Consider the following 46375-nt stretch of genomic DNA (forward strand, 5'->3'; position numbering starts at 1 on the left):
TAGCGATCGTTGGTATCAAAGACACAGTAACAACCACATGTACTGGTGTTGAGATGTTCCGTAAGCTTCTAGACGAAGGTCGTGCGGGTGAGAACGTTGGTGCACTTCTACGTGGTACTAAGCGTGATGAAGTTGAACGTGGTCAAGTACTAGCTAAGCCTGGTTCAATCACTCCACACACTAAGTTCGAATCAGAAGTATACGTACTGTCTAAAGATGAAGGCGGCCGTCATACTCCGTTCTTCAAAGGCTACCGTCCACAGTTCTACTTCCGTACAACTGACGTAACTGGTGATATTTCTCTACCAGAAGGCGTAGAAATGGTAATGCCAGGTGACAACATCCAAATGGTTGTAGAGCTAATCGCTCCAATCGCGATGGATGAAGGTCTACGTTTCGCGATTCGCGAAGGTGGCCGTACAGTTGGTGCTGGTGTTGTTGCTAAAGTTATCGCTTAATTTCGATAATTTCTGCACATACTGCATTGAAAAGGGAAGCTTCGGCTTCCCTTTTCTTTTACCGGAATATAGCAAAAAGACTACTTCTACTTACTTCACATATTTCCCTTGCTATATCTGCTTCCTTTCTATACTATTTGCCGTCCTTAATTCTCGGTCTTTTTCTTTCGTTCCTTGCTTCCTCTGGATGACCGAGCCAACTCAGGAAGCTGAATAATCCGTAAGGAGCAACCGATGCGTCATTATGAAATCGTATTCATGGTGCACCCAGATCAAAGCGAGCAAGTTGCTGGCATGATCGAGCGTTACACTGGTTCTATCACTGAAGCTGGCGGTACTATCCACCGTCTAGAAGATTGGGGTCGTCGTCAAATGGCTTACCCAATCAACAAGCTTCACAAAGCTCATTACGTTCTTATGAACGTTGAAGCTGGCCAAGCTGTGATTGACGAGTTAGAAACTGCTTTCCGTTTTAACGATGCAGTTCTACGTAACATGATCATGCGTACTAAAGCTGCTATCACAGAGCCATCTATCATGCTGAAAGCTAAAGAAGAGCGTTCTAAGCGTGAAGATACTCGTTTCGAAGCAGACGCAGAGTAATTGATTGTATGACCAATCGAATGGAGTTGAGTGGCATTGTCGCGAAACCTCCCATTCGAAGCCAAAGTCCTGCTGGTGTTGAACATTGCCGTTTCTGGCTTGAACATCGCTCAACAGTGATAGAAGCTGATTTACCGAGACAAGTTTATTGTCGTATGCCGGTAGTTGTCAGTGGGCTAAGGTCACAAGCACTCACTCAAAATTTAGTACAAGGCAGCACCATAAACGTTAGTGGCTTTGTCACTTACCAAACCAGCCATAATGGCGTAGGTAAATTGGTGTTACATGCCGACCACATTACTCAAATTTAAGATCAGGAGATAGCCCATGGCTCGTTTCTTCCGTCGTCGTAAATTCTGCCGTTTTACTGCAGAAGGCGTACAAGAGATTGATTACAAAGACGTAGCAACTCTTAAAAACTACATCACTGAAGCTGGTAAAATCGTACCTAGCCGTATCACTGGTACTAGCGCTAAATACCAACGTCAGCTAGCTCGTGCAATCAAGCGTTCTCGCTACCTAGCTCTACTGCCATACACTGACAAACATCAGTAATTGGCACCGTTTATTAAGAAAGAGGATTAAACAATGCAAGTTATTCTACTTGATAAAATCGGTAACCTAGGCAGTCTTGGCGACACAGTAATCGTTAAATCTGGTTATGCTCGTAACTTCCTTATCCCACAAGGTAAGGCTGTAATGGCAACTAAATCTAACGTTGAAATGTTCGAAACTCGTCGTGCTGAACTTGAAGCTAAAGTTGCTGAGCAACTAGTAGCAGCTCAAGCTCGCGCTGATCAAGTTGACGCTCTTGAAGCGGTTGTTATCGCTTCTAAAGCTGGTGACGAAGGTAAACTATTTGGTTCTATCGGTACTCGTGACATCGCTGACGCTATTACAGCGGCAGGTGTTGCAGTAGCTAAGAGCGAAGTTCGCCTACCTGAAGGTGCTCTACGTAACGTTGGTGAGTTCGAAGTAAGCATTCAACTTCATTCAGAAGTTTTTGCAACTGCGAAAGTACAAATCGTTGCTGAGTAATTTCAGTCTTCAGACGAATTGAAAACACCAGCGTCGGCTGGTGTTTTTTTTTGCTTGAAACTAAAAATTGAAAAGTAGATTTATGGAAAAAAGGCTGTCAGCCTTGCTCAATCCTTCGGGCACTTTATCGTGATACTGTCGAGAGCTGCTGACTTTTAATGCGATAGTTTCTGTGATGTTATTGGTCAGGCTAAGCTCTGTATCGGTTCTGGTGTTGCTTTCACCTGATACTATAGTGACATCCGCTGAAAGTGCTAAATTATCCAAAGCTTGCCAATCTGTTCTTACATTGCCACGAAATATGATCTCTTCAACAATGTCAGGGAAAATGATGTCGTCGTCGTCAATCTCGTCTAAATTGGGCTCTTGATAGCGAAAACCAGGCCCAACCTCAAGTTCCAATACAAACTCATCAGTATTGACGAACTGATAACCTAAACCGCTAGAAAGCGTATAATCTTTAAAGTAAGCGGTGTATTTAGAGTCAACCCCTTTGAAGCTGCCGTATAAGTAGGTTTTTGCTCCTAACTTATAATCGCTTTGAGCTGAATAGGTTGATTGGCGTTTATCTTCTTCCCCATCTTTGTACAGCATGTAGAATTTCCACTCGCCACTGGTTCGGTGCCGCCCCTCGGTATACTCCGCTCGAAGGCGTGTGTTAAGGGATTCCGAATCAGAATTACCGGAGTGTGCTTGATAGCCTAACTCTGCTTGAGCATTCCAGGGGGAAGGAACTTCGATTTCCGTATCGCTTTTAGTCTCCTCATCGGCATAGGCTGTACTCAGGGTGAGTAGGCTAAGACTCAGAAGCCAAATTTTGGACACGAAGTACCTCTGTGATGAATATAGCAATGGGCAAAATAGTATGTGCAGTATCATGGTATTTGGTCAGCATAAGGTTAATTCTAGATTAGATAAACACAAAGTTTCGTTTACATAATTACAAATGATCTATTCTCGCTATAATGGACGGTCATTAGATAGTTATTGAGCGAAATCATGCCCGCACCACGAACTAATAACCGAAACCGTAAACCGTTTGACGCGCAAGTAGATGCAATTAAAGTCCCCCCGCACTCCATTGAAGCTGAACAATCAGTCATTGGTGGGTTACTGCTTGATAACGAACGTTGGGATACCGTTGCTGAACGTGTGGTAAGCAAAGACTTTTATAGTCGTCCTCATCGTCTGATTTTTGATGGCGTAAAGTCAATTCTAGAGTCTGGTAAGCCTTTGGATTTAATTACGCTTTCTGAACACCTCGAGCGCCATGAGCAGTTAGATGATGTCGGCGGCTTTGCTTACTTGGCTGATTTAGCGAAAAACACGCCAAGTGCTGCCAATATTAACGCCTATGCCGAGATTGTTGCAGAGCGTGCTTTAGTGCGCAACTTGATTGGGGTGGCAAATGAAATTGCCGATGCAGGGTATGATCCTCAAGGGCGTAGCTCTGAAGATCTACTCGACCTAGCGGAAAGTAAAGTTTTTGCTATCGCTGAAGAACGAACTAGTGAAAACGAAGGGCCACAAAATGTAGACTCTATCCTCGAAAAAACGCTAGAGCGTATCGAGCTTCTATACAAAACTCCTCAAGATGGCGTCACTGGCGTTAACACTGGCTTCACTGATCTCAATAAAAAAACGGCAGGCTTACAAGGGTCTGATCTCATTATCGTCGCCGCTCGTCCTTCAATGGGTAAAACGACCTTTGCGATGAACTTGTGTGAAAACGCAGCGATGGAACAAGAAAAGCCAGTGTTGATTTTTTCGCTAGAGATGCCTGCAGAACAAATCATGATGCGTATGTTGGCTTCCTTATCTCGCGTTGATCAAACCAAGATACGTACTGGCCAATTAGACGATGAAGATTGGGCCCGTATCTCTTCGACCATGGGGATCCTCATGGAGAAGAAAAATATGTATATCGATGACAGCTCTGGTTTAACCCCGACCGAAGTGCGTTCTCGTGCTCGACGTATTGCGCGTGAGCATGGCGGGTTGTCATTAATCATGGTCGATTACCTACAGTTAATGCGTGTGCCTGCATTGTCAGATAACCGAACGTTGGAAATTGCCGAGATTTCTCGCTCGTTAAAGGCGCTCGCAAAAGAGTTAAACGTTCCTGTTGTGGCTTTGTCTCAGTTAAACCGTTCTTTGGAGCAACGTGCTGATAAACGCCCTGTGAACTCAGATCTACGTGAATCAGGCTCTATCGAGCAAGATGCCGACTTAATCATGTTTATCTATCGAGATGAAGTTTATCACCCCGATAGCGCACTAAAAGGTATCGCTGAAATCATTTTAGGTAAGCAACGTAATGGTCCTATCGGTTCAGTTCGCCTGACTTTCCAAGGACAGTATTCTCGCTTTGATAACTATGCAGGACCAGCATTTGATGATGAATAATTCGATGAGCTATATGAAAGCCGCAACGGCTTGGATTGATCTTAATGCGCTCACGCACAATTTGAAGTTAATCAAGCAGCAAGCTCCAAGCAGTAAAGTTATGGCTGTTGTTAAGGCCAATGGTTATGGTCACGGTTTGCGGCATGTTGCTAAGCATGCGTTTGATGCGGATGCTTTTGGCGTTGCGAGAATTGAAGAAGCTTTGCAGCTGCGAGCTTGTGGGGTTGTAAAACCGATTCTACTGCTCGAGGGTTTTTACTCTCCTGTTGATTTAGCGGTGCTCGTTACTAATAACATTCAAACTGTGGTGCATTGTGAAGAACAATTACAAGCGTTAGAGCAGGCCCAGCTAGATACTCCAGTGGTTGTTTGGTTAAAAATTGATAGTGGAATGCATCGTTTAGGGGTTCGCCCTGAACAATACTCGGAGTTTGTTGAGCGTTTGCATGCGTGCAAAAATGTGGCTAAACCACTGCGTTATATGAGTCATTTTGGCTGTGCCGATGAACTTGACAAAGTAACGACTCAACAACAAATTGAGCTATTTTTATCGCTCACTGATGGTCATGACGGAGAGCGTTCGCTCGCGGCATCTGCAGGCTTATTGGCTTGGGAAAAGAGTCGACTCGAATGGGTTCGACCTGGGATCATCATGTATGGAGTGTCGCCTTTTTCTGATAAGTCAGCGAAAGAGTTGGGCTATCAGCCCGTTATGACTTTAAAGTCACACTTGATTGCGGTTCGTGATGTTAAAGCCGGTGAGAGTGTCGGTTATGGTGCGACGTGGACAAGCTTGCGGGATACCAAAGTTGGGGTGATTGCCATTGGTTATGGTGATGGTTATCCCCGAACGGCACCTAATGGTACGCCAGTAATCGTTAATGGTCGTAAAGTGCCTATCGCAGGTAAAGTATCGATGGACATGCTAACGGTTGATCTCGGGCCAGACTGTAATGATAAAGTTGGCGATGAAGTCGTTCTGTGGGGTAATGAGTTATCGGTTGAAGAAGTTGCGTTACATATCGGCACTATTGCTTACGAATTGGTGACTAAACTTACCTCGCGTGTGGAAATGAAGTATCAAGATAAGCTGAGTTAAATGGCGCGGTTAAAGCGTTTTAACGTTACTTTATTTTCCTCAATGATTGTGCTTATGTCTTCTGATTCAGCCAATGCAAATAATGATTGGACGCATTGGTTAGAAGATTCTGCTTTCGTACCTTATCTGTTTTCAACCGACAGCTTAGGGGTAACCGCTGGGGTTGCAGGTATCATCAAAGGAGTCGGTCAGCCACAAGCTAGCTTGTTTGGTACGGCAATAATATCGAGTAAAGGGAGTTATTTAGGGTATGTTTCCTTTAATAACTATCAAGTGGCTACCCAATGGCTATTGGGGGGTGAGATCTATCAAAGTCAGTTTAACGATTACACCTATTACCTTAGTCAACAGGCTGGTAATGGTTCTTCTCTTGAGGATACGACGCTAGCTAATGGGGAAGATAGTCGTTATAGACTCTCCTTTCGTTACATTCTCCCATGGGGAGAGGCGGAACAGAAAGGCGTTAAAGCCGCTGTTAGCCCAACTCGGACATTGACGGGCGGAACACCTTTCTCAAGTGGTGTATCAAGTATCGATATTCAACCCTATTTTGAGTCAAGAGCTTTAGACTTTACTCATGCGGGTTCTACATCAGAAAAAACGACGGCATTAGAGGTGAAATTTGAATGGGATAATCGCGATGATTCACGTAATCCTAGCGCCGGCTCTCGTACTCGCTTTGATTTAACTTACGCTCCCGAGGCATGGAATGAGTCGTCATGGGGAACGTGGGAGATTGAAAATAGCCATTATTGGGATCTTGGCAGTGTCGGGGAACTCTTCGATAAACAAGTAGTTGCGTTTAGCGTTTACACGGCTGATACGCCAACGTGGGAGAATTGTTCTGAAGAGCAATGCCAGCGTCCTCCGGATGTTAGCCAAGTGAAACTAGGGGGGTTATATCGCCTTCGTAGCTACGATAGTGGTCGTTATCATGGTCGTTCAGCTATGCACTACACAGCTGAGTATCGTGTGATGCCACAATGGCAGCCGCTCAGTGAGTGGCCGATTTTCAAGCACTATAATGTGCCGTGGTGGCAGTGGGTCGCTTTTGTTGATGTTGGCCGTGTCGCTGATGACTACAACTTAAAAACCTTACATACCAACATGAAATGGAGTGCCGGAGGCGCGTTACGCTTTCAAGTAGAAGGCATTGTTGTCCGAGCGGAAATGGCTTGGGGAGCCGACCAAAGCTCTTTTATTGTGATGGTTAATCAGCCTTTTTAGCTCGCATCCAACTTCGCCTACCAAATACTATTGATCATGACGCTGGCCATAGAGTGTAGCGATGATTCGTCGACTCCCTCCGTAGTTACGGTGTTCTCCTAAGTAAATACCTTGCCAAGTTCCAAGTGCTAACCTGCGATTCGAAATAGGAATAGAAATACTGGTGTTGAGTATTGATGCCTTGATATGCGCTGGCATGTCATCGTTACCTTCATAAGTATGTTGATAGTATGGTGCTTGTTCTGGTACGTAGTGATTAAAGTGTTGCTCCATATCAATACGTACCGTTGGGTCTGCATTTTCGTTAATGGTTAAGCTTGCGGATGTGTGCTGGATAAAAAGATGTAACAAACCAACAGATAACGCATTTATCTCTGGGATTTGTTGTTCAATTTCATCAGTGATGAGGTGAAACCCACGCTTACGAGCACTAAGCTGAATGGTCTTTTGGTACCACATAAGTAACCTTCTATAATCTATTGGTAAAATTGATAGTTTGACGCTATGGTGAGCACCATGCAGCAATAGCGTAAAGTGCATAGCTCAATCGTTAACGTGATTTAACTCAATATGAGTGCAGACGAGCTGCGTCATAATTACGCACTGAAAATTAATTACAATTTATTGCCGCCTTGAAGTGGGCAATAGTAACAATATTCTTTTTTTTGCTAAATCGGGGATTCCATCATTCTGACACAATGTTCAGTGATGATAGGAATAAAACCTACTGTAACATCGGGATAGATACCATGTTGAAAAATATCAATCCAACGCAAACACAAGCTTGGAAAGCACTAACTGCGCATTTTGAATCAGCGCAAGATATGGACCTCAAATCATTATTTGCACAAGATAGCCAACGTTTCGATAAGTTCTCGACTCGCTTTGGTTCTGATATTCTTGTCGACTATTCAAAAAACCTTATCAGTGAAGAAACACTAAAGCACCTACAAGCTTTGGCGAATGAAACTGAACTAAAATCAGCCATTGAAGCGATGTTTAGTGGTTCTGCTATCAACCAAACTGAAGGTCGTGCAGTATTGCACACAGCATTGCGTAATCGTAGCAATACGCCAGTAATGGTTGATGGTGAAGATGTCATGCCAGCGGTGAATGCTGTACTTGAGAAGATGAAATCTTTCTCTGAGCGTGTGATTTCTGGTGATTGGAAAGGCTATACCGGCAAAGCGATTACGGATATTGTTAACATCGGTATTGGTGGTTCAGACCTTGGTCCTTACATGGTGACTGAAGCTTTGGCGCCTTATAAGAACCACTTAAACATGCATTTTGTTTCCAACGTTGATGGTACACACATCGTTGAAACATTGAAAAAGGTTAATCCTGAAACCACATTATTCTTGGTGGCTTCAAAAACATTCACCACTCAAGAAACTATGACTAATGCACACAGTGCGCGTGACTGGTTCCTAGCTGAAGCGGGTGATGAAGCGCATGTCGCAAAACACTTTGCAGCGCTATCAACCAATGCAAAATCAGTGTCTGAGTTTGGTATTGATACTGATAACATGTTTGAGTTTTGGGATTGGGTTGGTGGTCGCTACTCACTATGGTCAGCGATTGGTTTATCTATTGTTCTGGCTGTAGGTTACGACAATTTTGTTGAGCTACTAGCGGGTGCGCATGAAATGGACCAGCATTTTGTTGCAACACCATTTGAAAACAATATCCCAGTGATCCTCGCCTTAATTGGTATTTGGTATAACAATTTCCATGGTGCAGAATCAGAAGCTATTTTGCCTTACGATCAGTATTTGCACCGCTTTGCTGCTTACTTCCAACAAGGCAATATGGAATCAAATGGTAAATATGTTGACCGTAATGGTGAAGCGGTAACTTACCAAACTGGTCCAATCATTTGGGGTGAGCCGGGTACTAACGGTCAACACGCTTTTTACCAATTGATCCACCAAGGTACGAAATTGATCCCTTGTGACTTTATTGCTCCAGCGGTTAGCCATAACCCAGCAGGCGACCACCATCAAAAATTGATGTCAAATTTCTTTGCTCAAACTGAAGCTTTAGCTTTTGGTAAAACATTAGAAACGGTTGAAGCAGAGTTAAAATCGGCGGGTAAAACAGATCAAGAATTGGCTGCAATTGCACCATTTAAAGTATTTGAAGGTAACCGCCCAACCAACTCTATTCTGGTTAAGCAATTTACGCCACGTACCTTGGGTAACCTGATTGCTATGTACGAACATAAGATTTTCGTACAAGGTGTGATTTGGAATATTTTCAGCTTTGACCAATGGGGGGTTGAGCTAGGTAAGCAGTTAGCTAACCAAATTCTTCCTGAATTGGCAGACCAAGAGCAAGTGATTTCTCACGATAGCTCAACTAACGGTTTGATTAACGCATTTAAAGCGTTTAAAGCATAACTCAATTGCCCTAATCTCGTTTACTACGAGCTAGATTAGAAAATAAAAAGGTTGATACTACGAAGTATCAACCTTTTTTTATCTTTTTTGAAAGAAAGCCGATGGCTTATTCGAAACAGATTTCGATAAACGCATTACCCCATTGAGATGTGAAAGGCATAATAATGATGGCTCCTTCACATTTATGGCGGATAGTATGGCCTTTACCAGAAACGACAACTGGGGTCGCCATATCAAAGTCAAAGCCACTTTCTGCAAGAATGCGCTTGGCTCCACCAGTCACCATATTGGTAATTTCACCCACCATATCTGTGACTTCTTCATTTAAACCATTCGGGCGTTCACCTAACATATTTTGCATGATCTCTAATGCTAGACTTTCATCGAAAGTGATAGACATAGAACCACGACTTTGAGTGCCGACCATACCGATCAAGCCAGAGACATCACCACGAGCAATTTCATCTTTCTTCACACGAGGTTTCTGTGGCTTCAACTCTAGAGAAGCCATCGTTTTTAACACGTTCATTAAAGAGGCTAAAAACGGGTTTACAAATTCAGCGCGCATAATCTTCTTCTACTGTTTTATACTTTTAGATTTGAGGAACACGTTCGGCAAATACCATGAGATTCAATAACGTGATTAACGATGTCAAAACCGTGTTCCTCAGCATTGCTTGCTAGCAAGGCTACCAGACTGTTATCTTGCAATTCAATAACATTGCCGCATTTGTCACAAATTAAAAGGTGTGAGAAATGCATGTTGGCATTACAAGAGCAACACGAAATAAAACTGTTTGTTGACTCTACTCTATGAATAAAGCCCTGTTCGAGCAAAAAGTCCAGAGCGCGATACACCGTCGGCGGTTTAGCTTGGGGTTCACTTTGCTTTAAATCTTCAAGTAATTCATAAGCACTGGATGCTTTTTTGCTTGAACAAATCAGTTCAAACACCCTTTTTCGCTGAGAGGTAAGTCTTACCCCTCGTGCTGCACATATATCTTCAATTTGTTGTGTTAACTTGTGGTCCAAATTCATCACCATAACCATTGGACTTTAATAATAATATACTACTTCCAGATGAATGGCGTTGTGCCCTATAACATTTTTTGGAGTTAGTTAGCGATGTCATCGTTATTTGTAACGAAATAGTGCTTAAACTACCCTATATCAATGTAAAACGATACTGTAGAAGAACTGTTGGCGATATAAACTGGAAGCGATTACAATGCCCAGCTTTGTTTTTGGCTGTAATTGTCACCACTAATGACTCAATGGGATATCTAAATCATGACTCACCCTTGTAGGCTCTCAGTAGCACCCATGCTCGATTGGATTCACTTTCTAGCTATTTAGGGCTTTCTAGTGAGTCATGCGTATTTATATACGTACTCGATTACATTCTTTGTCCCGACCAAACCACTTCACCAATGATTTCAAAGTCATTTCCTGAAATCTCCGTTTTGCTCAATTCCCACTCTTTATAAGTCGAATTATCACTCACGACGGTTAAACCATGTTTTGAAAATTGAAGTCGTTTAACCATCAATTGCCCGTCAAATCGAAAGACATAAACGCCATCACCCGTAAATTGCTCCACTTTATTGACCATGACTAATGCACCGTTTTTTAGTGTTGGGTACATGCTGTCGCCTTTCACGGGCATTAAGAAAACGTTATTAGGGTTTACGCCAATATCGTTATGAATAAACGCCTCGCTGAAAACAATATCTGAAGACTTTTCTTCACTTACAACTAATGCACCATGTCCAGCACTCACAGCTTGCTCATAAATATCTAGTGTCACATATCCACGAGGTGGCACAGCAACGCCGCCATTTTGTGATAAGTCTCTCGCTTTTAGAAAGATGTCATCAGGAATGTGATCCCTATATTTCCAGTTTGAAACGGTCTTTGGAGATATGCCCAGAACCCTTGCTAAATCAACATTCTTAGCTGTATTCGTTAACCTTTTTAGTTCCCTTAGTCTTTCCTCAAAACTTCCCATAATTTCCTCTGATGTATTTTTGGGGTTGATTATTTGGTTTTGATCCTCAATAATTCCCCATGACGTTGCTCTGGGATGTTATGAGGCGTTTGAATTACCTTGAAATGATTTAAATGTAGCACATGAGGAATATATGAATACAAATTTTGCACTGCTAGCGCGCTTTGGAAGTCCTACAGTTGAGCTTAAGCAGGTATCTAAAGAGTTCTTTGGCATCACGCCAAAAACAGCGGAACAACGTGCTAAAGCATGTGATTTTCCAGTACCTACTTTCAAACTGCGTGATTCTGAGCGTAGTCCTACCTTAATCAAAATCGAAGACTTAGCTGCGTATATCGATCAGCGATATGAAGATGCTAGAAACGATTGGCAATCAGTACACGGAGCGCACTAGATGAAAACACCAACTCACTCTATCAACATTGATTTCTCTCATTCCAGTGAAGCTAAAGAGCTTTTTACGATTGTTAAGGGGCGCTTGTCTTGGTTGAGTCCTTCCTCACCGGAATTTGAGTTTTTGTATCCAATTTATGAGCAACTTATTGAAGCTGCTGAACTACTGGAAAGCTTGGAGGTGTAGCAATGTCAAAAGCCTACCCCTTGTTATTAACCGAAGAGCAACGCACTTGCGGTTTACGTGGGATTGAACTTTGCCGTAAAGCCATTGCAAAAAGCCGTAAACCAACCGAAAGAGAGCGCCGAAAATTAGCTTGGTTAGAAAAAGTCGCAACAAAAGCGAACCAACTACCAAGCCGATCAGTAAGCGAACTTCATCAACGAATTCCAGAAACTCTAGAAGAAGCATTGTCGTGAAAAGCTACCGCAAACCGACTAAAAACCCACTAAGCAAGCTCCCTGATAATTTACGTCAGGAGCTTGCTACGTATGTGGTCAAAAATCAGCGTTCTCTACCTGAGTTCTCAATGATTTCTGAACATCAGCGTGCAGATTTCTGCGTACTCTCACCACGAGAGCGAGTATTTGAATTTGCCCACACCATTGCTAATCAATTCAAATTACCAAGTGATATTCGCTGTTATCTCGATAAGGCTGCGGCTGTGCGTTTTCGTAAGTATGGTTTTAAGCGTGCAATAGATTTTATTGAATCCCGCAGTCAGGCTGCGTTTTCTGCGCTTGGTGTATTACCGGAACCTTGGTGGCGGGTAGATACAGAATTAAAACGTGCTCGTCTTGCTACTGAGTTAGTAGGGCGTGCAAGTTTTCGTTTTGAATTAGCGTCTAAAGCTGGAATGTCTGTTTTTGATGCGATTAGTCAAATCCATGAATATGTTGGTGCAGTGCTATGGATGCCACAATTTGAATCAGCAAAAGATGAAGCGCAGGCGTTTTCTATTTTGGCGCGTTTGCTGGATGAATCCGTTTGGCGGCGTGCTATTGAAAAGCATACGCTTGCAGCTTTTGAAAATGCTAGACGTGCTGCTGGCATGGTATCCCCCCATATTTCTCCGTATGCCTCAATATCTGCATGTGAATGGCTCAAGGTTCGCCAAGACAGGCAGCGTGAATGGCTCGAACTTATGGCTATTGAATCAGAGCAAGGTGATGTGGTGAGCATGGATGTGGTACACGCATCATCACAAGCTAACCCTGTTAATCGTCGTCATGAACTTATGACGCGCATTGCGGGATGCCAAGAATATGCAGATTCCTATCAGCACGCCGCCGTGTTTATCACTATGACTGCGCCGAGTCGTTTTCACCGTCTTACACAGCGCGGAGAGTATTGGATTGAAAATAAGCGTTGGGATGGTAGTAGCCCAAGTGATGCTCATGGATGGTTAACCAAAACATGGAATCGCTTTCGAGCTTTTGCACATCGGCATGATCTCACTTACTACGGTATGCGAGTTGTCGAACCTCACCAAGATGGGACACCACACTGGCATGGTGTGTTTTTTATGCCGCTAGAACAAGTTGGTGCATTTGTGGCTGCGTTACAGGCCTATCAATATCAACGTGATAGCAAAGAGCTTTATCGTGATTCTGGTGAGCCAAACTTCAAGGCCATGAAAGCACGTTTTGAAGCAAAGCTGTTAGATGGTAGTGAAGGTGGTGCAGTCGCTTATTTAGCTAAGTACATATCAAAGAATGTGGACGGATTCGGGTTAGATGATTTGGCCGATTTGGACAACAAGAAAGCCAAGTTACAGGACACGGTTAAAAACGTCACCGCATGGTCACGCAATTTCTGTTTCCGTCAGTTTCAATTTCAGAAAACGCCAAGCGTAACGGTATGGAGAGAGCTTCGCCGTATTCAAGATAAGCAAGAGTATTGCTTATTTGAAAAAGCGCGGCGTGCTGCGGATATGGGGTTCTTTTCCGCTTATTTCGATTACATGGGTGGTCACCGTTTACCGCAATCACTTCGACCAATTAAACCGAGCAAAGAAGAACGAGAAAATAAATACGGTGAAATAGTACCGGTTGTTATTGGGCTTGAAGGTAGCGGTTTGAGTGTCTTAACGCATGAAATTGAATGGAAGTTAGTCAAAAAAACGCATAGCGCGGAGGCTCTTCAAAGCAAGCGGGAGCTTGCGCCTTGGTCTAGTGGCAATAATTGTACGCAGGACATTACGCCGACCCGCCAACAACGAATCGTATCGAATTTCTTTTTAAATGTTGAGCTTGACCGTTTTGGTTCGCCTCAATGGGAAGAGCTTTGGAATCAATCCATGCATCCAGAAGATGCCTAGAATTTGCCAACGTCGTGAGACAGGGGCTTTTTATTCACTCACTAACGTCGAGAGACAGGGGAATCTATGAAATTACTCTCTATTGAAGAATGCCAACGCGATTTAAAAGCCTTAGATGCCGCCGACCAACTCACAACGAATATGGAACGTGAAATTGGGCGATTTAAGTCAATGGAAATGAAAGATTTAATTGGCAAAGCCACCAAAATGCTCATGACAGGAAATTTGTCATTGGAAGCGTTAGGGCTACCAACCAACTTTTTTGAACAGCTTGAACAACTCGCAAAGCTCAATGATGTAGCGCGTAGAAAATATCGCGCTCATGTCGTTTCTAACTTGAACCAACTAGAAAATATTTCGGATGGTGATTTCACTGAGGTTGGGGGTAAGAATGAGTAAATACGAAAATCCAGTGCGTGGTGTTGTGCATTGCCCTGTTTGTGTTTCGCTTTCTACCGTTCACCAAGTCGGTGAAGGAAAGCTCATTGCTGAGGGCGAACCACCTAAAAACGGGCGTAACCTTGGGCTTAAATATTATCGTTGTCCTAAATGTGGTAATAGCTCAATGAGCAAAAGTGTGGATGAGTACGTCGATAAGCACATGGCAACCGATGAAAGCGCATTACTTGAACGCGAGGCCAGTGCATTGCCTGTCTTGGTTGAAGCGTTGGACGTAACCGAGCTAACCGTTAGCGATTCGGTTGAAACTGTTGAGCCTTTGCGGGTGGAAGAGTCCAGCACTGACAGGGTTGAAAGCATTATCGAAACCGAAACTCCAACCGACAAGCCGCTAGTGGAAATACGGCCTTTTGTCACGGTTAAGCGTGTATTGATGGTGTTGGGGGTGGTACTTGCCTGCCTGTGGGCGGTGCGTCTTTTACTACCAAAACCACAACCAGAGGAGTCAACCGATGCAACAACCGGATAATGAACTAGAAGTGACGAGCCTAGGTGATGATTGGGGCGATTTTGATGTGGTGATCAAACAACTTGAAACCGAAGAAGCCCCCACCGAATCAACCGAAAGTAGCGCACTATCAACCGAAACCGTGAGCAGTGAGGCTTTTGAAGGGCTTTTATCAGTCGTTTTTACCATTGCCGAACAAGCGACCTCTATCATTTCAGGGATTGATTTTGCTTTTGATGAAAAAGGCAAAAATGAAGTTATCAAAGCGGCTATTCCTGTCTTGAGTAAGCATGGCGGTGAGCTATTAGGCTGGTTTGGTGATTACGTGGAAGAGGCTACTTTATTGCTCGCCGTTTTAGCACTGGTGTACACATCTAAGCGTCATATCACTGAGCTAAAAGCCTATAAAGCAGAGCAGGAGAAGCGAGATGCCGAAAAAGCAAAAGCCACCGCTAAAGCTGCCTAATCCGGTTAACTCTAATGCATCCCATGATGCAGAGCATGTGATTTATGTGGCGGGTACGGGGGGAGGCAAAACCTCTGCCGTTAAACATTTGGGATTGGTGCAAAAAGCCTCTCAAGCTGTTTTTTTTGACCCATATCGAAACTATGCAGGCTCAAAGTTTCAGGGGCAGATGTGTCACGGTACGAGCTCTCGCTCTGCTTTTGTCAAAGCGTTGTTGATGGCTCGCCGTCGTGGTCAGTCTTTTAAACTGGCGTACATTCCGGAGGGGGGCGCGGTTGCTGAAGAGTTGGAGTTTTTCAGTTCGGTTGTGTGGTCTATGGGAAATGGTCATGCGCCCAAGTTGCACACGGTTATAGAAGAGCTAGCAAGTTGTGTTGAAACATCCGGCAAGCTCAAAGGCAAGGCCGGAGAACTGCTGCGTGGTGGTCGCCAATATGGTCTGGTTATTCATACCGTGTTTCAACGTGGGCAAGAAGTACCGAAAACAGTCACCGAGCAATCATCGACTTGGTGGATTGGAGCAGTTAACTCAATGTCGGATGCTGAGTGGCTAGCCAAGAAAAAAGGGTTAGACATTCATGCGATCGCCTCTTTGGTATCTGCTAAGGTGAACAAGCAGAAAATCGGTAAACCCATTGCTGAATATATGATGGTGCGTGATGGTATCGGCAACGTAGAAACTCGTGCTTTCAACTGTCAAACGGGCAAACAGTTAGCTATGAACTATCGATAAACGAGTGTGATTTAACGCTCAAATCAACCTATAGGTTAGCCGTTTAACCTATAGGTTACCTCTCATTTACCCCCTCTTATTTTCTTGTTTCTAATAGCCTCGTTCTTAACACGGGTGAAACTGGAAACATTTATGAAAGCACAGCATAAAACCATGCTAATCACTGCAATCGTGACAATTGTTCTTATTGCAGCGATTAACAACATCAGCGCCATGAGTGCGCTAAAAGAAACCATCAACGGCAAATCTGGCTGGTTCTAAGGGGAACGGTAATGGAAGCACTACAAACGCTATTTAATCCACGTCCTAAAGAACTTGATCCGGTTGAAGGTGTGGCGTGGGGGAATCAGTCAACGTTACGACTCGTTTCTGGCCCTACATATCAAAATCTTGAGTTGGTGACGGACATTACTGACCCTGCTGATATTGAGCGCGTTCGCATTACTCATAATGGTAAAGAGATCGTGTCTCTATCTGGTCAAGATATGGTGGATTTGCAAGAACACCGTTCTAACTATGTCGAGCAAGGTCGATACATTATTTCATTTTCAGATATGGGTATGCGAACCAAGCTTGGTGTCCGTCAAGGTGAGTTGGTGACATTGCCAGGTGAAATCTGGTTTGTGTATATCCAGCTTAAAGCAAAAACTGGTGTTGCAGCACCAAGCATTCGTGCTCGTGCTCATATCACTGAAGCACAAACACAACGCTTATTTATGCCTCGTTTGTACTCTTTGACGTGGTTTGCAAGTGCGGCTGGTCGAACGCCGTTTGATTGGTCTGAGCGTTCGCCATTCTTGAGCCTCAAGCGTATTCACTTCAAAGACGATTCCATCACTCGCGTTCGTGTTCTACGTGACGACCGTGAAGAAATGAATGTGAACAAAGTGGACAACTCTTTTGATCTCTCTGCTGCTGGTCTTGAACAAAACGATGGTTGGTTCTCTCTGGATTTTGTCCGAACTGGTTTCGGCTCTGAGAGCAAACTCAAAACGCAGGCGGTACGTGCATTGCAATTTGAGCTTGAAAAGAGCGCGGCGGGCAGTGTGCCTGTGATTATCGAAGCGATCGAACAGGTAGCGATTCCAACTCAAACCACCGCATAAGGGGGAATTATGAGCTGGTTAGATTCCTTGAGTGAGGCTGGCGGCGAATTACTCGACGCTGTCTCTAGCGCGGGTGGTTCGTGGATTAATGGAACCGTTCAAAATGACTTAGCAAAAAAGCAAGCGAGCGACCCAGACGAAGCACGCAAAAACCAAGTTCAGGGGCAAACCGCAGATGGTCAACCTATCCACACTCAAGCACAAGGTTTGAATACCAATTACTTGATTATGGGCGTAGGTGTTCTGGTTCTTCTGTTGTTGGTGTTCATGCTGGCTAAAGGGGGTAAGTAATGCCCTTTCTATTACCAGTGATGTTCTTGGGTGGTGGCATTGTGGGTTTTCAACTCTCTGAAGGTTCTAGCAAACTCATGCTGATGTTGGTCATTCTCATTGTTGGCTATGTGCTTATGAAGGGGGGCTTATGATTCCATTAATGGGTGGCGGTTTAACCAATAGCGGCACGATGCCTATTAGCGGTGGTCAAGCTGGGCCTTCTACCGCGACCAGTACGAACAATAGCGGTCAAAGTGTTGGTGCAATCAACATGGGAAGCCCTACAGGGGTTAGTCCGTGGTTGATTGGTGTGGTGATTGTTGTAATCGCGTATTTGATGTTGAAAAAGAAATGATTCGCTGTGTCACTGATAACCATGAAGCACTGGAACAATTAAAGGTCGCGTTTCGAGCCTGTCCACAAGACTTTGAGGAGCTGAAAGCCGAAGTCAAAACAGGGCGCGTGAGTCTTTATGAGTTAAGTGCTGAAAACTACCAAATTGTGGTAGCGGGTGAAGTGATCGGAGAAACCTATTTTTTGTGGGGTGTGGCTGGGCATGGTGTTGTTCCAGCCATTCACGAGCTTTCTCAATACGTAAGAAACGCAGGACTAAAAACCATTTCAGCGCATACCTATTTTGCAGGGCTCGCTCGTTTAGTTCGCAAGTTAAATACGACTGAGCAAGCCGCCACCAATATCACAGAGTTAACCATGAGAGTGTAACGCATGGGCGGAAAAAGTAGTTCAAGCAACCAAACAAAAACCACCAATGTCAGCGGTCAAAATGCCATTTCTGGCGATAACCTCGGAACGGCGATTAGTGGCATTAATAATTCAACGCTAAACGTTACCGCAACCGATTATGGTTCGGTGAATAAGGCGCTTGATTTAGGTGGAGAGCTGGTCGAGCAAACAGGGCGAATGTTTAACGATGCGCTCAAGTATGCGGGGGGCGTCAATAAAGATTCTCTCGATTTTGCCAGTGAAGTGAACCAAGGCTCTCTCGATTTTGCAGAAAACGCATTGGAAGATATGTCTTCCAGCAATAGCGAAAACTTGCAGATGCTTGCGGGGCTCGCTGGAAATCAGGCCGCGCAAAATACGCAGAGTTTGAGTGCAATGATGGACTTGGCCAAGTTCAAACAAGATAACGGCGTAAGTGAGAACAAGCAGCAACAAATCATCTTAATGGTGATCATTGCGGTTGTTTTAGGTGCGGTGGCAATTATGGCGATGAAACGATGAATCTTTCTTTAAAAGCACATCAGGCTATGCCTGTCATTGTTGCAGGTAACTGGATTTATTTAGAAACGGCGTTGCAAGCTGTAACGCTTGAAAGTGCATTAGGCGACCGTGTGACGCTTAAAAAGGATGCGGTCATTAAAAGTGCGCAGCAAATCGGGCGAGTGTTGGTGTATTCGGATATTGACCAAAACATCACGCTTGAATTTGGTTTTGGTGATTTTGTCCCACCTGCAAATATCGACGGGCAAAGCATCGTCGTCAGTGAAATGCCTGCTGTTGAATTAGCGGCAGGGCAATCTATCAATATTGATCAGATGCCAGCCGTAGAACTTGCTGATGGTCAAGCTATCAGTATTGCGCAAATGCCTGCGTTAGAAATTGCAGCGGGGCAATCGGTGAGTGTAGGCAGCTTGCCTAAAGTGGAAATCGCCCCAAGCCAAACCGTGAATATTGGAGAGCTTCCAGATATTGCATTAGCTTCTGGTCAGTCTCTAAGTATTGAGCAGATGCCAGCCGTAGAGCTTGCTTCAGGGCAGGAAGTAACAACAAGTATTAGCAACGAATTGAATGTTCATTCTGGCACGATGCCTTTTGTTTTGGCCGCGAATAGTGGTCGCCGCAAAGTGCATATTAAAGCGGCGGCTGGCAATGCCAATTTGATTCTGATTTCAGGGGTATATCCATTGGTTGCTGGCGAAAAAATAGAGCTAGCAACTCAAGCCGAAATTGAGTTCACCGGAGATGCGACAGACTCAGTTCAGATTTTGGAGATTTAAATTATGAGCGTTAATTTACCTACAGGCAGCAATCGCAACAAAATCGAAGCGTTGGCTGCAATGCTCAGTGGTGGCAATGAATCGCAAAAACCAATCGGCAAATTCACGTGGAGTTTCTACACGAGCTTAAAAGAAAGTATCACCACGCCTGAGCAATGGTTTGCAAAGTGTTCAGATTGGACGCCTTGGAGTAAGTCCCTGCACCCAGATTTAGCGTTAAATGGAAAGTTACGTAGTGATTTGACGGCGATTTTGATTCCTGAGCGTGAAGCCAATAATCAAAAATTTATGCAATTTGAAGCCGCAGTAAATCAGGATGCTGATTTAGTTGATGAAATTCTAGCAAGTGGTTTTGAATACGCGAGGGTGCAAGGAACCGTCACGGGCTACGTCTCTGCATTCGGTGGTGATTTTAAATCTACTACGGGTGACGTGCCAGATGCGCGGTTGGATTTAAATGTGTTTATTGAAAACGATAGCACTGGTGTTGTTTGGCAGAATTTTGTTACTCCAATTGGAACGAATCAGGTTATTGCTCCCTTTAATTTTCAAGATAAAAACGGGAAGCAAACCGCTTATTTTTCCTATCCATTTGACATTTTAGTACCAACTTCGTTTTCACAAGGGCGGCGTTCTTGGCTTTATCCGATTGTTTACGCGCAGACTAACAATGATGTGGAGAGCGATATTAACCTGCAAATGAATGTTGAATTGGTGGAGTTTGTGCCAACTCAAATCAAATAGCTGAGAGTTACCCTATGAAGCTCTCTTTGTTTTTCTTACTGCTGATAGCGGTGGTCTATTTAATGAAAAAACAAATTATGACGACAGAGCCCCGTGGTGTGCGTGCTAACAATCCGTTGAACATTGAAAGTAATGCCAATAACAACTGGATAGGCAAAATCACGCCCTCGATAGACAAGCGTTTTGAAACCTTTCGAGCACCTGAATATGGCTTTCGTGCAGGAGCGATTCTACTACGTGATACTTACCAGAAACGCTATGGTCTTGAAACCATCAGCGAGCTCATTCACAAGTTTGCACCAAGCCACGAAAACGAATCGGATCACTATGCGCAGTTTGTTGCAAGTCAGTTAGGTGTGAGTCCACACGAGCCGATTAATCTGCAAAGTGATTCCACTCTCGCCAAGATGGTACATGCAATGTCAGTGATGGAGGTCGGGCGCTTCTACTCACTTGAACAAGCACAAGAAGGGGTTCGCATGGCATGAATAAAGATGACACTAAGCGAATTGTTTTAACGGTGCTGGGCGCAATACTCGCCGCCTATGCAATTAAATATTTGAAAGTATGGAAATTGCTATGAAAGAACTCTTCAAGAAAAAATTGGGTATTGATTTAGACCAACCATCAACCCAAAAAGGTTTGGCATTAGTTGGGGCGGGTGTTGCCTTGGCTGCGGGGCATCCAGAGCTTTTAACTGCAAGTGTAACGGCTGAGGGCGTGCAATACGGTGGCCTTATCGGGACAACCATTCCGATAGTTCTAGGTTTATGGGAAATGATTCGAAACGAGTTTAAATGATGGATACATACCAGACTCTAATTATCGCTGCAATTACTGGTGGAGTGTCTAGTATAGCGACAGTTGTTGCTGTGCGAGTTGATATTCAATGGATCAAAAAATGTCATATATCTATAGATAAGCGAGTCACTACATTAGAAAATCGAATAATTGATTTAATGAAAGTTTAGGTGCAAAACAGTTGAAAAAGAGAGTTTATTGATTAAAATACGCTCTCTTTTTTTGTGTGCTGGTAACAGAAATACTTGCATAACTGATTGCATATACGTAAGCTCTAAATGTGAACTGTAATTCCCTAGAGTTCCGTTTAACTCCTCAAAACAACAATACAGATGGCCTCAATAGTCGATTACTTATCGACAATCACCATCAAAAAGCACTTTAGCAGCATGAGCTAAGGGCGGTAGCGTACCTAAACGTTGATTATGCTCGGCTAAAGTGTAATGTTGACTTACTATATAATTACAAAATCAGAGACGACAGAGCGTGGACTTTTACAAAGGAACACATGGAACTACTTGTTCCGCTGCAAGCTCTATTACGCAACGTGGCTTTACTGCTGGTCCTGGTATTCGGGGTACTGGCATTTATTTTTGGCTTTATCAGTTTGAAGCGCTGTTAGATGAGGCTGAAAACTTGGCGATTGCGTGGTGGAACTTTTCAAAAAACAAAGGATCTTATCATGATCACAAAGATACTAAGTGTGCGATAGTTTTAGCTAATCTTGATGTTTCACCTGATAGTGTATTTGACCTAGAAAATAAGCGACAAGGTATAATGGCCTTGTCACTCGCTATAAAAGAAAAATTAAACGACCCTTCGATAAAAGAAGAAGAAAAAAAGAATTTACTTACAGGTATTCACGACTTGTTTGTTAGTAAATATGAAGAAAAAGAAGGTAAGCTATATAGCGCTGTTCAGGTAAAAGTGCCACCACCTAAAGGTTTTAGAAGCCAATTTGACCGTGATATTAATGGTAATCAACCGTTGTGTTTAGTTATACGAAACAGTAAGGTTATTCAAGTTACAGGTATAAAATACCCAGAAATAGCTTGAACTGATTTTATTAGTTATAGACGCTAAAATAGCCTAATGAAAGGGGCTGGTTATGAATAATGATGCAATTATAAAAGATATATTAGAAGATATAAACAATATGTCATTAGCTGAACTTAAGAAAGTTCTTCTAGAAAATGCAAATGGACCAATTTATCAAGCAATGTCATTTAACCCATATGAAGCAATATATGATTGTTTCTATGCAAATGCTGTTAACTACAAGCTTGCTAAGGTTTTTAATAAAAAAGAATTTTTGAAACTTATTAATAATCTAGATACAAATTCAAGAGTAGCGGCAAGAATGTCTACAGCTGCTGCAAATGATGAGTTTTATAAATATAATTTGGCGGCTTAAAAATGTCCGATAGTAAGAAATCAGATTTTAATTATCATCCAATTCAGTTAAGAGATATTAAAGTATTAAAACTATCAATTAGTGATAATCCTAAGTTTGATAAGGAAATTGAAAATGAAGACTTTTCTGATTTTGGCTTCTATCATATGCATAGCGACTACGATCCAGAAACAAAAGTTTTCGCGGTTCGAGTTAGAGCTGTAATAGGACAAGATCCCGATTGTATGTCTAAAGAAGAAAGTGATTTGCAATCTCCTATCTCACCTTTCGATCTTGATGTTGAATTGGTAGGCTTCTTCCAAGTTGATGAAAGTGGCTTTGACATTAAACATATAGATAGTTTTGCTGAACGAAATGCTCCTCTAATCGTGTATCCATATTTGAGAGAACATGTTTACTCTCTTACGACTAGAGCTGGTTATGACTCTGCATTGCTTCCTCTATTTGAAGTGCCTGCCTTTAGATTATCTAAGTAGACTTTACTTTTAAAGAGCATCAATTACTATTGATGCTCTTTTTATATTCTACTAAGTAGTGGTTCTCATTGAAAAGCTCTTTATTTATGATGCTTTTTATTTTATTCCAATCTCCTCTAGCTAATCCCGCCCCTATTCTTGGATAGATTATTTTTTTACCATGAAATTCATTTTTTATATTTAAAAATACATTTCTGATAGAATTGTAATCTACAAGCACACCATCACCTTTCCAATGGTATTGAGTGTATGCATTTAATATTATCATTTTTTTTCCTGATATATATAAAATGGTTTTACTATAAGAACCTAGTTTACTTTTATCTCCGACTATGGTTTTCTGATCACTCTCTAATATTTGTGGATATTTATTCTTTAAGTAGAAAGCAAATCCGGCGCCCATATTGCAGAAACAATTACATCCATGGACCAATACATCATATTCACCGCTATCAATAAGTTGGATTAGATCCCCTTCTATCACATTCATGTTATTACCTTGTCAATTAGTTTAGTTGTTAGATTTTTCGTGCAATTTTCTAGGGTATAATTGCGTATATACTTGCCAAAGTATATTTAAATTTCGATGCCCTGTAACTTGAGCCACTTCTTCAATCGAGTATCCCTTCTCAAAAAGTCGACTTGCTCCCTCTCGCCTCAAATCGTGGTAGCGTAAATCTTCAATTCCTAGCTCATTACGAACTCGCTGAAACCCAGCGGATACGCTTTTAGCGTTGTATGGAAAGATGCGTTCGCTACTTTGGGGTTGTTTTATCGCTATTTCAAAAGATTCACCGAGTAACGGCACTATCATATGATTACCGGCTTTCTTTCGCGGGTCTTTGCGATCGCGAACTAAAACGGTTTTATGCTCTCGCTCTAAATCTTCCCAACGTATTGCACACACTTCACCAATTCTCATACAAGTGAGAATGCTAAATTCTAGAATATCGGTGAATGGGATTCTGGTTTTTCCATTTGGACGAAAGTTTTCTCGCTGTTTTAATCCCTCTCTGAGCCTATCGAGCTCGTTTGACGTTGGGCGACGTGTTCTTTTATCGCTTTTTCCTACTAGCTCCATATCAATCAAAACAGGCACTGCTTCTTCGAATATTTGATAGTTAGCGGATACGTTGAAAACAGGCTTTGCCTTCTTCATTACTGATCGCAAATAAGCAATGTCATGGTAAATCGTTACGGGTTTTGTGCCTGCGGCTTTACGGTTTTTACAGTGATTTATGAGATCACTCGTTCTGAGCTGATCGCTTTCTACCATTGCAATATCGCAATCCCTTAAAAGGCGAATAACGTACTGCTTTGTGCGTCCGGTGTTATCCCACAGGTCGCGCTCTTCCATAAACATATCGAGCAGTACGTATATTGGTACGGATTTGAGTTTCTGAACGCCTGATTCCTCAAGCTCATTAACCCGTTTTATACCGTAAGTTCTGGCAAGGTCTTTTTTTCTGAATGTTTTAGACTCTCTGTGTATAATTCGCGAATTCTTTTTAACGATAATGTCCACTGTAAAGCGCAGGGAACCGTTTTGTAGTGTGCGTTTTTTGATGCTGAATGACGCCATTGTCCTACCCCATTTATACGTACTATATGCGTACTGGTCGGAGAAATCAGGGGCAATTTTAGCAAACTCATGTATATTTATACAGTATCTTAATTTGACGTAAACTATGACTATTTCTAAAGACACCGATAAATTCAAAGCTCACCGACTTTCTGTTGCACCCATGCTCGATGGAGATGACATCTGAGAACTTGTTTTTTTAAAACAGTTACTTGCATTTTTGGGTCGAAAGGTGGGGGATGGATGAGGGACTGTTTGAGATCACACACGTACAAAAGCACCTACGCCCCTATAATACGTCCCTTAAAAATTTTTTCAAAAAAATTGGCTAAAAATTTGGATTTGTGGAAAAAATTCAGTAAATACTAAAGGTATGGCGCGATGCCGTACGCTCATCAGAAGAATTAAGAGGAGTTATGATGAACGTACCTTTTAGTACCCCAACCACTGCTACATTACTAGCTGCTAAATTCCAGAATCAACCTTTGATTTCACTTGTCGATGTTGCAGGTGAGTACTTAGGACTAACACCGAGCACAGCGAAGCGAAAAGCTCGTGTTAACGACCTCCCATTTCCTGTATTACGATTATCTGATTCACAAAAAGCACCTTGGTTGGTCAAGTTTGAGCACTTTGTCGAGTACGTTGAACGCACATCAGCCAACTCACATAGCGATTGGCTACGCATGCAATGTTAATGTTATAGAAGCCCGCCAGATGGCGGGCTTTGAGTTTTTAGGCTCTTTTCTTCTGTCGAGCAACACGCTCAGCCATTGCTGCTTGAAATTTTTTCGTTTTCTCGACTCTTGTTATCAAAGTGCGTTTATAAGCTTGAATTTTACCTGCACTTTCAGACTTTCCTTCAAGAAAGGTTTTTAGCATTGTGTCTGTCCAGTTCCGCTCTTCTTTCAGTCCTGTTTTTGATATCCACTTTTCGTGCCATGCTTGGCGGTAAATTTCTCTTTGTTGGCGACCATATTCGCGTCTTTCAGCTTCCGAATAGCGGTGCCATCTTCCATTGTAATAAGGCATAAGTTCTATTTTATTTTTTGTTTTATTTTTTCTAATTTTTCTTGTTGTAGAGGTGATAACTTTCTCAATTTCAACTCTTCATACGTTTTTAGCAGTCGGTTTTTTTGTCGGTGTTGCTGCCTTTCGTTGTGCTCTTCTTTAGCCTTGATCCATTTATCAAACTGGCTTTGCATCTTCTTAATTATTTTTTCTATATCTAAAGCTTCGGTCGCTTTTTTGTGCTGGTATTGCCATGTTGAGAGTCTGCGACCTTTTTCTTTTTCAATAGGCTCGTAAGTTCGATGATCTATACCAACATGTTGTAATACTGCCCCATTGAATGCTTGCTTTATGAGCTTGGTGGCTCTTTTTTGCTGTAGTTCTATTAGAACTCGCTCGTCAGTTACTTTACCGATTATTAGATGAACATGATCGCCACTTCCTTTGGTACCGTCTTGGTTTTGTTGGTGTAGCACTGCTCGAATTTGTTGTCTGTATTGAGCGAACTCAGATTTATTCAGTTTGCAGAGCCTCGCGAGTGCTAGACAGCAATCTTTTACAATGGATTGCCACTGCTCAGCGGTCGGCCTGTAGCCTTTTGGTAACGTAAGACAGTATTCCATCGCATAGCTTGAAAGTGGGCGACCACCACGGCGGTTATTTAGTTGTTGATTGAGCCTAAATTTTTCGCCTGCTAGAGCAATTCGGTGGGATGTTTCTCCGCAACCAAAGATCGAAATGAGTGCTTCGGTGCATTTGTGGTTGGCGTGTTTAGCGTTTAGCAGGTAACGTTCGCGCATCATTATGCCGTCAGAAGCGAGGCGAACGGGTTGTGTTGTTACAGTCCAGTTTTTAAGCATGAATCTCTATTTTTTATAAACATAGAAATTTATTTTTGTATTTGCAAATAACCTTTGAGTTATTTTTGTTATTTATGGCAGGTTCCAGATAGGGCAAGTGCTTCGCATTGTCCGCTGGCAAGAGTGGATTCCCCCTCTTAACTCCCCCTAAAAAATTCCGGTACAAATTTGTAATAGAGATAAATACTTTTTACTATTTTAATAAACAGTATGGATAATCTTCCTTCGTCCGACTTGATCGGCTATATCATCGAATTGGAGAAATTCGAGTCTACAACTCTTTTAGACCAAGTCATTGAAAGAGCGAAACTAGCAGGTTTCGTGAGTGACAGTAATAGTGTTGAAAACCTGTCTAAACTGAATTGGATCAAGAAGGTTACGCAGCTTGCTGAAAGCTCGTTCAACCTTCAAGCCACAGTTGATGGCGAGCTTGTTGAGCTGAATATGTCGACGTTTAAGCAGCTTAGGCAAGAACGCGAAAAGCGAGTAAATGATATTTTGGAGTTGTTAGCTAGGTATATCATTGATGCAGCTCCGCCTTACAAAGGCTAAGAACTAGCGTTGTTTAAAATATGATCTCTCATTTAAAGTACCTGTAATAGGTGCTTTTTTGTTGTATGTCGCTGCGACTTGGAGAGTGGTGAGGTACAATCAGCACAATTTTTTCATATTCAATGTGCTGATTATAATGACCAACAACAATTTCTCTTCTGTAGCCGCTTTTTTATGGTCGGTGGCTGACCTTTTGCGTGGTGATTTCAAACAATCTCAATACGGGCGCATCATTCTCCCATTCACACTGCTAAGACGCTTAGAGTGTGTGCTAGAAGCTACCAAGCCAGAGGTACTGGCAAAATACGAAACAGTCAAAGCCATGCCGATTGAGGCGCAAGATAAACTGCTCACCCACGCAGCGAAATTAAGCTTTTACAACACCTCAAAAATGGATTTAAACCACCTTGGTGAAACAGGCGTAGCAAGTAACCTAGAGAGTTACATTCAATCGTTCAGCCCTAATGCGCGTGAGATTTTTGAGCATTTCGATTTTTTCAATACCATCGACAAACTGGAAGAGGCCGATCTGCTTTACAAGGTAGCAAAACGTTTTGCGACCACAGACCTTCACCCGAATACCATCAGCAACTATGGTATGGGTTTAGTGTTTGAAGAGTTGATCAGACGCTTCGCGGAGAGCAGTAATGAAACAGCAGGGGAGCATTTTACCCCAAGAGACATTGTTGAGCTGACCACCTCATTACTCTTCACCAATGAAGAAGAGCTAACCAGTTCGGGCTTAGTGCGTTCAATTTATGACCCTACTGCGGGTACAGGCGGCTTTTTATCGTCTGGTATGGAGTATGTTCATAAGCTGAATGAAAAAGCCTCTTTGTCTGCTTTTGGTCAAGAGCTAAACCCTGAGTCCTACGCTATCTGTAAAGCGGATATGCTGATCAAGGGGCAGAAGGTCGATAACATCAAACTGGGTAATACCTTATCGAACGACCAACTGCGCAACGACAAGTTTGACTATATGCTGTCAAACCCTCCGTTTGGGGTTGATTGGAAAAAGATCCAAAAACAAATCAATGATGAGCACACGCAAAAAGGCTTTGAAGGTCGATTTGGCGCAGGCTTGCCAAGAGTGTCTGACGGTTCATTACTCTTTTTGCTGCACCTAATCAGCAAAATGCGCCCCGTCAGTGAGGGCGGTTCACGTATTGGTATTATCTTGAATGGCTCGCCACTCTTTACAGGTGGTGCGGGCAGTGGTGAAAGCGAAATTAGACGCTACATTCTGGAAAATGACCTGCTAGAAGCCATTGTGGCGCTGCCTACCGATATGTTCTACAACACAGGTATTGCCACTTATATTTGGGTGCTATCGAGCCATAAGCCAGCTCATCGCAAAGGCAAGGTTCAGCTTATCAATGCATCAAAAGAGCGTGCCAAAACTGGCGGTCGTGGTCGCAGTGGGGGATCTGAAGTCGAAGGTGATGATGAAAATGTATTCTATGCCGCAATGCGTAAATCACTCGGTAGCAAGCGCAAAGAACTGACACCTGAAGCGATTGATAAAATTGTGCAAACCTATGGTCAGTTTGCCGAAAACGACTTTAGTAAGATTTTTGATTACAAAGAATTCGGCTATCGCCGCATTACCGTTGAGCGCCCGCTGCAACTGGCCATTTATCCGAAAGACGAACTGCGCCTTGAAGCTCTGCAAGCCGATAACGCTTGGGCAAAAATCGATAACATTACCCAACAAATCATTCTGGATGCGCTTGCTTCCTTTGAGCAAGAAAAATACTTATCGCGTGATAAATTCCTCAAACAACTCAAAGCCAAACTGGAGCGAGAAAGCGCAGCAAAAGCAGTTAAGCTCAGCGCAGTTCAACTAAAACTTATCGTCAAACACCTAGGCGAGCACGATGACGAAGCAGAAGTATGCAAATCAAAAGGCCAGATTGAAGCTAACCCAGATCTGCGTGATAACGAAAACGTGCCACTAACTGAAACGGTTGCCGATTACTTTGCTCGTGAAGTGCTGCCGCACGTCTCTGATGCGTGGATTGATGAAAGCAAGACTGACCCTAAAGATGGTGAAGTAGGCATTGTCGGCTATGAAATCCCATTTAACCGCCATTTCTATGTGTATCAACCACCAAGAGCATTAGCAGAAATTGATGCGGATTTGGATGAAGTTTCTGCTGAGATTATGCAGTTGCTGCAAGAGGTGCATTCATAATGGCGGGTCGATATAAAGCATATCCTGAGTATAAAGACTCTAAATCACAGTGGTTCGGGCGTATTCCAATTGATTGGAATATATCGCAACTTAGACGCTCTTTGTTGGATCATAAACAGGGGTACTATACGACCGAGGCTTATGTCGATGATGGCATTAAGCTGCTTCGGATTACTGATTTATGTGGTGATGGTTTGATCGACTTCAGCCAATGTCCAAAAGTTCCAAAGGAAGACCCAACGCTAGTCAATTATAAGCTGGAAAATGGTGATGTTGTTTTTGCACGCACTGGAGGTGCTGGGTCTTTTGGGGTTGTGTCTAATATCTCTGAAAATGTTGTCTTTGCGTCATACTTGATTAGGTTTCGATTTTGCAATGATTCATTTGAGGCAAACTATCTCAAATATGTGTTACTTGCAGATTCTTTTCAGAAAGCAGTAAAACAAAACGTTCATGGTGGCGTGAATCAAAATATTCATGCCGAAGATATTAAAGGAACTTATCTAGCACGACCACCTAAAGAGCAACAACAAAAAATCGCCAGCTTTCTCGATCACGAAACCGCCAAGATCGACACCTTAATCACCAAGCAAGAAAAGCTGATTGAGCTGTTAAAAGAAAAGCGCCAAGCGGTGATTTCTCACGCAGTGACTAAAGGGCTTAACCCAGATGCACCAATGAAAGATTCTGGTGTGGAATGGTTGGGTGAAGTGCCTGAGCATTGGGCGGTATTGCCAACAAAACGATTTTTCAGATTAGTGGCTGAACCATCCCCTAAAAATCACGACAAAGAATTGTTATCAGTTTACGCAGCTATTGGAGTTGCTCCCAGAAAAGAGCTTGAGCAGAAGGGTAACAAAGCTAGCAACACTGACGGGTATTGGTTGGTAAAAAAAGGGGACATCATTGTAAACAAGCTTTTAGCTTGGATGGGGGCTGTTGGATACTCAGAGTATAACGGCGTTACTAGCCCAGCTTATGACATCTTACGAAAAACTAAAGATATTAACCCTAAGTTTTATCACTACCTGTTCCGCCAAGAATTCACACAAAAAGAGTTTAAACGGTGGTCTCGTGGAATAATGGAAATGAGACTACGGCTGTATTTTGAGGAACTTGGGCGAATTATGATGCCTATGCCACCCAAAAATGAGCAAGATGCAATTGTAGATGAGATTGAGTCAATGGACTCAAAATTTTCTCAGGTCGAAGAAAAATCTAAATTACAAATTGAACTATTAAAAGAGCGCAAAACAGCACTTATTTCAGCAGCCGTAACAGGCAAGATTGATGTGCGGGATTGGGAGCCTAAGTAGTGGCAGTAAAAAACATCAAGTCGTTGGCGCACTTTATAGCAGCGTGCTCGGAAATAAAGGTAAAAGATGACCACACTCTTTTCTATCGTGGTCACGCTTCGGATGCCTTTACTCCGCTGCCGACTATTTTTAGAAACCAAAACGACGACCCCAAGAAAAGCCGTTATGTTGAAAACGAGGGTGAGTTATTTCACAACTTAGTGACTCAGTGCCCTGAAGAGTTTAAGGATTGTGTTTCAACATTCGATTTCTTAGTGAAAATGCAGCACTACGGTCTGCCCACTCGATTACTTGATATCACAAGTAACCCGCTGGTTGCACTCTACTTTGCATGTTGCACACTGATACCTGAGACATCTCGGGACACAAATGCCAAAAATGGACAGGTACTAATCTACCAAGTACCTAATGATGAAATTAAGTATTTCAATAGTGATACTGTGTCAGTTGTAAGTAACTTAGCTAGAGCAGAAGCAAACTTTGACTTTTCAAACCCTGAAGATCAAGAGCGCTTTCTTCACTCAATTCAAGCGGAAAAGCCTTACTTCAAACCTTACATTAAAGAAGAACATCTTCACTCTGTGATTTGTGTAAAGCCAAAGCTCGATAACCGAAGAATAGTCAAGCAGAGCGGTGCTTTCTTTCTGTTTGGTATGGGGAATAGGAAAACAGATGCCATTCGCATACCAGAGCATTTCCGTCCTGATGTTAAGCATATAGCGATCCCTAAAGGGTCTAAAGAGAATCTGTTAAAAGAACTTGCTACGCTGTCTATTTCGGAAGCAAGTCTGTTTCCTGAAATTGACAATGTTGCTAGTTTCTTAAAGAAGAACATTAAGATAAAAATTCAACCACAGGATGATGATTCAATCAGTTTTGACGAGATAATTTCACCAATTTACCACACCCTTATTGCCGATCGCTTGATGGCAAATGAAGACCTTATAGAGCAAATAAAAAACAACCCTGAAGATCGAGCGAAACAAGGACTCTACCCCGACCTACTGGAAAAAGCGATTATCGAAAGTCAGGATGCTCATAACGAAATTGCTATGAAATTACTTGTTGAAGACGATATTGCCGAGCAGTTTTCGAGTAACGTTTTCAATCAGTTAAAGCAAAGAACTGTGGATTTGGTATAAAAGGACTAAACAATGTCAGATGCGGCACAAGAAAAAATATTCCAAAACGACATCCTTGACCAAATGCAGTCTCACGGTTGGTTGCTAGGCGAGTCGAACAAATACAACAAAGAGTTGGCACTTTACCCTGAAGATGTGATTGCCTTTGTGCAAGCAACACAGCCTGAGCAGTGGGATAAGTTGGCTCAGCACTTCCCTGAGACGGAGCGCAACCCAAACGCAACGGCTGAAGCGTTGCTAAAGTCATTAGAACAAGAGTTAAAAAATGAAGGCACGCTGTGGGTTCTGCGCAACAAACTCAGTAATCGTGGAGCGAAGTTTGACCTTTGTAGTTTCAAGCCTGATCACGACTTAAACCCAACGGCAACGGCCCGTTATGAACAAAATATTCTGCGAGTCGTGCCAGAGCTGGTTTACTCACCGAATGGCTATGATGGGCGTTTAGATTTAACCTTGTTCGTCAACGGTATCCCTGTTGCTACCTGCGAGCTTAAATCAGAGTTTAAGCAGTCGATTGATAACGCCAAAGTCCAATATATGAAGGATAGGCAGCCGAAAGATCCAAAAACTCGTAAACCAGAGCCGTTATTGACTTTTAAGCGTGGTGCATTGGTTCACTTTGCTGTGAGCCAATACAATGTCGCAATGACCACTCGCTTAGATGGCAAGAAAACCTTTTTCCTACCGTTTGACCAAGGTACAAGTGAAGGCGGTAAAGGGAACGATGTTCCTGAAGATGGTGGCTACGCAACGTCTTACCTTTGGAATGAGATTTTCCAGAAAGATAACCTGTTACTGATCCTCAGCCGCTATATTCATCTTGAAGTGAAAGATGTTGAACACCTAGACGGTTCAATCACGCCAAAAGAAACGATGATTTTCCCTCGTTATCACCAGTGGGCGGTAGTCTCTAAACTCCTTAAAATGGTAGATAGTGAAGGCACAGGGCATAAATATCTTATTCAGCACAGTGCGGGTTCAGGTAAATCAAACTCGATTGCGTGGCTATCTCACCAATTGGCTTCTAAGCATTACTACACCGACCACCCTGAGCTTGAAAAACAAGCAGGGGACAAGGTTTTTGATTCTGTTATTGTAATCACTGACCGAACGGTACTTGATAGCCAGTTGCAAGATACGATTTATCAGTTTGACCATAACGAAGGTATGATTGCGCGTGTTAACCGAGAAGAAGCGCAAGGCTCCAAATCCAGCCAACTGGCAGGAGAGCTAAAAGCAAGCACCTCAATCATTATCGTGACCATTCAAACCTTCCCACACGTTTTAGAGGCCATCCGCAAAGACTCAACCCTCGCAGGTCGTAGCTATGCTGTAATTGCAGATGAAGCACACTCTAGTCAAACAGGGACAACAGCTCGCAAACTGCGTGAAGTGCTCATGGCGGAGCAATTAGACGGTGATGAAGAGTTAGACAGTGAAGATATGCTGCGTTTATCACTGGAAGCCCGTAAAGGCTCAAACAAGCTCAGTTACTTTGCTTTTACCGCTACGCCCAAGGCGAAAACACTAGAGCTTTTTGGTCGCAGACCAAACCTTGATGAGCCAGCGAGTGACACCAACAAGCCGTTACCATTCCACGTTTATTCAATGCGCCAAGCAATTGAAGAAGGGTTTATTCTGGATGTTCTGCAAAATTACACCAGTTACCGAGTTGCTTACCAATTAGCGCACAACAACCCAGATTTAGATCACGAGGTGGACAGTAAAAAAGCCGCTTCCAAAATGGCGAAATGGGTTCGCTTGCACCCGTATAACATAGCTCAGAAAGTCGAAACTATTATCGAGCACTTTAACGAGAAAGTGAAACACTTGTTGGGCGGTGAAGCCAAGGCTATGGTTGTTACCAGTAGCCGTTTAGAAGCGGTGCGATACAAACTCGCCTTTGAAAAATACGTGCGGACAAAAGGTTACACTAACGTCAATGCAATGGTCGCCTTTTCAGGTGAAGTGAATGATCCTGATTTACCCGATCACCCTTTCACCGAAAATAATATGAACCCGAACTTGCGTGGGCGTGATATGCGTAAAGCATTTGATACCACAGATTATCAGGTGATGTTGGTTGCGAATAAATTCCAGACAGGTTTTGACCAGCCGAAACTGGTGGCAATGTATGTCGATAAACCATTAAAAGGTGTGGAATGTATTCAGACCCTTTCAAGGCTAAACCGTACTTACAAAGGCAAAGACAAAACCTTTGTGCTCGATTTTGTGAATGATCCTGAAGAGATTTTGGCTGAGTTTAAGGTTTACTTCCAAACGGCTGAACTGGCAGGTGTGTCTGATCCAAACATCGTTTATGAGCTGTTGAAGAAGTTGGATAAGGTTGGCATTTACCATTGGCGAGAGGTTGAAGCGTTTGTTGAGACTTACAATGACAAACAAGCCAATCAAGCCAAACTCGCCAATTTGTGTAAACCTGCCGTTGATCGTTTCTCTATTCGTTATAAAGAAGCGACACAAGTGCTTCAATCGGCACAGGCAGAACTGTCTAAAGCGAAAATTGAGCAGAACGACAAGAAAATCAAGTTTGCGGAAAATAGTGTCAAACACGCCAAAGAAGCGCGAGATATTCTAGAAGTGTTCAAGAAAGATTTAATCTCTTTCTATCGCTTCTACGAGTTTACGTCTCAGATCGTCAATTTTGATGATTATGATCTGGAAAAGTTGAGTATCTACGCCAAACATCTGCACCCACTGCTTCGCCTTGATGTGGTGGAGGATGAAATTGATTTATCCGATGTGGTAATGACGCACTACCGCTTGCACGAGCAGCGTGAAGCTGATCTACAGCTTGGCGTGAAAATTGGTGAAGAGCCAAAGCCTTACTTGCCAGCCGCAAAAGAAGGTTCAGGTGCTGTGCCAAAAGACCCTAAAACTGAGTTGCTGAATGAGATCATCCAGAGAATGAACGATTTGTTTATCGAAGATGGTTTGTCTGAAAATGATATGCTCAATTATGCCAATACCATTGCAGGCAAGATTTCTGAAAATGAAGTGGTGATGGATCAGATCCGCAGCAACACCAAAGAACAAGCAATGCTTGGACAATTCCCAGAATCGATCAACAACGCCATTATCGAGAGTATGGACGTACATAATGAGATGGCAATGAAACTTCTATCTAATGAGGCTGTTGCGAAAGGCTTTGCTGGGCTGATGTTTGATGTATTGATGAAGGGCTTGGGTAAGCCACAAGCTTAGTTTTTGAGGAAAGCCAGTGAGGAGCACTGGCTTTTATCTAGGGTATTCCGTTCTTTCAGTTTATTAAATAAACGTAATGAACGTAATAAACGAGTAAAATAGTTAGGGGGTAGTGATAAGAAAATAGACTTTTTTTCGTCCTGTTTTTCCACCTAACTTAAAATCAATTAGCTTTCCCGAAAGTTTATCAATGATTTCAGTGCACTTATCACGCCCGTAATTGGTGTGTTGGATTAAATAATCGCGTAATTCTGTTTTATCCATTTCAGTGGTATTTAGTACCTTAGTAATTAATGAAACAGCATCTTTATACTTATTGAGGTAATTAGAGTGGTGATTTTCCTCAACTCTCAATAGCTTGTCTTTACAGTAAGTATCACTATCAATACGACAAACGGAATCTACCATTTCCGAGTAGGACATTTTTTCTGATTTTTCATAAGAGAAGGTTAACTCTAACGCATTATTTCCGCGTAACTTTTGGTTAATCAGTTTTATGTACCTAGTTTGTATACCATTTAAACTCTTTTTCTCTTCTTCTATATCCATCATATAGATACAATCGACGTCTTCAATAAGATCAGATGTACCAGAGTAAATAAGGTTGTTGTTCATATCTCGGTTTTTATTTGTATGACCTAGCCCTATGAACGTACCCCCTTTAAGTATAAATTCACTCACCTTAATTCCAAAATTGCGCATGTTCTTCTTGTCCATCGTGTCTGCGAATTTTTTTAAAGTATCTACGATTAACACAACATTTTTTGCATCATCATCAGCAGTCAATCCACCTAATATATGTGACAGTGAATCTGTTTTAAATTTCTTATATCCGGGCACGAGAGTGTGAACCCCAATGGCAGATAGCACCTCTGTTTTTTCGATGACCCCGCTTTGAGAGTCGTCTGCATTAACATAGAAAATAGATAACCCATCAAGAAAGCCAGTAGCATAGGCTTGTTTTAGTTGATTTAACATTAATAGAGTTTTACCTGCGTTTGGTGGGGCAAAAAGGATGTTTGATTGACCTTTTAAAACTAGTCGATCAAAAATAAATGTGTTTTCGTCGGCATCTTTCTTTATTTCTTCTAGGCTATTATTAATAGAATATGAATTAAGTAATGATAAAGTATTTTCTTTCATAGAATAACGTTTTGGTAAATTATGGGTGAGCGAAACCACTCACCCAAAAGTTAAGGTGAATAACCGTGATTATTTAAGTGTTTAGAAGGTTATTTAGATGTACTTGGGAAGTCTCTAAAGCCATTATCTAAAATAAAGGCTGTATCAAGAGAGTTAAAAGCCCAACGAGAACCTTCCTTCCACCATTTACCTTCTGAGTTTTTGTATTCAACAGAATAAATCAAGGCAAGAAAATTATTATCTTGATCTCGATACAACTGCTCTATACGATCATTAGTGCGGATATTTCTTCTAGAGTTATAAATATAACCATCAGGTTCGCGGTTTGTTTCATTGTTCATTTATATACCTTTAGTTAAGCAGCCTGTGGGCTTATTTGAGCCGGAAAGAAACGTAGATAAACGTTATTGAGTATATTTACATCTCGATGACCAGACACTTTCGAGATGGCAGATAGAGACCAGCCTTTTTCATATAATCGACATAGGCCTTCAGCTCTAAGATCGTGAAATCGAAGGTCTTCAATGTTTAAATCTTTCATAAGGTCGCGCCAGTATTGACCTACAGTTTTTGGGTTGTATGGAAATATTGGGTCATCGTCATTACCACGAGGTTGGCGCATAATGATCTCTATGGCTTTTGGTGATAACTCGAAGCGTGAGTGTATCTTCTTACCATTCGGACTCTTTCTATTGCGAATAGTTATGAGGCGACTTTTTGCGTCCCAGTTACGCCAAACAAGCTTCCCCCCACATATTTCGCCCACTCTTGCTGCTGTCTCGATTGCAAACTCCACAATATCTAACATTGGAATCGTTCGACGTTTGTTTTGTTCCTCGTTGGTGAGAGCCGATGTAATTGCATTTAGCTCCAATTCTGTAGGTCGTCGAGTGCGCTCGTCTGACTTCGCAATAAGACCTAGACGGCGAGCTGTGGATAATCCAGTTGAGTATGAGTCTAAATTAATTGCATAACGCAACATAGTAGCGCTGTCTTTTAGTGCTGAGTTGAGTATCGACAAATAATTTGCAGTCGTTTGTGGTTTTACCTGTAAGTTCTCATTCAATTGTAGAGCCAGCATATACCAGTCATAAGCACTGATATGAGTAGAAGTCACTGATGCAAATGAAGTCTGGAGAATCATGTTAAGCGGGCTGATATGACGGCTCTTAACGTGCTTTTTAGTTAGTGGGTTCTCTAGATAATCATTTATTACGAGTCCGACAGTATGATGTTTTACTTCTTCAGAAAAGAAACTGTAATCACCCTTATCAAAGCTCGCTTGAAGTTTTTTTCCATAAGCTTTTGCTTTGGCTAGAGTTGGAAAGTTGCATGATCTTTGCCCAACAACTGGTTCTCCTTTTAGCGCTCGCGCCCTAGTTTTAAATCCTATAGTTTCGTTGTCAGCATTAGAAACTTTCTCTATGAAAATTGATGGCATTGCTATTCCATATGATGTGGTTGTTGTCAATGAAAGCTATGCTAAACCATAGAGTTTAAAAATGAAAATTTTCCAGAAGATGGAATTATTCGTTTATAATCAATTACTTGTGTTGGTGTTTGTTAGTAAATTGCCACATGTGTGTCAATTTACTAACAAATACGAACTTATCTTATCTTGTTGATTTTAAACGCTTATCTTGTAATGGCGCGGTTTTGTGACTTTTGTCTCATAAATGGTTTTTATTCAGAAAAAATCTCGTTTTTAACGGCGGTGTGCGCTTTCAACACCCACACGAAGATAAATATTGTTCAACACATTGATATCTCTGTGCCCTGTGATTTTTGATATTTCCACGATATTTAATCCCCGTTCAAATAGTTGGCAGGCACCCTCAGCCCGGAGGTCGTGATAATGCAGATCTACGATACCCTGTTCACGACACATACGTTGCCATGCAGCGCCAATAGATTTTGGGTTATAAGGAAATATTTGTTCGTCTGTTCTTGGTTGCCGTTGAATTATGTCTAAGGCTTCCGGATGCAAGGGGATTGTGCAATGGTTTCCCGTCTTTCTACGGGGATCTTTACGATCACGGATGGTTAAGTTGCTATCTCCAACATTTAAATCTCCCCACGTTACACGAGTGATTTCTCCTAAGCGCATACAGGTCAAAATCGAAATGTGGAAAATATCGACCAGTGGGATGTGTGATGCCCGATGATTTTGGCGTTTTTGCAACCCCTCTTCAGCAAGCTGTAACTCTGCCGATGTGGGTCTGCGGTTTCGCTGTGCGCTGCGACCGATTAATCCATATTGGATCAGAGTAGGGATAGCCTCATTGTGTGCATGAATATTGGCTTTATACCCAAACATTGGGCCAGCGACATTGATGACACTGCGAAGGTAAGTGATATCCTGATAAACAGTCTGCGGTAATGGCGCTGTAGGCTCGTTGAGTCTGGCTCGACAATGCTGAACCAAATGGGTTGCTGTTAGCTTATCTGCTTGAACTAACGCAATGTCATAACTACGTAAGCGCCTTAAAACAGCCTCTTTGGTGCGACCAAGACCTTTGGAAGTAATATGATCATTCAAGAATAGGGTGATGAGATCACCTATTAGGATACTGCGCTGTGGGATATCAATAGATGGTATACCATTTTCAGTTATCTCTTTGACTACACTTTTTGCCCAGTTCAAAGCCGCAGCTTTTTTGTCGAAGGTCTTGGACTTTTCAAATACTCGGCGGTTATGGCGTGATTCACGAATGCGCGCTTTGTACTTAATCCCCGTCTTACGTTGAACTTTTTCAATATTAATAGTTGCCATTTTTACCTCTCTTAATTTTAAATTAGAGGTGCTTTGGCGTGTGTAAATTGATGGCGTTGATGCTGTAGCTGAGAATCGCTATACTTCGCGCCACGAAAGGTTTTTTTGAGGGACAGCTAATGTCCCTCAATCAATCCCCTATCAGTCCCTCATTGCTAAAATCAGCTAAAATCGGACGGAATATCTTTGCAATACCCTTAAGTGGTTTTGCTTTAACCTACTAATACTTAAGGGTTTATTTTTTATGTATCCATCTTGCCGCTTTTCGACTGCACCGATGCTTGATTGGACTGATCGTCACTGTCGATACTTCCATCGTCTACTTTCTTCACAAACTCTGCTTTATACAGAGATGGTGACCACGGGAGCAATTATTCATGGTAAAGGTGATTTTTTAGCATACAACGAAGAGGAGCACCCCCTTGCGCTTCAACTGGGCGGTTCAAACCCAACTGATTTAGCACATTGTGCGAAGTTAGCGCAAGAACGTGGTTATGATGAAATCAACCTAAACGTTGGCTGCCCTTCTGATCGAGTGCAAAATGGCCGCTTTGGGGCTTGCTTAATGGCAGAGCCGCAACTGGTGGCAGATTGTGTTGCCGCGATGAAAGATGTTGTTGATATTCCTGTGACAGTAAAAACTCGTATTGGTATTGACGATATGGATTCTTATGAATTCTTAACTGATTTTATTTCGTTAGTATCAGAGAAGGGAGGCTGTGAACAGTTTACTATTCATGCGCGCAAAGCGTGGCTTAGTGGTTTGAGCCCAAAAGAAAACCGTGAAATCCCACCGTTAGATTATCCACGTGCATATCAGTTAAAAAAAGACTTTCCGCATTTAGTGATTGCCGTTAATGGTGGAGTCAAAACGCTAGCAGAAGCTAAAGAGCACTTACAGCACCTTGATGGCGTAATGATTGGTCGCGAAGCTTATCAAAGTCCTTACTTACTCGCCGAAGTTGATCAGCAGATCTTTGGTTTGGATACCCCAATCAAAAAACGCTCTCAAGTTGTTGAGGAAATGTATCCTTACATCGAGCGTGAGTTGGCTAATGGTGCATATCTTGGTCATATTACTCGCCACATGTTAGGTATATTCCAAAGTATGCCCGGTGCTCGCCAGTGGCGTCGTTATATTAGTGAGAATGCTCATAAAACGGGTTCAGGCATTGAAGTGGTGCAAGCAGCTTTGGCGAAAATACCTAAAGAATTAAATGTGTAAAAATAGCCACATTTCATGGTGAATTTTACCATTCATTAAGGGCTAGGTCGTAGGCAACGATTTAGCCCTTTGTTTTATCATCTTGGTATCTGCGTTTTATAACATCCCATCGAGGCTAATACTGCTCGGCATTTATCTCCTTTTGACTTAGCTGCTTATCTAAACAATAGAGTTGATTTGTAAAGTTGGCTCGATATCTGCTTTAGCAAATAAAAAGAGGGGAATGATTATGTTTGAGCTTATTTTTTTACTAGTGTTTGTAGCGACCCTTTTAGTAACGGGTATGACAATGATGACAGTATTTGCAGCAATGGTTATTGCTTTTATTGTTATGACTCTATTAGGGATGATCGGCGTTATGCTGAAATTATTACCTTGGATTTTGGTGATTGCTTTGGGTGTTTGGTTTTTCAGAAACTTTGTCTATAGTCCTCGTCAAAAATATTAACAAATGATGTTTAAGCATTAACCAATCTAAGGAATATGCTACTATTCGCGCTTAATTGAAAAATGTATATATAGCGAAATAGATTGGGAGCTATTAGGATGAATAAACCAACGTTAGTTGCGTTGACAAGCGTTGCGATGATGATGTCTGCTGCGTCAATAAGTGCTGAGTCTTTTTATGGTGGAAAGATTGGTGCAGATATGTGGTGGGGTAGTACGAAAGTTGACCATACTCGCCGCGATGACGTAAAAGCCCCCACAATGTATTTCGCCTTTGAACATCAGTTTCCTTATGTACCGAATGCTAGTATACGTTACACGACGGTTGATGCCGATTATGCCTCTTTCGATAAGTATGACTACACGTTGTATTATAAAGTACTAGAGCGTGAATTGATGTCATTTGATGCGGGCATTACGTTTACTCAGTATGATGGGTCTCAATACCAAGCTGAAAATAATCAAAAATACAGCTTCGATAAAACGACATTTAACTGGTATGCCTATGCTGAAATTCAAATTCCTCGCACGAACATAGATGTGATTGGCCAGTTTGATTTTGGTGATGGCAGCGGAGTCAAAAGTGCGGATCTTATGGCTGGGCTTCAGTATTCGTTCCCTATCGATGCTGGAAATATTGCACTGCGTGGTGGTTATCGAGTCATCGATCTTGAATTTACGGAGCTAGCAGCAGACACGAAAGAATCTTTCGTTTTTGTTGATGGTTGGTTTCTTGGTGCAGAATTCGAATTTTAGATATTCCAATATCCTGTAGAACAGATAGAACGCCATTTTATTAAGTGGCGTTTTTTTATAATTGATAGCTATATCGTCTTCGACTTTCTTAGCAGAAAAACTGAAATGAACCATGCTTAGTGAACAAGTAAATAAATACGGCGTGGTGTGGTTATGACGATTACGGAATTAAGAAATTTATATCGCGAGAATCAGCTTATCGAAGCCATTATTGAACCTTCATCCCAAGAGGGGTGTTGGATTGTTGAGTTCAGACATCATCGAGGCGGGTTTGTGCTATTAACGGATGCTCATGGAGATGAATGCCAATATGAAGATCTCGATATAGCTTCTAAGTCTGCCATGGCTGTTGGCTTCAAGCAGGTGAGAGTGGAGTCTAAGTAAACCTCTTTTTGAAAGTTCTTACTTCCAAAAAGTTATAAAACATACTTATCTATTCTTTCTTGTTATTAAAGAGAGTGGTTAATCTATCGTCACGCAATGAATAGGGAAGTCGTGACAATGTCTTCAGGAAATACCATACCAAAAGAGCTAGCCGGCTTAGCTAGCCCACTTAATGATTTGCAGCTTACAGGGTTGCAGCAAACTATTTCAGAACTTTCTCCTCAGCAGCTAGCATGGGTTAGCGGGTATTTTTGGGGATTGAGTCAATCTCAAACTTCAGGGGCTGCAGCTCCTATTTCTAATGCAGCGGCTTTAGTTTCGGCTAAACCGGCAGGTAAATTGACCATTATTTTCGCTTCTCAAACGGGTAATGCAAAAGGTGTTGCAGAGGCGTTAGAACGCGAAGCTCAGTCCGCTGGTATTGTTGTGCAATTATTTGATGCCAGTGATTACAAAGGTAAAGATCTTGCCAAAGAAACACATGTTATTTTTGTTGCTTCGACTAATGGTGAAGGTGAAGCGCCAGATAATGCTTTAGCGCTTCATGAATATTTACAGTCGAAAAAAGCGCCCAAACTGCCTAACTTACAATACGGTGTGATTGGTTTAGGTGATTCTAGCTATGAATTTTTCTGCCAAACTGGTAAAGATTTTGATGCGTTTTTAGAAAAGCTTGGGGCGAAACGCTTTATTGAGCGAGCTGATTGTGATGTTGACTATGAACTTCAAGCAACCGAATGGAAAATAAAAGCTTTAGAGGTGGTTAAAGAAACCCTCGTGAGTACCCAAGCACAAGTTGTGCAATTGCCAGTGGGTCAAGCTACGAGTCATCATTCCCAATACACTAAGCAAAATCCTTACACAGCTACCTTGCTGACAAGTCAAAAAATTACAGGGCGTGACTCAGGGAAAGATGTTCGACACATTGAAATAGACTTGGGCGAGTCCGGATTGACTTATCAACCTGGTGATGCGTTGGGAGTGTGGTACGAAAACAGTGCAGAATTAGCCAATGCTATTTTAAGTGTTGTTGGGTTGTCTGGTGTTGAAAGCATTGATGTAGATGGTGAGAGTTTGTCTATTCATCGCGCGTTAGTGAGCAAATATGAAATCACCGCTGCAAATCCACAACTGGTGGCTAAGTTTGCTGAGTTGTCAGGAAGTAAAAAGCTACAAAAGCTGGTGGATGATAAAAATAAGCTGAGAGAGTACGCCAGTAACACACAAATTATTGATGTATTAAAAGAGAAGAAAACCAAGCTCTCTGCTGAAGCTTTGACTTCTCTACTTCGTCGTTTAACGCCTCGTCTTTATTCAATTGCTTCAAGTCAAAGCGAAGTTGAAGACGAAGTACACTTAACAGTTGGTATCGTCGAGTATTTGCAAGAAGGCGAAAGTCGTCAAGGTGGAGCGTCAAGCTATCTTGGTCAACGCCTAGACGAGGGGGGGGAGCTCAAAGTTTTTATCGAACACAACAATAACTTTAAGTTACCGAGCGATGATTCTACACCCATTATTATGATTGGACCTGGCACTGGTATCGCTCCATTCCGTAGCTTTATTCAAGAGCGAGATAACCGAGGTGCTGAAGGTAAAAACTGGCTGTTCTTCGGGGACCGTACTTTTACTCAAGATTTTCTCTATCAAGTGGAATGGCAAAAGTATCTTAAATCGGGTGTATTAAATCGTTTAGATGTTGCTTTTAGTCGTGATCAGCATGAGAAGGTTTACGTTCAACATCGATTACTTGAGCAAGCAGAGCAAGTTTGGCATTGGCTGGAGCAAGGTGCTTATTTATATGTGTGTGGAGATGCGACTCGCATGGCCAAAGATGTGCATGATGCGTTGATCGTCATTGCACAACAGCAAGGTGGCCTATCACAACAGCGGGCGGAAGAATTTATCAATGATCTGCGCAAAGCAAAACGTTATCAAAGGGATGTGTATTAATGAGCACAAAACAAGAATCCAATAGCCAACAAGTATTAGGCGAAGTGCTAGGTCCATTATCGGATAACGAGCGCCTAAAGAGAGAAAGCAATTTTCTTCGCGGTACGATCGAGCAAGATCTACAAGATCGAATTACTGGTGGCTTCAGTGCCGACAACTTCCAGCTCATTCGTTTTCATGGCATGTATCAGCAAGATGACCGTGATATTCGCAATGAGCGCGCAAAGCAAAAGTTAGAGCCACTACACAATGTAATGCTTCGAGCTCGTATGCCTGGTGGCATTATCACACCGCAGCAGTGGTTAGCGATAGACAAATTTGCAACCGAGCATAGTTCGTATGGCAGTATTCGTCTGACCACACGCCAAACTTTTCAGTTCCATGGCGTATTAAAGCCGAACATTAAGCTTATGCACCAAACGTTAAATAGTATTGGTATTGATTCGATAGCTACTGCAGGAGATGTAAACCGCAACGTTCTCTGCACATCAAACCCAGTGGAATCAGAACTTCATCAACAAGCGTATGAATGGGCAAAGAAGATTAGCGAACATCTTCTACCTAAGACTCGAGCCTACGCAGAAATATGGCTTGATGGTGAAAAAGTTGAGACAACAGATGAAGAACCAATTCTAGGCAGCAACTATTTACCACGTAAATTCAAAACAACGGTTGTAGTTCCGCCACAAAATGATGTCGATGTACATGCCAACGACTTAAACTTTGTGGCTATTGCCGATAATGGAAAGTTAGTGGGCTTTAATGTACTTGTCGGTGGCGGTTTGGCGATGACGCATGGCGATACGTCTACTTATCCACGCCGTGCTGACGATTTTGGTTTTATTCCTTTAGATAAAACCTTAGATATTGCTGCGGCAGTGGTGACTACTCAGCGTGATTGGGGTAACCGCTCAAATCGTAAAAATGCTAAAACTAAATACACACTCGATCGCGTCGGGGTCGATGTATTTAAAGCTGAAGTGGAAAAGCGCGCAGGCATTAAATTTGCGCCAAGCCGACCTTATGAGTTTACTGAGCGTGGCGATCGCATTGGTTGGGTGGAAGGTATTGATGGCAAACATCACCTAACGCTTTTTATTGAAAATGGACGCTTGCTTGATTTCCCTGGTAAGCCGCTCAAAACCGGTGTTGCTGAAATTGCTAAAATTCACCAAGGTGATTTTAGAATGACAGCAAACCAAAATCTGATTGTCGCAGGGGTACCAACGCAGCAAAAATCTGCGATAGAGGTTATCGCACGTCAGCATGGTTTGATGGACGATGCAGTGAGTGAGCAGCGCAAAAATTCTATGGCTTGTGTGGCATTTCCAACCTGCCCACTAGCAATGGCTGAAGCGGAACGTTTTCTACCTCAATTTGTAACAGATGTAGAAGCTATTTTACAAAAGCACCAACTCCCGGCAGACGAAAATATTATTTTACGTGTGACTGGTTGTCCAAACGGTTGTGGGCGAGCGATGTTAGCTGAAATCGGTTTGGTTGGTAAAGCACCAGGTCGTTATAACTTACATCTTGGTGGTAATCGTGCCGGCACTCGTGTACCTAAAATGTATAAAGAAAACATCACCGACAAACAGATCCTCGAAGAAATAGATCAACTAGTGAGTCGCTGGGCAACTGAACGCCAAGCTAACGAAAGCTTTGGTGATTTTACGATTCGCGCTGGGGTTATAGAAGAAGTGATTGTATCCAAGAGGGACTTCTATGCTTGAAGCCAAGATTGCGAAACCCAACTTAGCGCAGTTGCTGTCTATGACCAAAGCGCAACAAACACTACACCTTGCTGAGTTGAACGGGTATTTAGAAACGTTAACAGCCCAACAAAGAGTGGAGTGGGCATTGGAGAACTTGGAAGGAACGCATGCCGTTTCATCCAGCTTTGGTATTCAAGCTGCGGTTATGTTGCACCTAGTGTCACAAGTGAAAAGTGATGTGGCCGTAGTATTAACTGACACTGGTTACCTTTTTCCGGAGACATACCAATTTATTGATTATTTAACAGAGCGTTTGAATCTCAATCTCAATATTTTCCGAGCTGAAACGAGCCCAGCTTGGCAAGAAGCACGTTATGGGAAACTATGGGAGCAAGGTGTTGAAGGTATCGAGCAATACAATCGCATTAATAAAGTTGAGCCGATGCGAAGGGCGCTAGATGAACTTGCGATTACTACCTGGTTTTCGGGATTACGGCGTGAGCAATCGCAGTCACGGGCTAACTTACCGATTTTAGCCATTCAAAACGGTGTGTTTAAGTTTTTACCTGTTATTGATTGGACAAATAAAGATGTGCACTACTATCTTAATGAACATCATCTTCCCTACCATCCATTATGGGAGCAAGGCTACCTTTCTGTTGGTGATACGCATACCACTCGTAAATGGGAGCCGGGTATGAGCGAAGAAGAAACTCGCTTCTTTGGTTTAAAGAGAGAGTGTGGTCTTCATGAAGATGATGGTGAAGTGAATGGCTCCGGTATCTAATCGAGCCTATCTATATAGAAAGAGCTGCATTGACAGCTCTTTTTTCGTAAGAGCTATTGCGTCTTCGAGATTGGTTTGTGCATAAGTCTGTGGGTAAGGTGTTTGCTATATCTTAGTAAAGTTGAATAAATGAGGCTTTGAACGCAAATTAGCCTATTAAGCTTTATTTTTGCAATTTTATGAAAATAATACTTGCCAATGTGATGATGATCTCTATAATGCGACCTCACTGACACGGCACAGCCAGTAAGGGTTCAAGCCCACTAGCCAGTCAATCAGTAGGCCAAATTGGTAAGACGAAATAATTTAAAAAAGTGTTTGACACAAAAAATTATCTCGCTAGAATGGCCGCCTCTTCCAAGGAAGCCACGGCAACCAAACGAAGAACGCTCTTTAACAATATAAACCTATCAATCT

Annotated in this window: 57 protein-coding genes; 44 read left to right on the forward strand and 13 right to left on the reverse strand. The window is 42.4% G+C overall.

The features are described from left to right. From HGG78_RS14455 to rplI, 5 genes are all read left to right on the forward strand, one after another. Nucleotides 1-458, forward strand: a 458-nt coding sequence (locus HGG78_RS14455) for an EF-Tu C-terminal domain-related protein (protein WP_338326143.1), incomplete at its 5' end; no start/stop codon positions are given. 234 nt (nucleotides 459-692) lie between these two features. Continuing rightward, nucleotides 693-1061, forward strand: a complete 369-nt coding sequence (rpsF, locus tag HGG78_RS14460) for a 30S ribosomal protein S6 (protein ID WP_053311187.1) — start codon at nucleotides 693-695, stop codon at nucleotides 1059-1061. Between the two features lie 8 nt (nucleotides 1062-1069). After that, entirely contained in the window at nucleotides 1070-1372 is a 303-nt protein-coding gene (gene priB, locus HGG78_RS14465) for a primosomal replication protein N (RefSeq protein WP_172533308.1), read from the forward strand. Nucleotides 1373-1388: 16 nt separating this feature from the next. After that, a complete protein-coding gene (gene rpsR / locus HGG78_RS14470; RefSeq protein ID WP_000090472.1) occupies nucleotides 1389-1616 on the forward strand; it encodes a 30S ribosomal protein S18 in 228 nt (75 codons plus the stop codon). Between the two features lie 33 nt (nucleotides 1617-1649). Then, a complete protein-coding gene (gene rplI, locus HGG78_RS14475) occupies nucleotides 1650-2099 on the forward strand; it encodes a 50S ribosomal protein L9 (protein ID WP_053311189.1) in 450 nt (149 codons plus the stop codon). A gap of 60 nt (nucleotides 2100-2159) precedes the next feature. Here rplI and HGG78_RS14480 read toward each other — a convergent pair whose 3' ends face one another. Then, entirely contained in the window at nucleotides 2160-2924 is a 765-nt protein-coding gene (locus HGG78_RS14480) for a DUF481 domain-containing protein (protein ID WP_172533309.1), read from the reverse strand. Between the two features lie 174 nt (nucleotides 2925-3098). On the opposite strand from HGG78_RS14480, the gene HGG78_RS14485 reads away from it, so the two are divergent. From HGG78_RS14485 to HGG78_RS14495, 3 genes are read left to right on the forward strand one after another with little or no spacing between them, the layout of a single operon-like run. Then, nucleotides 3099-4505 carry a replicative DNA helicase gene (locus HGG78_RS14485; RefSeq protein WP_053311190.1) on the forward strand — a complete coding sequence of 469 codons (1407 nt, stop codon included), beginning with the start codon at nucleotides 3099-3101 and terminating at the stop codon, nucleotides 4503-4505. 13 nt (nucleotides 4506-4518) lie between these two features. Beyond that, nucleotides 4519-5604, forward strand: a complete 1086-nt coding sequence (gene alr, locus HGG78_RS14490) for an alanine racemase (protein ID WP_216835614.1) — start codon at nucleotides 4519-4521, stop codon at nucleotides 5602-5604. A 54-nt stretch (nucleotides 5605-5658) separates the two neighbouring features. Continuing rightward, on the forward strand, nucleotides 5659-6831 hold the full coding sequence (locus tag HGG78_RS14495) for a BamA/TamA family outer membrane protein (protein ID WP_254068224.1): 1173 nt from the start codon (nucleotides 5659-5661) through the stop codon (nucleotides 6829-6831). Between the two features lie 27 nt (nucleotides 6832-6858). Here HGG78_RS14495 and HGG78_RS14500 read toward each other — a convergent pair whose 3' ends face one another. After that, a complete protein-coding gene (locus HGG78_RS14500; protein WP_171981005.1) occupies nucleotides 6859-7290 on the reverse strand; it encodes a secondary thiamine-phosphate synthase enzyme YjbQ in 432 nt (143 codons plus the stop codon). 290 nt (nucleotides 7291-7580) lie between these two features. Here HGG78_RS14500 and pgi point away from each other — a divergent pair, with 290 nt between their 5' ends. After that, nucleotides 7581-9233 (forward strand): glucose-6-phosphate isomerase, encoded by a 1653-nt coding sequence (gene pgi / locus HGG78_RS14505; RefSeq protein WP_171981004.1) that lies wholly within the window; start codon nucleotides 7581-7583, stop codon nucleotides 9231-9233. Between the two features lie 106 nt (nucleotides 9234-9339). On the opposite strand, the gene HGG78_RS14510 is transcribed toward pgi, so the two are convergent. The 3 genes from HGG78_RS14510 to HGG78_RS14520 all read right to left on the reverse strand — a co-directional run bounded on the left by HGG78_RS14510 (nucleotide 9340) and on the right by HGG78_RS14520 (nucleotide 11241). Beyond that, nucleotides 9340-9801: a chemotaxis protein CheX gene (locus HGG78_RS14510; protein WP_053311194.1), complete on the reverse strand. Its 462-nt coding sequence runs from the start codon at nucleotides 9799-9801 to the stop codon at nucleotides 9340-9342. Nucleotides 9802-9818: 17 nt separating this feature from the next. Continuing rightward, nucleotides 9819-10277, reverse strand: coding sequence for a zinc uptake transcriptional repressor Zur (gene zur / locus HGG78_RS14515; RefSeq protein ID WP_172533312.1), 459 nt, complete (start codon nucleotides 10275-10277; stop codon nucleotides 9819-9821). 352 nt (nucleotides 10278-10629) lie between these two features. Then, nucleotides 10630-11241, reverse strand: coding sequence for a LexA family transcriptional regulator (locus HGG78_RS14520; protein WP_172533313.1), 612 nt, complete (start codon nucleotides 11239-11241; stop codon nucleotides 10630-10632). A 133-nt stretch (nucleotides 11242-11374) separates the two neighbouring features. On the opposite strand from HGG78_RS14520, the gene HGG78_RS14525 reads away from it, so the two are divergent. The 22 genes from HGG78_RS14525 to HGG78_RS14620 all read left to right on the forward strand — a co-directional run bounded on the left by HGG78_RS14525 (nucleotide 11375) and on the right by HGG78_RS14620 (nucleotide 22896). After that, on the forward strand, nucleotides 11375-11635 hold the full coding sequence (locus HGG78_RS14525) for a pyocin activator PrtN family protein (RefSeq protein ID WP_172533314.1): 261 nt from the start codon (nucleotides 11375-11377) through the stop codon (nucleotides 11633-11635). Beyond that, entirely contained in the window at nucleotides 11636-11821 is a 186-nt protein-coding gene (locus tag HGG78_RS14530) for a hypothetical protein (RefSeq protein ID WP_172533315.1), read from the forward strand. Nucleotides 11822-11823: 2 nt separating this feature from the next. Then, nucleotides 11824-12054 (forward strand): hypothetical protein, encoded by a 231-nt coding sequence (locus tag HGG78_RS14535; protein ID WP_172533316.1) that lies wholly within the window; start codon nucleotides 11824-11826, stop codon nucleotides 12052-12054. After that, nucleotides 12051-13955 carry a replication endonuclease gene (locus tag HGG78_RS14540; protein WP_172533317.1) on the forward strand — a complete coding sequence of 635 codons (1905 nt, stop codon included), beginning with the start codon at nucleotides 12051-12053 and terminating at the stop codon, nucleotides 13953-13955. The genes HGG78_RS14535 and HGG78_RS14540 overlap by 4 nt, the downstream gene beginning before the upstream one ends. 66 nt (nucleotides 13956-14021) lie before the next feature. Continuing rightward, nucleotides 14022-14354 carry a hypothetical protein gene (locus HGG78_RS14545; RefSeq protein WP_017045655.1) on the forward strand — a complete coding sequence of 111 codons (333 nt, stop codon included), beginning with the start codon at nucleotides 14022-14024 and terminating at the stop codon, nucleotides 14352-14354. Beyond that, a complete protein-coding gene (locus tag HGG78_RS14550; RefSeq protein ID WP_172533318.1) occupies nucleotides 14347-14883 on the forward strand; it encodes a hypothetical protein in 537 nt (178 codons plus the stop codon). Before HGG78_RS14545 ends, HGG78_RS14550 begins: the two co-directional genes overlap by 8 nt. Next, entirely contained in the window at nucleotides 14867-15328 is a 462-nt protein-coding gene (locus HGG78_RS14555) for a hypothetical protein (RefSeq protein ID WP_017045653.1), read from the forward strand. The genes HGG78_RS14550 and HGG78_RS14555 overlap by 17 nt, the downstream gene beginning before the upstream one ends. Further along, complete coding sequence (locus HGG78_RS14560) at nucleotides 15291-16061, forward strand: hypothetical protein (protein WP_172533319.1); 771 nt, start codon at nucleotides 15291-15293, stop codon at nucleotides 16059-16061. Before HGG78_RS14555 ends, HGG78_RS14560 begins: the two co-directional genes overlap by 38 nt. Before the next feature lie 132 nt (nucleotides 16062-16193). Further along, on the forward strand, nucleotides 16194-16322 hold the full coding sequence (locus HGG78_RS19155; RefSeq protein ID WP_255091367.1) for a hypothetical protein: 129 nt from the start codon (nucleotides 16194-16196) through the stop codon (nucleotides 16320-16322). An 11-nt stretch (nucleotides 16323-16333) separates the two neighbouring features. Then, the gene (locus HGG78_RS14565) at nucleotides 16334-17167 is read left to right on the forward strand and encodes a major capsid protein P2 (RefSeq protein ID WP_172533320.1); all 834 of its coding nucleotides are present in this window, start codon (nucleotides 16334-16336) and stop codon (nucleotides 17165-17167) included. 9 nt (nucleotides 17168-17176) lie between these two features. Then, nucleotides 17177-17458, forward strand: coding sequence for a hypothetical protein (locus tag HGG78_RS14570; RefSeq protein ID WP_172533321.1), 282 nt, complete (start codon nucleotides 17177-17179; stop codon nucleotides 17456-17458). Beyond that, a complete protein-coding gene (locus HGG78_RS19160) occupies nucleotides 17458-17592 on the forward strand; it encodes a hypothetical protein (RefSeq protein ID WP_255091368.1) in 135 nt (44 codons plus the stop codon). Before HGG78_RS14570 ends, HGG78_RS19160 begins: the two co-directional genes overlap by 1 nt. Further along, nucleotides 17589-17795 (forward strand): hypothetical protein, encoded by a 207-nt coding sequence (locus HGG78_RS14575; protein ID WP_172533322.1) that lies wholly within the window; start codon nucleotides 17589-17591, stop codon nucleotides 17793-17795. The genes HGG78_RS19160 and HGG78_RS14575 overlap by 4 nt, the downstream gene beginning before the upstream one ends. Next, nucleotides 17792-18163 carry a DNAase gene (locus tag HGG78_RS14580; RefSeq protein ID WP_172533323.1) on the forward strand — a complete coding sequence of 124 codons (372 nt, stop codon included), beginning with the start codon at nucleotides 17792-17794 and terminating at the stop codon, nucleotides 18161-18163. Before HGG78_RS14575 ends, HGG78_RS14580 begins: the two co-directional genes overlap by 4 nt. A 3-nt stretch (nucleotides 18164-18166) precedes the next feature. Next, complete coding sequence (locus tag HGG78_RS14585; protein WP_168523559.1) at nucleotides 18167-18685, forward strand: chemotaxis protein; 519 nt, start codon at nucleotides 18167-18169, stop codon at nucleotides 18683-18685. Next, a complete protein-coding gene (locus HGG78_RS14590; RefSeq protein ID WP_172533324.1) occupies nucleotides 18682-19461 on the forward strand; it encodes a hypothetical protein in 780 nt (259 codons plus the stop codon). Before HGG78_RS14585 ends, HGG78_RS14590 begins: the two co-directional genes overlap by 4 nt. A gap of 3 nt (nucleotides 19462-19464) precedes the next feature. Beyond that, on the forward strand, nucleotides 19465-20205 hold the full coding sequence (locus HGG78_RS14595) for a hypothetical protein (protein WP_168523555.1): 741 nt from the start codon (nucleotides 19465-19467) through the stop codon (nucleotides 20203-20205). Nucleotides 20206-20267: 62 nt separating this feature from the next. Next, on the forward strand, nucleotides 20268-20693 hold the full coding sequence (locus tag HGG78_RS14600) for a structural protein (protein WP_422108890.1): 426 nt from the start codon (nucleotides 20268-20270) through the stop codon (nucleotides 20691-20693). A 91-nt stretch (nucleotides 20694-20784) separates the two neighbouring features. After that, nucleotides 20785-21006 (forward strand): hypothetical protein, encoded by a 222-nt coding sequence (locus HGG78_RS14605; protein WP_172533326.1) that lies wholly within the window; start codon nucleotides 20785-20787, stop codon nucleotides 21004-21006. A gap of 486 nt (nucleotides 21007-21492) precedes the next feature. Further along, nucleotides 21493-22062, forward strand: a complete 570-nt coding sequence (locus HGG78_RS14610) for a hypothetical protein (RefSeq protein ID WP_172533327.1) — start codon at nucleotides 21493-21495, stop codon at nucleotides 22060-22062. 52 nt (nucleotides 22063-22114) lie between these two features. Beyond that, entirely contained in the window at nucleotides 22115-22420 is a 306-nt protein-coding gene (locus tag HGG78_RS14615; RefSeq protein ID WP_172533328.1) for a hypothetical protein, read from the forward strand. Between the two features lie 2 nt (nucleotides 22421-22422). Then, a complete protein-coding gene (locus tag HGG78_RS14620) occupies nucleotides 22423-22896 on the forward strand; it encodes a protein-export chaperone SecB (protein WP_172533329.1) in 474 nt (157 codons plus the stop codon). A gap of 19 nt (nucleotides 22897-22915) precedes the next feature. Here HGG78_RS14620 and HGG78_RS14625 read toward each other — a convergent pair whose 3' ends face one another. Continuing rightward, entirely contained in the window at nucleotides 22916-23386 is a 471-nt protein-coding gene (locus HGG78_RS14625; protein ID WP_172533330.1) for a macro domain-containing protein, read from the reverse strand. 21 nt (nucleotides 23387-23407) lie between these two features. After that, on the reverse strand, nucleotides 23408-24478 hold the full coding sequence (locus HGG78_RS14630; RefSeq protein ID WP_172533331.1) for a site-specific integrase: 1071 nt from the start codon (nucleotides 24476-24478) through the stop codon (nucleotides 23408-23410). 416 nt (nucleotides 24479-24894) lie between these two features. Here HGG78_RS14630 and HGG78_RS14635 point away from each other — a divergent pair, with 416 nt between their 5' ends. Continuing rightward, the gene (locus tag HGG78_RS14635; RefSeq protein ID WP_017044173.1) at nucleotides 24895-25176 is read left to right on the forward strand and encodes a pyocin activator PrtN family protein; all 282 of its coding nucleotides are present in this window, start codon (nucleotides 24895-24897) and stop codon (nucleotides 25174-25176) included. Nucleotides 25177-25213: 37 nt separating this feature from the next. Here HGG78_RS14635 and HGG78_RS14640 read toward each other — a convergent pair whose 3' ends face one another. After that, nucleotides 25214-25510 (reverse strand): hypothetical protein, encoded by a 297-nt coding sequence (locus tag HGG78_RS14640; protein WP_172533307.1) that lies wholly within the window; start codon nucleotides 25508-25510, stop codon nucleotides 25214-25216. 5 nt (nucleotides 25511-25515) lie between these two features. Then, nucleotides 25516-26349 (reverse strand): hypothetical protein, encoded by an 834-nt coding sequence (locus HGG78_RS14645; protein ID WP_172533332.1) that lies wholly within the window; start codon nucleotides 26347-26349, stop codon nucleotides 25516-25518. A 210-nt stretch (nucleotides 26350-26559) separates the two neighbouring features. Between HGG78_RS14645 and HGG78_RS14650 the strand changes: the two genes are divergently transcribed. The 5 genes from HGG78_RS14650 (at nucleotide 26560) to HGG78_RS14670 (ending at nucleotide 34778) form a co-directional block, all read left to right on the forward strand. Continuing rightward, nucleotides 26560-26901 (forward strand): hypothetical protein, encoded by a 342-nt coding sequence (locus tag HGG78_RS14650; RefSeq protein ID WP_029837365.1) that lies wholly within the window; start codon nucleotides 26560-26562, stop codon nucleotides 26899-26901. A 136-nt stretch (nucleotides 26902-27037) separates the two neighbouring features. After that, a complete protein-coding gene (locus tag HGG78_RS14655) occupies nucleotides 27038-29095 on the forward strand; it encodes a type I restriction-modification system subunit M (protein ID WP_172533333.1) in 2058 nt (685 codons plus the stop codon). A gap of 104 nt (nucleotides 29096-29199) precedes the next feature. Then, entirely contained in the window at nucleotides 29200-30411 is a 1212-nt protein-coding gene (locus tag HGG78_RS14660) for a restriction endonuclease subunit S (protein ID WP_172533334.1), read from the forward strand. After that, on the forward strand, nucleotides 30411-31553 hold the full coding sequence (locus HGG78_RS14665; protein ID WP_172533335.1) for an FRG domain-containing protein: 1143 nt from the start codon (nucleotides 30411-30413) through the stop codon (nucleotides 31551-31553). The genes HGG78_RS14660 and HGG78_RS14665 overlap by 1 nt, the downstream gene beginning before the upstream one ends. 12 nt (nucleotides 31554-31565) lie before the next feature. After that, nucleotides 31566-34778: a type I restriction endonuclease subunit R gene (locus HGG78_RS14670; RefSeq protein ID WP_172533336.1), complete on the forward strand. Its 3213-nt coding sequence runs from the start codon at nucleotides 31566-31568 to the stop codon at nucleotides 34776-34778. Nucleotides 34779-34880: 102 nt separating this feature from the next. On the opposite strand, the gene HGG78_RS14675 is transcribed toward HGG78_RS14670, so the two are convergent. The 4 genes from HGG78_RS14675 to HGG78_RS14690 form a co-directional block, all read right to left on the reverse strand. Beyond that, nucleotides 34881-35921 carry an AAA family ATPase gene (locus HGG78_RS14675; RefSeq protein ID WP_172533337.1) on the reverse strand — a complete coding sequence of 347 codons (1041 nt, stop codon included), beginning with the start codon at nucleotides 35919-35921 and terminating at the stop codon, nucleotides 34881-34883. Nucleotides 35922-36010: 89 nt separating this feature from the next. Beyond that, complete coding sequence (locus tag HGG78_RS14680) at nucleotides 36011-36262, reverse strand: hypothetical protein (RefSeq protein ID WP_172533338.1); 252 nt, start codon at nucleotides 36260-36262, stop codon at nucleotides 36011-36013. Between the two features lie 14 nt (nucleotides 36263-36276). Beyond that, complete coding sequence (locus HGG78_RS14685) at nucleotides 36277-37362, reverse strand: site-specific integrase (RefSeq protein ID WP_172533339.1); 1086 nt, start codon at nucleotides 37360-37362, stop codon at nucleotides 36277-36279. 264 nt (nucleotides 37363-37626) lie between these two features. After that, the gene (locus HGG78_RS14690; RefSeq protein WP_172533340.1) at nucleotides 37627-38694 is read right to left on the reverse strand and encodes a site-specific integrase; all 1068 of its coding nucleotides are present in this window, start codon (nucleotides 38692-38694) and stop codon (nucleotides 37627-37629) included. 244 nt (nucleotides 38695-38938) lie between these two features. Between HGG78_RS14690 and dusA the strand changes: the two genes are divergently transcribed. The 7 genes from dusA to HGG78_RS14725 all read left to right on the forward strand — a co-directional run bounded on the left by dusA (nucleotide 38939) and on the right by HGG78_RS14725 (nucleotide 45958). After that, on the forward strand, nucleotides 38939-39919 hold the full coding sequence (gene dusA / locus HGG78_RS14695) for a tRNA dihydrouridine(20/20a) synthase DusA (protein WP_172533341.1): 981 nt from the start codon (nucleotides 38939-38941) through the stop codon (nucleotides 39917-39919). Between the two features lie 229 nt (nucleotides 39920-40148). Next, nucleotides 40149-40367: an envelope stress response protein PspG gene (gene pspG, locus HGG78_RS14700; protein ID WP_053311204.1), complete on the forward strand. Its 219-nt coding sequence runs from the start codon at nucleotides 40149-40151 to the stop codon at nucleotides 40365-40367. 98 nt (nucleotides 40368-40465) lie between these two features. Further along, a complete protein-coding gene (locus HGG78_RS14705; RefSeq protein ID WP_053311197.1) occupies nucleotides 40466-41122 on the forward strand; it encodes a TIGR04219 family outer membrane beta-barrel protein in 657 nt (218 codons plus the stop codon). Between the two features lie 153 nt (nucleotides 41123-41275). Next, nucleotides 41276-41506: a hypothetical protein gene (locus tag HGG78_RS14710; RefSeq protein WP_053311198.1), complete on the forward strand. Its 231-nt coding sequence runs from the start codon at nucleotides 41276-41278 to the stop codon at nucleotides 41504-41506. Nucleotides 41507-41602: 96 nt separating this feature from the next. Continuing rightward, the gene (locus tag HGG78_RS14715) at nucleotides 41603-43456 is read left to right on the forward strand and encodes an assimilatory sulfite reductase (NADPH) flavoprotein subunit (protein ID WP_172533342.1); all 1854 of its coding nucleotides are present in this window, start codon (nucleotides 41603-41605) and stop codon (nucleotides 43454-43456) included. Continuing rightward, nucleotides 43456-45189 (forward strand): assimilatory sulfite reductase (NADPH) hemoprotein subunit, encoded by a 1734-nt coding sequence (gene cysI / locus HGG78_RS14720; RefSeq protein WP_172533343.1) that lies wholly within the window; start codon nucleotides 43456-43458, stop codon nucleotides 45187-45189. Before HGG78_RS14715 ends, cysI begins: the two co-directional genes overlap by 1 nt. After that, nucleotides 45182-45958, forward strand: coding sequence for a phosphoadenylyl-sulfate reductase (locus tag HGG78_RS14725; RefSeq protein WP_172533344.1), 777 nt, complete (start codon nucleotides 45182-45184; stop codon nucleotides 45956-45958). The genes cysI and HGG78_RS14725 overlap by 8 nt, the downstream gene beginning before the upstream one ends. Nucleotides 45959-46375: the final 417 nt, after the last annotated feature.

Origin of the sequence: Vibrio aestuarianus, assembly GCF_012395185.1 — a bacterium.
Lineage (GTDB): Bacteria > Pseudomonadota > Gammaproteobacteria > Enterobacterales > Vibrionaceae > Vibrio > Vibrio aestuarianus.

Excerpts from the sequence above, each read along its gene's own strand:
- rpsF (WP_053311187.1), top strand. The coding sequence starts at position 693 with ATGCGTCATTATGAAATCGTATTCATGGTGCACCCAGATCAAAGCGAG.
- priB (WP_172533308.1), top strand. The coding sequence starts at position 1,070 with ATGACCAATCGAATGGAGTTGAGTGGCATTGTCGCGAAACCTCCCATT.
- rpsR (WP_000090472.1), top strand. The coding sequence starts at position 1,389 with ATGGCTCGTTTCTTCCGTCGTCGTAAATTCTGCCGTTTTACTGCAGAA.
- rplI (WP_053311189.1), top strand. The coding sequence starts at position 1,650 with ATGCAAGTTATTCTACTTGATAAAATCGGTAACCTAGGCAGTCTTGGC.
- HGG78_RS14485 (WP_053311190.1), top strand. The coding sequence starts at position 3,099 with ATGCCCGCACCACGAACTAATAACCGAAACCGTAAACCGTTTGACGCG.
- alr (WP_216835614.1), top strand. The coding sequence starts at position 4,519 with ATGAAAGCCGCAACGGCTTGGATTGATCTTAATGCGCTCACGCACAAT.
- HGG78_RS14495 (WP_254068224.1), top strand. The coding sequence starts at position 5,659 with ATGTCTTCTGATTCAGCCAATGCAAATAATGATTGGACGCATTGGTTA.
- HGG78_RS14500 (WP_171981005.1), bottom strand. The coding sequence starts at position 7,290 with ATGTGGTACCAAAAGACCATTCAGCTTAGTGCTCGTAAGCGTGGGTTT.
- pgi (WP_171981004.1), top strand. The coding sequence starts at position 7,581 with ATGTTGAAAAATATCAATCCAACGCAAACACAAGCTTGGAAAGCACTA.
- HGG78_RS14510 (WP_053311194.1), bottom strand. The coding sequence starts at position 9,801 with ATGCGCGCTGAATTTGTAAACCCGTTTTTAGCCTCTTTAATGAACGTG.
- zur (WP_172533312.1), bottom strand. The coding sequence starts at position 10,277 with ATGGTGATGAATTTGGACCACAAGTTAACACAACAAATTGAAGATATA.
- HGG78_RS14520 (WP_172533313.1), bottom strand. The coding sequence starts at position 11,241 with ATGGGAAGTTTTGAGGAAAGACTAAGGGAACTAAAAAGGTTAACGAAT.
- HGG78_RS14525 (WP_172533314.1), top strand. The coding sequence starts at position 11,375 with ATGAATACAAATTTTGCACTGCTAGCGCGCTTTGGAAGTCCTACAGTT.
- HGG78_RS14530 (WP_172533315.1), top strand. The coding sequence starts at position 11,636 with ATGAAAACACCAACTCACTCTATCAACATTGATTTCTCTCATTCCAGT.
- HGG78_RS14535 (WP_172533316.1), top strand. The coding sequence starts at position 11,824 with ATGTCAAAAGCCTACCCCTTGTTATTAACCGAAGAGCAACGCACTTGC.
- HGG78_RS14545 (WP_017045655.1), top strand. The coding sequence starts at position 14,022 with ATGAAATTACTCTCTATTGAAGAATGCCAACGCGATTTAAAAGCCTTA.
- HGG78_RS14550 (WP_172533318.1), top strand. The coding sequence starts at position 14,347 with ATGAGTAAATACGAAAATCCAGTGCGTGGTGTTGTGCATTGCCCTGTT.
- HGG78_RS14555 (WP_017045653.1), top strand. The coding sequence starts at position 14,867 with ATGCAACAACCGGATAATGAACTAGAAGTGACGAGCCTAGGTGATGAT.
- HGG78_RS14560 (WP_172533319.1), top strand. The coding sequence starts at position 15,291 with ATGCCGAAAAAGCAAAAGCCACCGCTAAAGCTGCCTAATCCGGTTAAC.
- HGG78_RS19155 (WP_255091367.1), top strand. The coding sequence starts at position 16,194 with ATGAAAGCACAGCATAAAACCATGCTAATCACTGCAATCGTGACAATT.
- HGG78_RS14565 (WP_172533320.1), top strand. The coding sequence starts at position 16,334 with ATGGAAGCACTACAAACGCTATTTAATCCACGTCCTAAAGAACTTGAT.
- HGG78_RS14570 (WP_172533321.1), top strand. The coding sequence starts at position 17,177 with ATGAGCTGGTTAGATTCCTTGAGTGAGGCTGGCGGCGAATTACTCGAC.
- HGG78_RS19160 (WP_255091368.1), top strand. The coding sequence starts at position 17,458 with ATGCCCTTTCTATTACCAGTGATGTTCTTGGGTGGTGGCATTGTGGGT.
- HGG78_RS14575 (WP_172533322.1), top strand. The coding sequence starts at position 17,589 with ATGATTCCATTAATGGGTGGCGGTTTAACCAATAGCGGCACGATGCCT.
- HGG78_RS14580 (WP_172533323.1), top strand. The coding sequence starts at position 17,792 with ATGATTCGCTGTGTCACTGATAACCATGAAGCACTGGAACAATTAAAG.
- HGG78_RS14585 (WP_168523559.1), top strand. The coding sequence starts at position 18,167 with ATGGGCGGAAAAAGTAGTTCAAGCAACCAAACAAAAACCACCAATGTC.
- HGG78_RS14590 (WP_172533324.1), top strand. The coding sequence starts at position 18,682 with ATGAATCTTTCTTTAAAAGCACATCAGGCTATGCCTGTCATTGTTGCA.
- HGG78_RS14595 (WP_168523555.1), top strand. The coding sequence starts at position 19,465 with ATGAGCGTTAATTTACCTACAGGCAGCAATCGCAACAAAATCGAAGCG.
- HGG78_RS14600 (WP_422108890.1), top strand. The coding sequence starts at position 20,268 with ATGAAAAAACAAATTATGACGACAGAGCCCCGTGGTGTGCGTGCTAAC.
- HGG78_RS14605 (WP_172533326.1), top strand. The coding sequence starts at position 20,785 with ATGAAAGAACTCTTCAAGAAAAAATTGGGTATTGATTTAGACCAACCA.
- HGG78_RS14615 (WP_172533328.1), top strand. The coding sequence starts at position 22,115 with ATGAATAATGATGCAATTATAAAAGATATATTAGAAGATATAAACAAT.
- HGG78_RS14620 (WP_172533329.1), top strand. The coding sequence starts at position 22,423 with ATGTCCGATAGTAAGAAATCAGATTTTAATTATCATCCAATTCAGTTA.
- HGG78_RS14625 (WP_172533330.1), bottom strand. The coding sequence starts at position 23,386 with ATGAATGTGATAGAAGGGGATCTAATCCAACTTATTGATAGCGGTGAA.
- HGG78_RS14630 (WP_172533331.1), bottom strand. The coding sequence starts at position 24,478 with ATGGCGTCATTCAGCATCAAAAAACGCACACTACAAAACGGTTCCCTG.
- HGG78_RS14635 (WP_017044173.1), top strand. The coding sequence starts at position 24,895 with ATGATGAACGTACCTTTTAGTACCCCAACCACTGCTACATTACTAGCT.
- HGG78_RS14640 (WP_172533307.1), bottom strand. The coding sequence starts at position 25,510 with ATGCCTTATTACAATGGAAGATGGCACCGCTATTCGGAAGCTGAAAGA.
- HGG78_RS14645 (WP_172533332.1), bottom strand. The coding sequence starts at position 26,349 with ATGCTTAAAAACTGGACTGTAACAACACAACCCGTTCGCCTCGCTTCT.
- HGG78_RS14650 (WP_029837365.1), top strand. The coding sequence starts at position 26,560 with ATGGATAATCTTCCTTCGTCCGACTTGATCGGCTATATCATCGAATTG.
- HGG78_RS14655 (WP_172533333.1), top strand. The coding sequence starts at position 27,038 with ATGACCAACAACAATTTCTCTTCTGTAGCCGCTTTTTTATGGTCGGTG.
- HGG78_RS14670 (WP_172533336.1), top strand. The coding sequence starts at position 31,566 with ATGTCAGATGCGGCACAAGAAAAAATATTCCAAAACGACATCCTTGAC.
- HGG78_RS14675 (WP_172533337.1), bottom strand. The coding sequence starts at position 35,921 with ATGAAAGAAAATACTTTATCATTACTTAATTCATATTCTATTAATAAT.
- HGG78_RS14680 (WP_172533338.1), bottom strand. The coding sequence starts at position 36,262 with ATGAACAATGAAACAAACCGCGAACCTGATGGTTATATTTATAACTCT.
- HGG78_RS14685 (WP_172533339.1), bottom strand. The coding sequence starts at position 37,362 with ATGCCATCAATTTTCATAGAGAAAGTTTCTAATGCTGACAACGAAACT.
- HGG78_RS14690 (WP_172533340.1), bottom strand. The coding sequence starts at position 38,694 with ATGGCAACTATTAATATTGAAAAAGTTCAACGTAAGACGGGGATTAAG.
- dusA (WP_172533341.1), top strand. The coding sequence starts at position 38,939 with ATGTATCCATCTTGCCGCTTTTCGACTGCACCGATGCTTGATTGGACT.
- pspG (WP_053311204.1), top strand. The coding sequence starts at position 40,149 with ATGTTTGAGCTTATTTTTTTACTAGTGTTTGTAGCGACCCTTTTAGTA.
- HGG78_RS14705 (WP_053311197.1), top strand. The coding sequence starts at position 40,466 with ATGAATAAACCAACGTTAGTTGCGTTGACAAGCGTTGCGATGATGATG.
- HGG78_RS14710 (WP_053311198.1), top strand. The coding sequence starts at position 41,276 with ATGACGATTACGGAATTAAGAAATTTATATCGCGAGAATCAGCTTATC.
- HGG78_RS14715 (WP_172533342.1), top strand. The coding sequence starts at position 41,603 with ATGAATAGGGAAGTCGTGACAATGTCTTCAGGAAATACCATACCAAAA.
- cysI (WP_172533343.1), top strand. The coding sequence starts at position 43,456 with ATGAGCACAAAACAAGAATCCAATAGCCAACAAGTATTAGGCGAAGTG.
- HGG78_RS14725 (WP_172533344.1), top strand. The coding sequence starts at position 45,182 with ATGCTTGAAGCCAAGATTGCGAAACCCAACTTAGCGCAGTTGCTGTCT.